Here is a 57,671-nt window from a genome sequence, read left to right as displayed (position 1 = left end):
TAATAGGTTTCTGTAAATGCGTTAGTTTGATTTATGGCATCTGTTTGAGTTGAGTAAAAAACGGTGTTAGGGTTAAGGTCGTTTACCATTAACGTAAAATCAAATGTTTCTATACCATCAGCATCAGTATCACATTTTATATATGTATATACATTTGTTATGTTTTGTGGTGTAAATCGCCAGCCTTCTCCATGTCCTTCTTCAACTTGCCATTGCCATGAATTTCGACCCGGTGCTGCATAACCATCTAATCCGGTATCATTAATAATTCCTACATTAGCACGACCACCATTCCAACTTACACATAGATCTTTTCGTAAAATTTGTACGTCGATAATGTTTAATGTTTCATACAAAATGACTTGAAAACTACTACGTTTTTCAAAACAGTTAGTTGAAAAATGAGGGTGATTATCAAAAATTAATACAAACTTTCTATAGGGTGCATTACCCGTAATATCATAAGTAATAGAACCTTCATTACTGCTATTATCCATATCATGAAAACATGCCAGTATAGAGTTTTTAACAGAAAAACTTGCTGATGGTATACCATAAGATGTATCGTAAGAAGAGCCGGTAGTTGCGAGTTCGGTTCTAAAATCAATATAACCGTTATTACTTACAATAAACTGATTGTATTCTTCTCCAAAAAAGGTGAAATTGAAAGGAATTGTTATAATGTCAGAATACCTGTCATCTATAGGAAGATCAATGATTGTAGAAGCACTGTAGGTTTGATGTGCTATTGACTGTACAGTATAAGTATCCTGTGCATGGGCTTTAGGAATAATACCTAAAGTAAACATTGAAACAGATAATAAAAGTGTTTTTAAATAATTTTTTCTCATGGTAAGTGTGGTTTGGATGCTAAAGTAAGAAATTATTTATAAGGTTTGTTTTTTATATAAAATATCTTATTAATCAACTCTTAAGAATAATTAATTGAGCGGGGGAAAAATTATTTATTACTTTTACCCCAATGCAACACACTAAGAACATAGTAACAAAGGTTCTGTCGGTATATCTTCTTATACTGATGTTCATACCGTGTAGTGATGAGCATGCAAGCCTATACAATAATCAGAGCACTGAGATTACTCAGGCTAGCGATGATTATCATGTAGGTATTGAGGTTTGTACTCCTTTTTGTATTTGCGGGAGCTGTGTTGCAGCTGTAATTATACATCAGATTACAGAATTTTCACTTTTTATCCCTAAGCAGGGTAATAAACATATTTCCAACTTTTACCAGTCACTTAAACACGATTTTTTTGGCTCCATCTGGCAGCCGCCCCAATTAGCATAATGATGTGCCGGTGATGAACCGGCTATAACAGCATGGCCTTATCCCAACCTTTAAGGCTGTTTTATAATCATTATAGTAATAAAGTAAATCGATGTTAGATAAGATTATTCATTTTAGCATCAACAATAAATTTATTGTTGGTCTTTTTACATTAGCATTAATAGTGGTAGGAGTTTTTTCACTTAAAAACCTCTCTATCGATGCCCTGCCTGATATTACTAATAATCAGGTACAAATAATAACCTCTTCGCCCTCACTAGCCACGCAGGATGTAGAGCAGTTTATAACCTATCCTATAGAACTTTCGGTAAAGTCTATTCCTAATATAGTAGAGTTGCGTTCCATAAGTCGTTTTGGGTTAAGTGTTGTAACTGTTGTATTTGAGGAAGATGTGGATTTATACTGGGCACGCGCCCAAATCTCCGAAAGGATACGCGAAGCAGAGGACGTTATTCCTAAAAGCCTTGGTACTCCAAGTATGGCTCCTATAAGTACGGGACTGGGAGAAATTTACCAATATGTGGTATTTCCTGAAAAAGGATATGAAGATAAATATGATGCTACCGAGCTTCGTACCATACAGGACTGGATTATTAAACCACAGTTAACAGGTACGCCTGGTGTAGCCGAAGTAAATACACTGGGAGGCTTTTTAAAGCAATATGAAATTGCTGTGGAGCCCGACAGGCTAAAGAGTATGAATGTTACCCTTTCGGAAATTTTTGCCGCACTGGAATCCAATAACGAAAATACGGGTGGAGCCTATATTGATAAAAAACCTTATGCCTATTTTATTAGGGGTATAGGTATGGTTAGCGGTATAGAAGACATTAAAAAAATAGTTATAAAGAACAAAAACGGTATTCCTATACTGGTGCGAGATGTTGCCGAAGTTAAAATAGGAAGCAGTATCCGCTATGGCGCTGTTACTAAAGACGGTAACGGAGAAGAGGTAAGTGGTATGGTAATGATGCTTAAAGGCGAGAACAGTGGAGAAGTAGTTACCCGTGTGAAGGAAAAGATGGAGCAGATTAAAAAATCACTTCCTGAAGGTGTAGCTATCGAACCGTTTTTAGACAGGGCAAAACTGGTAGATAATGCCATAGGCACCGTGCGTACCAACCTTATTGAAGGGGCATTGATTGTGATTTTTGTACTGGTTTTACTTTTAGGTAACTGGCGTGCAGGACTTGTAGTGGCTTCGGTAATACCATTGTCATTACTATTTGCCATAACCATGATGCGTATTTTCGGGGTAAGTGGTAACCTTATGAGTTTAGGAGCTATTGACTTTGGTATTATAGTAGACGGAGCCGTAATTATAGTAGAGGCTATTATCCACAGGCTCGAAGCCAGGAAAAAAGCAGTGCTTACCGCAGATGAGATGAATGCAGAGGTGTATGAGGCGTCTTCAAAAATAAGAAGTAGTGCCGCTTTTGGAGAAATCATAATACTTATTGTATACCTGCCTATACTTGCCCTTGTAGGTACCGAAGGGAAAATGTTCGGGCCAATGGCACAAACGGTGTCGTTTGCCATATTAGGAGCATTTTTACTATCGTTAACCTATGTGCCTATGATGAGTTCACTGGTGCTTAAAAAAGTAACGGGGCACACTCCAAACTTTAGTGATAAAATTATAAATGCTATATACGGTTTTTACCGTCCGGTTTTAGATAAGACATTGAAAATAAAAGGAATTATAATAGGTGCAGCAGTTGTCCTGTTTGCAGTTACACTGTTTATTTTCAATTCTCTTGGAGGGGAGTTTATCCCCACGCTGGACGAAGGCGATATAGCTACTCACCTTATAATAGCTTCCGGTAGTTCGTTGTCGCAGGAAGTGGAGGCAACCACTAAAGCTGAGAAACTCCTTAAAGCTAATTTTCCTGAAATTAAAATGATTGTCACCAAAATTGGTAGTGCCGAAATCCCTACCGATCCAATGCCTATTGAAGCAGGGGATATGATGATTATTTTAAAAGACAGGGACGAATGGACATCGGCAGATACCAAAGAGGAACTGATGGAAAAAATGGAAGAGGTTCTTGAAAATATACCGGGAGCCATTACCGAGTTTTCCCAACCAGTTCAAATGCGTATGAACGAACTAATGACAGGGGTTAGAAGCGATGTTGCCATTAAGATATTTGGTGAGGATATCGATATGCTTGTAAGCAAAGGAGAAGATGTAATGCAACTTATACAGGGTGTTGAAGGTGTTACCGATGCCAGAGCCGAAAGAGTTGCAGGACTACCTCAAATAACAGTAAGGTACAACAAAGACAGACTTGCGCTATACGGACTAAACATAGGCGATTTAAACAGAGCTATCCGTATGGGATTTGCAGGAGAAGCTGCAGGTAGGGTATATGAGGGAGAGAAACGTTTTGATCTTGTGGTTCGCCTTTCAGAAGAGAGCAGGCAGGATATAGACAATATCAAATCATTGTATATTCCGTTACCATCAGGAAACCAAATACCTTTAGGTCAGGTAGCCGAAATTAAATATGAGGAAGGGCCAATGCAGATAAGCCGTGAAGACGGCAGGAGACGTATTGTGGTTGGATTTAATGTTCGTGGTGCCGATGTGGAATCTGTAGTAAACCGAATTCAGGAGAAAGTGGAAGCTAACCTAAAACTTCCGGCAGGGTATTATGTTACTTATGGCGGACAGTTTGAAAACCTTGTTGAGGCTAACAAACGTCTTATGGTAGCTGTACCAATAGCATTGGGCTTAATATTTATTTTACTGTATTTCACTTTTAGGTCGGTTAAACAGTCGGTGTTAATATTCACAGCCATACCGCTTTCGGCTATTGGAGGAGTGTTTGCCCTTTGGCTTCGTGATATGCCTTTCAGTATATCGGCAGGTGTTGGGTTTATCGCGCTATTTGGTGTTGCGGTACTAAACGGAATTGTATTGATAGCTTACTTTAACCAGTTAAAAGAACAGGGTATGAATGATATTTATGAACGAATTAAAGAAGGTACTAAAGTAAGGTTACGCCCTGTAATACTTACGGCTTCGGTAGCTTCAATGGGATTCCTTCCTATGGCTTTAAGTACGGGTGCAGGAGCCGAGGTACAAAAACCATTAGCAACCGTAGTTATTGGCGGACTTATAACCGCTACTTTACTTACCCTTATCGTACTGCCAATATTGTATTATTACTTTGAAAAAGGTTTTTCATCAAAATATAAAGGTACGGCTATAATGGTTTTGGTCTTATTGCTTTCAATTACAGGGGCTAATGCACAAACCCAACCAATGGACCTGAATAAGGCTATTGCAATAGGACTGGAAAGCAATAAGGGAATACAGGCTTCGGTACTGGATAGCGAAATGCAGGTACAGCTAAGAGGTACGGCTTACGACTTACCTAAAACTGAAATTACAGGTACATTCGGGCAGGTAAATACCAACGAAAAAGACAAGTATTTTAGCGTATCCCAAACGTTTAGTCCGTTTCAGTATGGTGCCAAGCGTAAACTGCTAAACGAAAATGCCACAGCCGGAGAAATGAGGCTTGGTGTAACAAAACAACAGGTTATATATAATATACGCCAGTCGTGGAATGCCCTGTTGTATTATAACGAACTGAATAAGGTATTACAGGAGCATAATAAATACATGCAGCGTTTTGTAAAAGCATCTGATTTAAAATTCAGGGTAGGTGAAACCGGTTCGCTGGAAAGTACTACCGCACTGGCCAAGCAACAGGAACTGGAGCAACAAATACTGCAATATGAGGCAATGTTTAAAGTAGAGAAATCAAAGCTAAAGGTACTGCTAAACCTTAAAGAAGACTTTACGATAGCCGATACCACCTTCACAGCTTTGGCGGCTTTTAAAGTGACCGATTCGGCACGTATAAAGGATAATGCTAATATCAAACTGGCATTGCAACAGGTAGAAATTGCCAAGGCTAATAAACGTGTGGAGAGTTCAGTATTGTGGCCTGATTTTACAGCGGGTTATTTTATACAGTCTATGAGAGGTGTGCAGGATGTAAACGGTACAGAGGTTAATTATGACGGAGCCCTGAGGTTTCAGGGATTCTCTGTAGGTGTGGGTATTCCTATTTTTGCGGGTAATAATATCTCTAAGATAAAAGCGGCAAAAACCAATGCCGAAATGCAACAAATGCAGGCCGATTACCTGCAGGAACAAATAAGCAGTCAATATACCCAGCAAATGGATCAGTTGGAAACATTCCAGTCGCTTGTAAATTATTACATTACTACGGCGTTGCCTAATGCAGAGGTGATTTCCAATAATTCATCTAAGGCATACCTTAACGGAGATATTTCTTATGTAGAATATGTACAGGGACTGGAAACGGCCCTTAACATCAGGATAAACTACATTAATGCTATTAACAACCACAACAATGCAGTGATTAACCTGCAATACCTATTAAATCAGTAACATAAGATGAAAAAGATACAATTTAATATAGCCCTTTATACTCTTACTGCCGCTTTTTTGTTTACAGGCTGTGGTAAGAAAACAAATGACGAGCACAGTAACGAGGTTCAGACAGAAGAGGCACACAACCATGAAGAGGAAGCAGCAGGAGTTAAGGAGGTAGAACTTAACGAGGCTCAGTTTAAGGCAGCCGACATTGAGTTAGGAACCTATTCCATGAAAAATCTTAGCGAAGTAATAAATGCTAATGGATATACAAAGCTTCCGCCACAAAACCAGGCCGATGTATCGGTACATATGACCGGGATTGTTACCGCAATCAAGGTAATAGAAGGCGAGGAGGTTAAAAAAGGTCAGGTACTGGCGGTGTTGGAGAGTCCGGAATTTGCCCGTTTACAGGAGGCTTATCTTACGGCAAAAAACAATTTGCAGTTCCTTGAGTTGGAATATGAAAGACAAAAGATATTAAGCGAGGAGAATGTAAACTCTAAAAAAGTATTTCAGCGTACCAAGTCGGACTATGAAATCGAAAAAGCAAAATTCAATTCACTTGATAAACAGCTTAGTATGCTTAACCTAAGCAAAAGTTCTGTAAACTCTATTATGGCAATTACAGCACCAATTTCGGGTCACGTTACCGAAATCAATATTACACTTGGGGCTAATGCTGAGGTTGGTAAACCACTGCTTACAATTGTAGATAATTCTCAACTGCACGTGGATCTTTTGGTTTATGAAAAAGACCTGTATAAAGTTAAACCCGGACAAAATGTACGTTTCGTACTAACCAATCAGAGTAACACCGAGATTACAGGTAAGATATTCAACATAGGTAAATCATTTGAAAATGATACCAAGTCGGTTGCAGTTCATGCTGATATTATGAATAAAGAGGAGAAGCTGATTGCGGGTATGTATGTAAATGCACTTATAGATGTTGGAGAAAGGGCTGTACAGGCACTACCTAATGATGCTATTATAAAGGCAGACGGAAGGGAATACATTTTTGTTTTAGAAGAGGAACATCATCATGATGAAAAAGAAGGTCACTCACATGATTACGGACACCATCATGACGATGAAGATACCCATAACCATGATGCTGCCGAAAGGCATTCTCACGATGATGGTCATGACCATGATGAAGAGGGGGAAATGTACCATTTTCAGCGTATAGAGGTGAAAACCGGTACATCTCAGTTGGGGTATACACAGGTTACAGTGCTTCAAAAAATAGGCGACCATGCTAAAATAGTACTTAAAGGAGCTTATTATATTCAAAGCCACCTTATTAAGAGTGAAGGTGGTGGTGGCCATCATCACTAATAACAAAATACTATTAGTCAAAATAAAGCCTCCCGTTTAGGGAGGCTTTATTTTTTTAACAGGGCTAACTGCAGGTTTTAATAAAAAAACTATAGATTTGTAATCTACTTTAGGGGTGTCTGCACTATTGCAGGCTGAGATTTTACCCTCTGAACCTGATACAGTTCATACTGGCGTAGGGAAAAGTAAGATGACTTCTTAATAGTGCCGTTATGCACTTTTTGCAGCCATTCCTAAAGTATATTATTTAACCTAATATACTGTGAGCGAATGGAATTACTCATTAACAATCAAAAAAAACAATTTGCGCAGGAAACGCTTACTATTCAGGCATTGCTTGATATTGAGTCGCCCCAAAAGCAAAAAGGTATTGCTGTTGCCATAAACAATACCGTTATCCCAAAAACCAACTGGGATTCTTTTCTGTTACAACCTTCACATCAAATCTTAATCATTTCTGCCACTCAGGGCGGCTAATTTTTTATACCCAATTCTTAAAACTATCATTATGGAAAACAAAGAGCATCAAATATCAAGAACCCCGTTTCCCAATTCAAAAAAAATATATGTAGACGGGCAAATCCACCCTATAAAAGTAGCCATGAGGGAAATTACCCTTAACGATACCAGAATGGCGAATGGTGGTTTGGAAAAAAATCCTCCGGTTACGGTTTACGATACATCAGGGCCTTATACTGATGAAAATGTTGAGATTGATGTAAGGAAAGGACTGCCCCGAATAAGAGAGCAGTGGATAATGGAAAGGGGAGATGTGGAGGAACTTACCGAAATCTCTTCAAATTATGGTAAAGAACGCCTTAATGATTCAGGTTTGGATCACCTGCGTTTTGAGTACCTGCATAAACCATTAAAAGCAAAACAGGGAACCAATGTTTCTCAGCTGTATTATGCCAAAAAAGGGATAATAACACCAGAGATGGAGTACATTGCCATTAGGGAAAATCAAAAACTTGAAGCTTTTGAAAAGGAAAACAATAATCTGTGCCAGCAGCACCCGGGTAACAGCTTTGGTGCTAATACCCCAAAAAATAAAATAACCCCCGAGTTTGTTCGTAGTGAAGTAGCTGCCGGACGTGCCGTAATTCCAAATAATATAAACCACCCTGAAAGTGAGCCTATGATTATAGGGCGTAACTTTCTTGTAAAAATTAATGCTAATATTGGTAACAGTGCTGTTACATCGAGCATTGAAGAAGAGGTAGAAAAAGCCGTATGGGCCTGCCGTTGGGGAGCTGATACTATAATGGATCTTTCTACCGGAAAGAATATCCATGAAACCAGAGAATGGATTATACGTAATTCTCCGGTACCTATCGGTACGGTGCCTATTTATCAGGCATTAGAGAAAGTAAAAGGAAAAGCTGAAGACCTTACTTGGGAAATTTTCAGGGATACCCTTATCGAGCAGGCAGAACAGGGGGTATCTTACTTTACCATTCATGCCGGGGTGCTTTTACGTTACATTCATTTAACAGCCAGTCGTGTTACAGGTATAGTATCGAGGGGAGGTTCTATTATGGCTAAGTGGTGTTTGTTCCATCACAAGGAAAATTTCCTGTATACCCATTTTGAAGAAATATGTGAGATTATGAAAGCTTATGATGTGGCTTTTTCACTGGGAGACGGATTACGACCGGGATCTATAGCTGATGCTAACGATGCAGCCCAGTTTGCCGAACTGGAAACATTAGGTGAGCTTACCAAAATAGCATGGAAGCACGATGTTCAGGTATTTATAGAAGGACCGGGACACGTACCAATGCACATGATTAAAGAGAATATGGATAAACAACTTGCGCATTGTGGTGAGGCTCCGTTTTACACACTTGGACCATTAACTACCGATATTGCTCCGGGGTATGATCATATTACATCTGCCATTGGTGCTGCCATGATAGGATGGTACGGTACTGCTATGCTGTGTTATGTTACACCAAAAGAACACTTGGGATTGCCTAATAAAAAAGATGTTAAGGACGGTGTAATCACTTATAAAATTGCTGCCCATGCTGCCGATTTGGCAAAAGGACATCCTGGGGCACAGTACAGGGATAATGCCTTGAGTAAGGCTCGTTTTGAATTTAGATGGGAAGATCAGTTCAACTTAGCGCTTGACCCTGATACTGCACGTGAGTTTCACGATGAAACTCTGCCTGCAGATGGTGCTAAGGTGGCACACTTTTGCTCTATGTGCGGACCTAAATTCTGCTCCATGAAAATATCTCAGGAGATAAGAGAAGTAGCCGAAAAAGGGATGAAAGAGAAGTCAGACGAGTTTGTGGAAACAGGCAAGGAAATCTATCTGTAAAACCATGATTATAATCACACCTCCACATAGTATAGCCAATGAGGCCGAAACCATTAATAACCTGTTTGAAGAGGGATTACCGCTTTTGCACCTCAGGAAGCCCGAAATATATACTTCTAAATTAAGAAGGCTTATTGAAAGTGTAGACAGTAAATACCGTTCCAAACTGGTGTTGCACCATAACTATGAAATCGCGTCAGATTACAATATAAACAGGCTGCATTTCACAGAAAGGAACAGGGAAAGTTTTGATAGTATTTTGAAAGAAATAAAAACCGATGCCGAATATATCATTTCGGCATCGGTACATACCATGACTGATTTTAATCAATTATCGTCACGATTTGATTATGCTTTTTTCAGTCCGGTGTATAATAGTATATCCAAGCCGGGACATAACCCTAAAAATGATTTGGGAGAAATACTAAAACAACGTACTGCTTTTAATACCAAATTGGTTGCATTGGGCGGTATTACGGCTAATAACTGCGATTCGCTGCTTACTATGGGGTTTGATGATTTTGCATTGCTGGGTGGTTTCTGGCAGGCAGAAAACCCAATGGAGGAGTTTAGAAAATGTTTAAAAATAAGTAATGATTATGTACGATAAAATTCAGTATATATCTCAGGGAAACTCGGTAACCGAACAACTTAATAATATACAGCAGGTGCTTGATGCGGGTTGTACCTGGTTGCAATTACGTTATAAAAACGGTACACAGCCCGAAATGCGTGAGATTGCTATTGCTACCAAAAAACTTACCGAAAGCTACAACTGTACTTTTATTATAAATGATTACCCTGAACTGGTAGTTGAAACAGGTGCTGACGGAGTGCATTTAGGCTTAACCGACATGCCAATTGAACAGGCAAGAGCAATTGTAGGAAGTGATAAGATAATAGGCGGTACAGCAAATACGCTGGAAGATGTTTTACAAAGACATAGAGAACAGTGCAATTATGTGGGGTTAGGACCGTTTCGTTTTACCCAAACCAAGGAGAAACTGAGTCCGGTACTAGGGCTGTCAGGCTATAATACTATAATGACCCAACTACAGGAAATGGAGATAAACATTCCGGTTTTTGCCATTGGCGGAATACAGCAGGAAGACATTCAACCCATACTCGATACCGGAATTTATGGGGTAGCCCTATCAGGGTATATTACCCAACATGAAAATAAAAAACAACTATTAAATCAACTATACACACTATGCAGCCACTAACCATAGCAGATAAAACCTTTACGTCAAGACTGTTTTTAGGAACAGGAAAATTTGGTTCCAATGTTCAGATGGAAGAAGCTGTACTGGCATCAGGCAGTGAACTGGTAACTGTTGCGTTAAAACGTATTGACAGGGAAACCGACACAGATGCTTTGCTGTCCTGCCTAAACCATGATAGGATTAATTTACTGCCTAATACATCGGGTGCCAGAAATGCTAAAGAAGCTGTATTTGCTGCTCAACTGGCAAGGGAAGCACTCGAAACCAACTGGCTGAAACTGGAAATACATCCGGATCCTAAATATTTATTACCCGATCCTATTGAGACTCTAAAAGCTACCGAAGAGCTCGCCAAACTAGGGTTTGTGATACTTCCTTACATTCATGCTGATCCGGTTTTGTGTAAACGTCTTGAAGATGCCGGAACATCGGCAGTAATGCCTTTAGGTGCACCTATTGGTACGAATAAAGGTTTAAAAACACTCGATTTTCTTGAAATAATACTGGAACAAAGTAATGTGCCTGTTATTGTAGATGCCGGTATAGGTGCGCCGTCACACGCTGCACAGGCAATGGAAATGGGTGCCGATGCCGTTTTGGTAAATACAGCTATAGCTGTAGCAGGAAACCCGAAACTGATGGCCGAGGCTTTTAAGGAGGCTGTAATTGCCGGAAGAAAAGCTTATGAAGCCCAACTGGCAGGCACTTTACAAAATGCACAGGCATCGAGTCCGCTTACCTCATTTTTATACGAATAAAATAGTACTGATGACAACATTTAAGGAAGTATTTGTAAGCTACGATTGGAATACTATAAGCAGTAGGCTAAATCAGGTTAAGGCAAGTGATGTGGAAAGGGTATTGGCAAAACCAAGAAAGGATATAAACGACTTTCTGGTTATGATTTCTCCGGCTGCCACTCCGTATCTGGAGCAAATGGCACAGTTAAGCAGGCAGTTAACCCAAAAGCGTTTCGGGAAAACCATACAGATGTATGCCCCTATGTACCTGAGTAACGAATGCCAGAATATATGTACTTACTGTGGGTTTAGTTTTGACAACAGGCTAAAAAGGAAAACCCTTACTGACAAAGAAATATTGATTGAAGCTGAAGCCTTGAAAAAACAGGGATTTGAGCATGTATTACTGGTAACGGGAGAGGCTAATTATACCGTAAACATAAACTATTTTTTAAACGCCGTAAAGCTACTTAAAAATGAGTTTGCTAATATCTCGGTTGAGGTACAGCCATTGAGTACAGAGGAGTATAAAGCCCTGCATGAAAGTGGAGTACATACGGTACTGGTATATCAGGAAACCTACCATAAGGAGGTATATAAACAATACCATCCTAAGGGAAAGAAATCAAATTTTGATTTCAGGCTGGAAACGCCCGACAGAGTTGGTACGGCAGGGATTCATAAAATAGGACTTGGAGTATTACTGGGGCTGGAAGACTGGCGTATAGACAGTTTTTTCACGGCATTACATTTGGATTATCTTCAAAAAAAGTATTGGCAAAGTAAGTATTCGGTTTCTTTCCCGAGGCTTCGTCCTGCCGAAGGTATTATAGAGCCTAATTTCATTATGGACGATAGGGACATGGTTCAACTTATTTGTGCTTACAGGCTTTGGAACGAAGACCTTGAAATATCAGTCTCAACAAGGGAGAATGAAAAGTTTAGGGATAATATAATTGCTCTTGGCGCTACGAGTATGAGTGCGGGTTCTAAAACCAATCCGGGAGGGTATGTGGTAGACCAGCAATCGCTAGAGCAGTTTGAAACCAGTGATGAGCGTACTCCGGCACAAATTGCATCCATAATAAAATCAGCAGGTTATGAGCCTGTTTGGAAGGACTGGGACAGGGCTTACACATCTGTTTAAAATAGAATAATGATATCAATACAAAATATTTTACGTTACGGCAGGCAAATGCAGTTGCCTGAAATAGGGGAGGCTGGTCAGGAAAAATTGCTTAATGCCAAAGTACTGGTTATTGGTGCAGGCGGACTGGGGTGCCCGGTACTACAGTATTTGAGTGCGGCAGGTGTAGGAACTCTTGGTATTGTTGATTTTGACAGGGTAGAGTTACATAACCTGCACAGGCAGGTTTTGTATAATGAAACTCATGTAGGGAGTTATAAATCAGAAACTGCTAAAGCTGTTTTACAGCAGTTAAATCCCGCTACAAACCTGATTACTTACAATGAAAAACTCACAGCCGAGAACTGTGAAAGCTTGTTAACCGATTTTGATGTGATTGTTGACGGATGTGATAATTTTACTACCCGTTATATAGTTAATGATACCTGTGTTAAAATGGGCAAACCATTGGTATATGGCAGTATTTTTAAAAACGAGGGACAACTGGCTTTATTCAACCATAATGGTAGTAAAAACCTAAGGGATATTTTCCCCGAACCTCCTAATCCGGAAGATGTGCCAAATTGCAGTTTAAATGGTGTTATAGGTACGCTACCCGGAATAATAGGTACTATGATGGGACATGAAACCATTAAGGTAATTGCAGGATTGCCTACTCTTAATAACGAATTGGTATTATTTAATACATTACACTGGAATTTTACTAAGCTTACCTTTTAAGGGTTTCTTTTTTGTTTTTAAAGTGTTGGTTTACTGTTTTTTATGTAACTTTAATAGTACTAACCAACACGATTGTCAAAATGAAAAGAGCCTTATTATTTTTTATGTGCTGTGTTTGGTTTTCTTTATCAGCGCAGGTTGACAGTGAAATTTACCTTGACACTATAGCAGTACAAACAGAGGAGGAACTCCCTCAGTTTTATCAGGATGATTTACCGGCTTGGTATGCGCGCCGTTTCAGGCTTAATTTAGGTGTCTTTTTTCCGTTGAATAATACTCAGGTAAGAGTTGGTAATAATAACGGAAATTTAGGGACTACCATAGATCTTGAGGACGATTTGGGGTTTACCAAAACAAGCGCTTCATTTATGGCAGATTTTCAATGGCGTATATCCCGAAGGTCAAGACTGGTACTGGAATACTTTTATTTAAGGAGAGAGTCTTCCTATGTTTTGGATAGGGAAATAGAGTTTGGTGATAATACGTATCCTATTGATGCTGCCGTTACGGCTTATTTTGATACTAATATTGCCCGTTTGGCATACAGTTATGCTATTTTAAGCAAACCTAAATATGAAGCAGGACTACTTATTGGTGCCCACGTTGTACTTGGCGATATGGGACTTCAGTTGGATACCAATATAGGTTCGGTAGGAGTTGAAGATGATTTCAGTTTCACGGCTCCGTTGCCTGATATTGGTGCGTGGGGAGAATTTGTACTTTCTCCAAAGTTCGGACTGTACACTAACATTAATTATCTGGCACTAAAAGTTGATAACATCAGGGGGCGTATAATAAGCTATAATCTTTCGGTACTCTACAATGTATACCGTAATTTTAGCCTTACAGCCGGATATACGGGGCTAAACATACGTGTTGATGTAGAAAAAGAACGACTTAACGGATTTTTTAAATGGGGTTACAATGGACCTTCATTAACAGCTACTTACACCTTTGGTAACCGAATTCGTTTTTCAAAAAAGTAGTTTAGGGATTCATAACAAATTTTAAATTTTTAATAATTAATCTTTCAAAAACCTCAAAATCGTTTGGAATTTCTATTTTTGCAGTCCTAAATAATAAGAATAATGAAAATAGAAGAACAGCTTCAGCAACGAAGTGGTAATCAATGTGAATTAAGTGGTGCTACAAACGACCTTGTAACGTATGAGGTTCAGTCTATACATAAAAAAGGAATTGACAATACGATTTTAGTTACACAAAAATGCGTTGACCAGATTGAAAGAAGGGAAGAACCGGATGGTTCTTTTTGGGAAAACATACTTCCTACTTCAATGTGGAGCGAAGTACCCGCTGTACAGGTAATGTCGTGGAGAATACTTAACCGCTTTAGGAATGAAAGCTGGGCTGCTGATGCTCTGGATATGATTTACCTGGAAGATGATAACCTTGAATGGGCTAAAGAAACCGGAGATCATTTAAGTGATGTTAATGCCCAACTTCATAAAGACAGTAATGGAAACATTCTGCAAAATGGAGATACTGTAACCCTTATTAAGGATCTTGACGTGAAAGGATCATCCTTAAATGCTAAGATTGGTACAGCGGTTAGAAACATTAGACTTGTACACGATAATCATGAACAGATTGAAGGAAAGGTAGAAGGACAAATGATTGTGATACTTACCAAATATGTAAAAAAACAATAACACATTAAAAGAGTCGGTTAATCCGGCTCTTTTTTGTTTTTAAGAGGATGGTATAAACATAAAACAGGTATAATTTGATTATCTTAGCAGTGATAACCAACCTAACCTTACTTACCATGGATAAACTGGTACGCCATATAAAATTCCCTCTTACTTTTGATGTTCATCGCTTAAAGGAAGATCTTGATAGGGTTTTATCTAAGAAATGGACAGCCCATTATAATACAGGTAATTATTCGGGAAACTGGACATCGGTTGCACTGATGTCACAAAACGGAAAATCAGATTCTATTTATGCTGTACCGTCAGATGATGGTAAACTTATAGCTACTGATGCTCTTGAAATATGTGATTATTTTAAAGAGGTTTTAGATGGTTTTCCGTTTGAGAAAACCGCTGTACGACTTTTACAGCTTGAAGCTGGAGCTGAAGTAAAACCACATACCGATAACGACCTTGGGTATGAAGACGGTAGTTTCAGGCTGCATATCCCTATTGTTACCAATAGTGAGGTTGAGTTTATTTTAGATGGAAACAGACTTGAAATGAAAGAAGGTGAATGCTGGTATATCAATGCTAATTTTACCCATTCTGTAGCGAATAGAGGAACTGTAAACCGAGTACATTTAGTTATTGACGGACTTCAAAACGATTGGACCGATGAAATGTTTTATAAAGAAGCTCCAAAAGAAAACTTTGATAAGCCGAAACCTGTTATTAGCGACGAACAGAAACAGCTTATGATAGCCGAACTGAAAAGAATGGATAATCCGGCAGCATTACAGCTTATTAAAGAACTGGAGCAATAACAAAGCTATTTTTCTATTACATAATTTTGCAGCACCAAAAAGTCAAGTGCAGTAATATCAAATAGGTTAAGAGCTTCCTGTGGCGTTTCTACTATTGGCATACCTTTTTTATTTAGGCTGGTATTTAATAGTACCGCAATTCCGCTTTGTTTGTAGAACTCTTCGAGCAATTCTGCAAATACCGGATTCCAACTTTCTTCTACAGTCTGTACCCTTGCCGAACCATTTTTATGAGTAACGTTTTTTAGTTGTTCCATATATTCCGGTTTGGTTTGGTCAACCAAAATCATATAAGGGCTGTAACGTCCTTTGGAGAAATACTTATTAATATGTTCTTTAAGTACAGCAGGGGCAAAGGGACGAAAATCCTCCCTAAACTTTATATTCCTGTTAATGTGATCTTTCATACCGTTTATACCCGGATGCGCAAGTATACTTCGCCTTCCCAGTGAACGCGGTCCAAACTCTGAACCCGACTGAAACCAGCCTACGGTTTTACCTTCATTAAGTTTATCAGCCACATAGCGAACCATTTCATTGTTGGTACTAAACTTTTTAAAAGTATACTGAGAGTAATCTTTTAAAGCCGATTCTATTTCAGTATCAGTATACTGTTTACCAAAACAGGTACTGCCGTTGTGTTTTTGTTTAGGCATTTTAAGGTGTTCAAGCCAACCATAAAAAGCACAACCCAATGCGAGTCCGTTATCGGCAGCAGCGGGTTCATAATAAATATTTTCGGTAATACCACTATCTTCCAGTTTAGCGTTGGCTACAGCATTAAGAGCCACACCGCCACTATAACACAGGTTTTTATGAGGAAACTTTTCTAGCCTGTTTGTAATACATTGTATCACTGCTTTTTCTACCTGTTGTTGTGCCCATAGTGCAACATTGGCATAGTAGTTAAAATGCTGTTTAAAATACTCGTATCCCTGTGACGGATTGTTAAACCTGTTTTTCCAGTCGTTTTTTACAAATAATCTCCCACTTTCAAATTCAAAAGCCTCAAAATCAAAAATTCCGCTTTCTCCAAAAGGGGCTAATCCCATTAGTTTACCTACATCGTCCATATCGCCAAAAACATACTTACTAATAGTAGAATAAAATCCGCCTATAGAGTGTTGTGTTGAAGGCAGTGTAAAAGCAGTTTCCTGTAATTTAGACATAGAACTGAAATCTTTTACCAACGGGATAAGTTCAGTACCGTTATAATGATAAAAGCTATCCTTTTCACAAAACATTTCCATTGGATTAAGCATTTCTTCAGGAACATGTTTTTGCTGTTCAGGGTGTAGTTTTAGGAACTGTTCTAAAGGACTGCCACAGCCATCAATAACCATTACAGCACATTCATCAAAAGGAGAAGTACCCACAGTGCTGTAGGCGTGTGCTAAATGATGGGATATATTTACGATTTTGGGTTTATCGGTTTCGGAAAATACTCTTTTTCCTTTATAACGGTCTCTTTTAGGAATTTCAAAGTTGGCACATTGTACTACAAGCGTAACATCTTTTAGTGTTATACCTTCGGCATCCAGACAGTATTGAATAGCCTCTGTATCATTACCACCATCATGTTTTATGCGGGTTAGTCTTTCCTTTTCAATAGCGACACAAATATGTCCGTCTTTTAATAAAACTGCCGATCCGTTGTGTGAAAGCCCGGTACCTAAAACATAAACAGGTGTATTCATTATTAAGTGTGTATTAATGGGGTATTATCCGGTTGTAAATATACCCGAAACGTAAGTTTTTTTTGCAGGTATAAGTACCTGAAAAGTAAAAACAGGTGTTTCCTACCTAACCGACAGTTCATTTTTTTAAGAAATTTAGATAACTAAAAAATTACTAAACATTTTAAAAAATTTGAACGTATGAAAACAATTCAATTTGGGTTGGCCCGCGATTATGATGGTGGTCGCAATTGCTGTGCAGACATTAACGAGACTACAGTAGTAGAGGTTCACAATTCTGAAGTAGCATCAGACATGTGGTATCATGTAGGTAAAGTTAAGGGAGCAACAGTAGAGTGGGGCGGCAGCGTTAAGTATAGTAACGGAAATCATCCTAATGTTGCCATGAACAATAAAAATATTGTGGTTGAAGTGCATGAAACCAGTAATATTTTAACCAGCTCTATGTACTATAAAGTAGGACATGTAGATGGTACAAACATTAGTTGGGGGAATGATGAGAAATATGATAGTGGACTGCAACCATGTGTAGCTATTAATGATAATGGCGTGGTAGTGGAGGTACATAAATCACAAGCTTATAACGAACTGTATTATCATGTAGGGCAAATTCAGAGCAACAACACAATTAAATGGGGAGGCAGCCATAAATATGATAGTGGTGTACAGCCATCAGTAAGTATTACAAATTCCGGACTGGTCGTTGAAACCCATAAATCACAGTCTTATGATAAGCTGTATTACAGGGTAGGACATATTTCAGGTAATACTATTAACTGGGGACCAAGCCGTGAGTATCAGGATGGGATTAACCCTTCTGTAGCTATTACAGAAGACGGTAAGGTAATTGAGGTTCACGAATCACAGGGTTTAACGGGATTATGGCAGCTAAGCGGAGAAGTGTCGGGTGATACCATTAACTGGAGTGAATCGTTTAACTATGATTCGGGCTCAAGTCCTAAAGCGGGTATTTCTTCCAGCGGAAATATAGCTATACAGGTACATCAGGGCAGCCTTTACAAATTATGGTTCTCTACATCTGCTTTAATGGATACGGCAAACTTTATGAGTGCTATGTTACCGGGTATACAAAACCTGCCATTAAAGAAAATGGTATTACCTGCAACGCATGATGCGGGTATGTATACCAGCGGTTTAAGTATTGTAGCAAAAACGCAGGATTTAAGCCTATATGGTCAGTTAAGTTCGGGGGCGAGATATTTTGATTTGCGTCCGGATAAAAACCTGAACATTTATCATGGTCCTATTACAGGTCCGTCGTTACAGGAGGTACTTAATGATGTGAAGCGTTTTTACCAGGAAGGGCATAAAGAACTAAGTATTTTAAAATTCTCTCATTTTGATGGTTTTAATCAGGGTGTTTATGATAAGTTTAAAACCATGATTAAAAATACAATAGGGCAATGGCTGTATACAGATAAACCTGAGGGAACCCGATTAGCCGATGTTACAATGGGGAGTTATCTTTCGGGAGGAGGAAAAATATTGGTTGTTGTTGATGACAGTTGGGCAGTATCTTATCCTGAAAGCGGATTTTGGGTATACAGGGATTGGCAATCGTCTACAGCATCTCAGGGAGACTTAACTGTTTTTGATATTTACTCTAGCACAACAAGTTATGAGAATATGAAAAACGATCAGTTAAAAAAACTGAGTGCCTTTAACGGTAAATGTTGTAGCCAACAGAAAAACGGATCGTGGGAGTGCCAAACGTTCTCTGATGTACCTTGTGACTTGTTCTTATTATCATGGACACTTACTCCGGTTACCGGTGTATGGAATTATGCCAAGGAAGCTAACAGAAACCTGGGGCAGGTAATGACTTATGTAAACCCTAATAGTTATGGTTACTTTGCAAACCTGCTGTATCTTGACTATTTTGAATACGCACGACCTACTTTTATATCAACGTTATTGTGCAAAGCATATAACAATATTATGAAGGCTGTGGCAGAAGAAGCAGTATAATAAATACTACAGATAAATAAAAAACACTTCGTTTCTTATTGAAACGGAGTGTTTTTTGTTTCAAAAAAAATCAATATTTATTTTTCATGTATGCTTTTTGTGAAAGACGCTGTAATTGCATTCAGTTCTTTTACTTTGGCAGCAAAGTTTCCTTTAAAATGTTTCCTTATTTCATTAAGACGCTCAATAATTACATTTATATCATCGGGGATTTCCTGTTCCAAATATTCCCTTATACGCCTTGCTAATACGGGAGATTTACCGTTTGTTGAAACGGCTATTTTCAAATCACCCTTATTAACTATTGAACCCAGATAAAAATCGCACAGTTCCGGCTGATCGGCGGCGTTTACCAATATGTTTCGTGAGTTAGCCTGTTGTTTTATAAGGCGGTTAACATCACGATTGTTTGTCGCTGCAATTACATAATCAGCCGTGTTGAGATCGGTTTCCTCATAAGGTTTCTCATATAGGTTGATATTTGTGTGATTATTAATAATAAGGCACAATTGAGGAAGAACCTCAATTGCTACCAGATTAATATGTATTTGGGAGTTTTGGCGCAGTAATGTCTCTACTTTTTCAAGACCTACATTACCACCGCCTACCACTAAAAAGCGGGCGGTTTCTGTTTTAAGAAATATGGGGAAAAGTGTATTGCTCATAATTAATTATTGCTAAAAAACTTACGATAGGTAAAATCTCCAAAAAGCTCTCCGTTAGTACGTTCGTTAACATACTGTAGTAACAGGTTATCTGTTTCCTCAAGTATTTGCTGTTCGTTTAATTTCTCTTTGTATATTTTGTTAAGGCGTAATCCATAACGATCACCACCAAGCATAAAGTTATACTGACCGGGACCTGTACCTACAAAGCCCAGTTCGGCAACATACGATCGTCCACAGCCATTAGGACATCCCGTCATCCTTATTGATATTTCCTCTTCGCTTATTCCGTGTTTTGCAAGTAAAGGCTCAATTTTGGTAACCAGTTCAGGCAGGTAACGTTGTGCCTCGGCCAGTGCAAGCGGACATGTAGGTAAAGCCACACAAGCCATAGAGCTTTTTCGTATTCCGCTTTGATTGGTTTCAATAGCATATTCATCAATCAGTGCCTGTATGGTTTGTTTGTTTTCGCTTTTAACTTCCCCAATAATAAGGTTTTGGTTAGTGGTGAATATAAAATTGCTGATTTCCAGTTTTGAAACCTTATGCAGAAACTCTTTTTGATGTGGCTGTACCACACCATTTTCAATAAACAGGTTGTAATACCATTTGCCTGCACTGTTTTGTTCCCAGCCGTAACGGTCATTACGCTCGGTAAAAGTATAAGGTCGCTCTTCCAGTAATTTGAAACCAATACGTTTTTCCAGTTCTTCCTTAAAGCCCTGTACAGTCATACGATCTACCGTATATTTTAAACGAGCCAGTTTACGGTCACTGCGGTTACCGTAATCCCTTTGTATGGTAAGCACTTCATATACGGCTTTAAGTGTTTTTTCTTCGGTATCGGTAAAACCTATTACCGTTGCCAGCCTTGAATAAGTATCAGGGTTACCGTGTGTGGTTGAAAGTCCGCCACCTACGGCGATATTAAATCCTTTAAGCTCATCATTTTCAATAACGGCAATAAGACCAATATCATTAGTAAAAACATCCACATCATTTGATGGCGGAATAGCTATCCCTATTTTAAATTTACGGGGTAGGTAACGGTCTTCATACAACGGGTCGGCTTCAGATGAGCGATCGTATATTTTCTCACCATCTACAAACACTTCATAGTACGACTGTGTTTTAGGTAACAGGAGTGTAGATATTTTATCGGCATACTCATATACCTGCTGATGGATAGGAGAAAACTGTGGGTGAGCACTTACTGTTACGTTACGGTTTACATCACCACAGGCAGCGATAGAATCGAGCGCAGCGGTATTAAAAGCCTGTATGGTAGGTCTTATTTGATGTTTTAAAAGACCGTGTAACTGTACGGTTTGCCTTGTGGTAATTTTTAGAGTACCGGTACCATATTGTTCAGATATATCGTGTAACGACTGCCATTGCTGTGCATTGATTATACCTCCCGGTATACGAAGACGTATCATGAACGAATACAACTTATCCAGTTTTTTTTCGGCTCTTTCGGCTCGGCGGTCACGATCATCCTGAACGTACATACCATGAAACTTTACCAGTATCTCATCGTCAGGTCTTACATTACCGGTATGCCCGTCTTTTAAACTTTGTTTAAGGGTTCCCCTTAATCCGTCACTATTTATTTTAATGCCTTCGGTAGGCGATAGTTTTTTATTGCTCATTTTTTCAGATTTTAATAAACGTCTTTTTGATATTTACCTTCCAGTTCAAGACTTTCCAGTACTTGTTTTGCTTCTTCTACAGGTATGTTTCTTTCATTGGCAATCACCTCAATAATAGTATTTTCCACATCCAGACTCATAGGTGTTTTTTGTCCGCAAATGTATATTGAGGCACCGTCCAGTAACCATTGGTTAAACTCGGTGGCATTTTCCTTAATCCTGTCCTGAACATATATTTTTCGCTCCTGATCGCGGGAGAAAGCACCATCAAAACGAGCCAGAACTCCGGTATTAAGCCATTCCTGTATTTCTGTTTGATAATAGAAATCGAGTGTAAAATGCTGCTCACCAAAAAACAACCAGTTCCTGCCGTCGGCACCTGTAATATCACGTTCGGCCAAAAAGCTTCTGAAAGGTGCTATACCTGTACCCGGACCAATCATAATAATATCGGTATCGGCATCAGGAAGCCTGAAGTTATTGTTACGATGTATGTAAAAATCAATCTCTCCTTTTTTAGGTATATCAGTTATATACTGAGATGCCAGTCCGGTTTTAACCTTATTGTTAGCTACAAACCGGTTAAGGTTTACTGTTAGGTGCACCTGACCTTCATGCGCTTCTGCCGATGATGATATGGAGTAAAGTCTAGGTGCTATAGGTAGAAGTAATTCTAAAAGACTTTCAATTTTAATATCAACAGGTACAGGGTTCTCGATAAGCACATCAAGTAAATCGGCTTTTTCATAAGATATATTTACTCCAAGAAGCTTACCTATGCTGTTTAGTGTTTTTTTACTAAGCCCTTTAATATTGAGCTGTGTAAGCCAGTTAAGTAAGGTATCGGTTTTATTCTTAAAAGTAACTTTCCTGTCGGGACTATCTGTAAAGTATCCTATTATCTCAATAACCGATTCATAACTGTTTTTAGGAATTATTCCCAGCGCATCACCAGGCTCATAAATAACGTCTTCGTCACCGGTTATTTCAATATGATACGTTTGCTTGTTAGAGCCATGATCGTTTAATATTACCTTGTGACTAACAGTTCCTTTATAATCTTTTTTATGCGGAACAGTAGTTTTTGCGGGTGCTTCACTAACAGTGATAGCAGTACTATTGTTTAGAAGTAAGTTTAAGAGTTGTTGCTGCCAGTTTGCAAACTCTTCATTGTAATCCACATCAGATTTTACAAGAGGTAAAATACTCTGTGCTCCCTTTTCCTGTAATGCGTCATTAAGTAATACGGCAGCATTACAAAACAGAGGATAGGAAGTATCACCCAGCCCGAAAACAGCATACTTTAAATTATCGAGCTTAATGTTTGAGGCAACAAGCTCTTCATAAAAAGCAATAGCATTTAAAGGAAATTCTCCTTCTCCCTGCGTACTGATTACAAACAATAATAATTCTTCCTTCTCCAGTTTAGATACACTGTATTGTACTATATCGGTCGACTTGGATTGTATTTTACTCTTTTTAAATGCAGCATGTAATGACGATGCTGCCTTTTTAGAGTTACCGGTTTCGGTACCATACAAAATGGTAGGTTTCAATGTGACTTTAGGTTCAGCATTATTTATGGCAGGAGCAGGTGGGGCAGTAGTAGTACCCTTTACAGCCTCAAGGTAACCTGTAAGGTAACCGTTTGTCCATATAATCTCGGTATCAGTTGCATTTGCAACCAACTGTTGTAGTAGTGTTAATTTGTTTTCAGACAGCATTTTGGTATATGTTTTTGTGATTATCAAAATAAGATGGACTTGTAGCTCCTTCCTTTATCCAGGCATAGTGCTCGTGTAGGTTTACTACATTTCCTATAATTATGAGGGTAGGTACATATTCAAACTCAGGTAGTTTTTTATGTCTTATATCACTAAAGGATAGAATAGTGGTTTTTTGATTTGGTGTAGTAGCCTGTTGTACTATGGCAATACCTTTTTCAGGGTCTATGCCAAAGGAGTATAGCTTTTGGGTAAGTTCCAGTAGCTTTTGTCCGCTCATGTAAAAAACAAGTGTATCATCGGTATCGGCCCATTCGGTCCATTGCTGGTATTTTACATTGCTAAGGTCATACAGTGTTAAAAAGCGCACCCCGCGGGAATATCCTCTTGCCGTTAACGGAATACCGGTATAGCTTGCGGCTCCCAGTGCTGCAGAAATCCCTGGGATAATTTCATAAGGTATATTATGCAGCTTCACTGTTTCAAGCTCATCAAGTATGTTTGAGAACAGGGTAGCATCGCCGCCTTTAAGGCGCAATACCAGTTTGCCTTTTTGTGCAAACTCCACTATAAGCTGGTTAATATCCTGTTGTGGGGTGTGTATACCCTTTGAGCACTGTTTACCAACGTAAATTACAAGTGCATCTTTCCTTGCATTTTTTTCGATAAGCTCGGGAGATACAAGCCTGTCTGTTAGTACTACATCTGCCTGTTGCAGGTATTTTAAAGCCTTAACGCTAATTAGGTCGGGATCGCCCGGACCCGCTCCGGCAAGTATTACCCTGCCCTGATAACTTTGAGTGTTCATAATCGATTTAATTATGGTTTATGAGAAAAAGAATGATATGACAGCAAACAAAAAGGCCCCTTTTTGCAAAGAGGCCTTTTTTTGTTTTAACAAGCGGAAGTGATTAACAACAGCAACAACAACAAAGCATACGGCTCTCTGCAGGATTCTGCATACAACACATCATACAACACTTAGTTGTAGTTGTATTTGCCGTTATGTTTGTTACTATTTTCATTGTTGTTATTTAAAATATGGGTATAAAAAAAGCCTTCCGTTTCGGGAAGGCTTTTAACTAAAAGTATATTGTGTTTTACAATTTATACCATAGCAGCAACCTCCCCGCATTTAGCGCAGCAGTTACATGGCATACAAACTGTAAATAAATTTTTCATAATCACTGTGTGAATTGTAAGGGCAAATGTAATTATTTTTTTTATGCAACAAACAAAACAGTAACTTTTTTTAATCATTTCGCATAAAAAAGGCTAAAAAGGCATTAAATAAACGAAAAACACCCATAATTGCGCATTATGGGTGTCATCATAAAAACCAAATCAACATTATGAAAAAAATTTACTGATGTTTTGTTTATGTGTTTGTTTAATATATTCTAATTAAGTGTTTAGCAATCTGTTTTTCAGTTTATGATAAAAAAAGTATCCAACTTGGAAACCCAGCAGGCATAACATGGCAATTATTTGTACATTAATAACCTGCTCTAAAGAACTATGATATAATACAATCAATAATATTTGTGTACAGCCCAATAAGGCAGATATAGCAACCGGAAGATACTTACCTATGGAAAGGAAATAGTAAGCAAAAATGTTTGCTACAGCGAATATAGAAGTCGCTACAGCATATTTCCATAATAACGGAGCTATACTAATATATTCGTTGCCAAAAAGTAACTTAACAGCTGTTACAGGGAACAGAAACGTAGCAAAAACAATTAGAGCCGAAAGCGATGTTACATAACTAACATATTTAAAAAGTATTCGTGTAGTATCGGCACCTTCTTTATGCAGTTTAATAACCTTAGGTAAAAGCATCATTACAAACATCCAGGCTACAAAGTAAACCATGCGGCCTATAAGTGCCAGTGATGCATACAGTCCGGCTTCAACATCATTAAAATAATGCTTAACTAATAGTATATCACTGTTATTGATTATAATTTGCGAAAGCTCATAAAAGCCCGTTAACATAAAAAACGTCATTATAGGTTTGGCATCGGCTTTATCTTCTACAGATGTAAATGTGAAGGCATCATGAACCAGATTACTTTTAAAAGGTATTAGTCCGAATAAAAGTGAGATAGCAATACCCATAGCAACAAAAACCGAAGATGCTCCAAAAGGAATAAGCAGTACAAGTGCTAATGTAATAACGAGTCTGCTTAACATTTCTGTTTGGTACGTAACCGATAATCTCTTTAAATCATTTTGTCCCTGATACAACCCTCTGTTTATACTCATTATGAAATACAGGGGAAGCCCCATCCCGAAAATGGTAAACATTACAGATGTTTGCGTATTAAATATTTGCTGTAGTGTATCGGCCATCATAATAACGGTAATACCTAAAAGCAATCCGGCAGCAAAAGCCAGCCTCACAATAAACCGTTTAAATGAAAATAGTTTATTGTACTTTAGTACTACAGCATATTTTGCAGTAACAATTTGAAATGTCATACCCGCAAATGAAAGCACTAATAACAGCGTAATAAGAATTGCGGCATCAGAAAATGCAGCAGGTCCTAAAACACGTCCCAGTATAAGATTATAAAAGTAATTTCCGGCATTTACCAAAAGTACAGATAACATAAACACCTGCTCCTGGCTAAGCCTTCTTACAATTGCTGAATGAGTAGTAGTTGTAGCTTTCATAATGCATTGGTTTTATTAGAATGATACTCGCAAAACATTTTGTGGTTTTGTATATACAAATTTCATTTTACTAATTGATTTTTAGCATATATTTCGATTAACGGAGCTTTTGTGTAGTTAAATTATGATTAGCTTTCTTTCAATTGTAGTTTTTACGGGTAGCTTAATCAGGTAGTTTTACGCATAGTCAGGTTTATTTTTTGGAATACATTTGAGAACAAACCAATTTATAAATTACTGATTATGAAAAGTATTATTGAGAACAGGAGTGAGGATAATACATCCTGCGGATGCGAAAACCCTATAGAGGGGCTTAGGCACATGTTCTGTGACCTTGTACAGAAAAAGAGGGTAGAACAGGGGCAATGTCCTGTACGCAGACCTGTATTTTTACGTACACATGGTATCATAAAAGGAAATATAACCATACAGGAAGATCTTCCGAAAGACTATAAACACGGAATGTTTAAAAAAGGAGGGGACTTTCCTGTATATGTACGCTATTCGTCTGACCTTGCCGATGGCAGACCCGATTGGCTGAGTACTATTGGAATAGGAATTAAGGTTTTCGGAATTCCGGGAGAGAAAAAAGTAAGTGATGACGGAGCAGATACAGCGGATTTGCTACTACAAAATGTACCTTTCTTTTTTGTGGATAACGCTTCTGATATGTGTAATTTCACAAAAGCCAGTCTGGAAGGCTGGGGTGACGACTGGGTACAGCAACATGCTCCAAAAACCAATGAGCTACTGGATAAAATGGCAAAACCGATACATTCGGTACTGGAAACGCAACTTTGGAGTGTGGTTCCGTTTATGCTGGGATCAGACAATTACTGTAAATACATACTACGCCCGGGAACATCGACTTTTGCGGGAGAGGTAGATATAAACGACCCTGATTTTATGGGTAAAGATCTTGCTGCACGACTGGCAGCAGGACCTGTTACACTGGATATCCTTATCCAAAAAAGACCTGATGCAGCCCAATATGGCGAGGCTTATATAGAACAGCATTTCCCGCTAGACAGGGCTACTGTAGTTTGGGACGAAACGGTTGCCGTACCTCTAAAAGTAGCTACTATACACCTGCCGCAACAGAATATTACTATTGATGAACAGGAAATTTATGGCGACTGGTTGTCGTTTAATATAGGTCGTGTTCCGTTAGAGAATCAGCCGGTAGGTAGTGTTGCCGAAGCCAGGATGAGCGTATATCAAACCAGTGCTAACTACCGTAGGGAAATGAACAAACAGCCTGTAACCGAGCCTAAAAAACCGGGCAAGCCTGTTATTAAAAATCCTAAATGTCCGTTTTCGGGACATAGCCCGTCTGACAAGGAAAACCCAAAGGAACTGACTGATGACCAGATAAAAAGAATAACCCATGTAAGGATACACCCAGGTATTGGTATTGCCCGTGTAGGTGATAGTCCTGACGGATATTATATTGGTCCGGAAGTATTTAAACCTGAACCTACAAAATTTGGAAATACCAGGGATGCCGGAGGTGCTATTAAGCGACAGGCAGCCCGTTTCCGTATATATGCTTACGATAAGTATGGCAATGTGGTGGGCGAGGTACAGCAAACCAAAAAATCAAGCGTTCAATGGTCGGTACATCTTGCTAATAAAAAAGCAGCCTGGTATCAGTTTAATGCAGCGCTTGATATACCTGCAACCGTAAGCCTTAGCGTACCTTTACGAAATGCAGATGTTAAAGGAGACGACAGGAGTGCCCTTTGTGTTGATACCGGTAAAAAATCTATTATGGGTATTGAGATGAAAGATTCCAGCTATGTAATGTCGGGTGAATTTGAAGGGACACCGGTTACCTTAGGGGAGTTAAGAACAGATGCTGTAGGGCGACTGTTGGTTTTACCGGGCTTTGGGGTTTCTGCAAGTCCGTCTAACCAACCTGTATACAGACCTGCCGATCCGGATAGTTTTAATAATGCTAACGGATGGTATGACGATATTGCTGACGGACCTGTTTATGCAAAAGTAACCATAGGAGGTGTTGATTATGACGCCGATCCGGCATGGGTAGCTTCGGCACCGCCTAACTTTGCACCTGATTTAGTAGGGTGGAGAACTATGGACGACCTGTTGCAAAACCTGTATATGGAAGTAGGTATGCTAAAAGTGCCTCAGCAAATATCATTTAATGATCATGTTAGGCCTATATTGGAACGCCTTAGCGAACTGCAATGGGTAAATAAAGGATTCCTTTCTATGTTTGGTGCGGGAGGCCCTCTAAACTTTAAGGATACTGAATTTATGAGAAAGCTGTCTTACGCTCCTTTAGATAACTCTATGTATCCTGATCCTTATGCAGAACTGCGCAGAGGTATATACAACAGTTTCAGGCCTACGAATACTAAGATAGCTGAGGTAGCTGCATGGCCGCCTATTTATGGCGATGCGTTTGGATATACCAATCCTAATCCTAATGTGCCACCGGCTCCGTCTACTTATCTACAGCTTCCGCCATTTTATACCTATGTGCTTACCAACTGGGTAAACGGACTGTTTATTAATGATTATAATCCTGACGATAAAGAACCTCATAAAATTGAAGATGTAGACCTGCAAAAACAACCTGAAATGCTGGACAGGACAGCAATGCACTATTGCCTTGCTGATGCTTTCCACCCGGGAGCAGAGCTTACATGGCCTATGCGAAATGCTTCTATGTACAGGGCTCCTTACAGAATTAGGGAGCGTGAGGAAGGCTTGGCAGAACCTAATTATGGTGCTACGCTGGATAATAATTCGGTAATGAAAGTTAACGGACCTTTATACGGTCAGGCTGCCGGTGATCTAACCCGATGGATGGCACTGCCGTGGCAGGGAGATACTGCTTTCTGTCGTTCGGGTTACGATTTTGAGTACGATCCGTATTTACCAACATTCTGGCCTGCAAGGGTGCCAAATCAGGTTTTAACCGAAGTGGACTACAATACCCTTTGTGATACAAAACAGCCAATGGAAATTCGTATTGCTGCTTTCCAAAACAGACCACAATGGTTAAGACAGTTACCGTTACAAAATCCTGCTCCTGAACAAATGATGTATATGATTGCACATTTTGGCAGTATGGGGATACTGGAAGCAAAGCCACGACCTGAAGATATGGACTGGTTACCGGAAAATATTTACGTGGAGAACCTTACCAAAGCACAGCAGGCTAACCTTAAATCAGACCACAGTATGTATGAAAAAGCCTTTAGTGAGCTTGGATTATACAACCGCCAGCTGGCTGAAGCAGGCTGGATAAGTGAAGAACAGCGTAATGAATTTGTAAACATAAAACGCAGAGGTAACTAATGAGTACCAATGTTTTTGAAATAATTGTAGCAGGTGGCGGCCCTTCGGGCTGCGCCGCTGCAATTGTATTAAAGCAGGCAGGACTTAATGTGTGCCTGATAAACAAAGAATATAATATGCCCTATAAGGCAGGGGAATCTATCCCCGGGGCTACCATGCGCCTTTTTAAACGATTAGGCATAGATACTATTACCGACTTACTTGATGATACCGAATATAAACGTTGCAGTGCAAATGTTTCATCCTGGGGTAGTGATGACTGGGTATACAGTAGCGGTATGTTAAACCCCGAAGGGGCTGGTTTTCATGTAGACAGGGTAATGTTTGATAAGGCATTATTAATGAAAGCTAAGGCTTTAGGTATACCGGTATATTCGGCGATGATTGATGATGTTGTTTTGAATAATGACAGTGATGTAAGATTTAAAGTAAGCTTAAGGGAAGGGGAGATACAGGAAGTTTCTGCCAACTGGCTTATAGATGCTACAGGTCGTAAAGCTGTTATAGGGAAAAAACTGGGTTATAAACGTACTAAGGTAGATAACCAGATGGCGGTAGTTAACTGGGTGTCTTTCCCTAAGCAGGATAATGACAATAGTACACGAATAAAATCAGTGCAGGAAGGCTGGTGGTATACTTCGCTTTTACCGGGAGGGAAAAGAGTTATAAGTTTTCAGGGACTTTCAGATGAAATTGGCGCACTGTATAAAAATCCCGAACAGTTACTGGAAAAATTTAATAGTGAAGCTATATTGCCATATAAGCTGACTACACAATCATTGCTTCACAGTAATGCGGTAGAGGCAGGTATAGCCAAGCCCGAATCGGTTATTTATAACGGGGTTTTATGTGTAGGTGATGCTGCCTTATCCTTTGATCCGCTTTCTTCACAGGGAATCTTTTTTGCACTGTATAGCGGTATAAAAGCTGCCGAGTCTGTTATTGGTTGTTTGGATACCCCTTTGCAAAAAGATAGTATCCTTAATCATTATCAGCAGCTTATAGATCGTGTGTTTATGGAAAACCAAAAGTCCAGAAAGTACTTCTACTCAACAGAGATGAGGTACTTTAATAAACCCTATTGGAAAGCCAGACGTGCTTTTTAGTTATCAGAGTTAGCCATAATCCTATAAAGCCCTACATTACTCATTAATAAACTGTTTTCCATGTTTATTTGCTGTATTCTGGCCGATATAAGGTTAGTTTCGCGCGAATTGATAATAAAGATGGAACTTTCTCCAAAGGAGAAAAGTCGGTCTTCGGCATTAAGCATGGTTTGATAATCCTGTACAAGTCCGTTTAGTAAATCAGACTGTTTTTTAAGGGATTGTATTTCGGTTAACTGTGCATTAATTTTGTTTTTAATTTGAAGCTGTTCCTGCTGTAGCTCTAATTTTGTATCCTGTAATTTTATTTTAGCCATATTAAGCGCACCTCTTTCTTTCCTTAAAAATATAGGGAAAGAGAAGTTAATCCCAATTTTATAATCATCCGTACGGAAATTATCAATATAGGAAGGCTCTGAAAGATAATAATAACCCAAATCTATTTTAGGGAGTAGGTAGTTTGCCTTGAGTTTTCTCTCAATATCAAGCATTTCAACTTTAGTTTCCAGCATTTTAAGTTTAGGATGTGCTGAAATTATAGCCTCAGTATCATTAATTCCTCCGGTATTCAGTATATCTTCAATCTCTGTAAGAAGCCCTACTTCAGGTTTTAAATCTTCCGATGGCTCTACAGGAGTCTCATTTATCCATAAGTAATTAGCCAGTTCCAGCCTCGCCTTATTTAGTTTAAGTATGGAGTTTTCCAGACTCAGCTTTCGGTTCTTAACCGAAATACCTGTCTCTACACTATCTATTGCCGGTTTATCTCCCTGTTCAATAAGTCTTAAAACTCCTGTGTAACGTTCTTCTGCAGCGGTTAGGTATTCCTTATACATTACCATTTCGTTATAATGTTTAAGCCATGAGAAATAAGCTGCCGATGCATCATACAAAACATCAAGGGCAGCAAGTCTTTGCTGTGACTTACTGAGGTTTATCTGTAACTTGGCTTTTCTTAAATCGGCCATACGCTTATTGATAAAAAGTCCCTGTCCAACAGGTACAGTGATACCAAGTGACGTTAGTCCCTGATTAGGAGTAGTATTTTGTGGATTAAGATAATAGCCTTCACTATTGTCAAAAGCAGCTTTTATTTCAATACCATACCATGTTGGTATTTTAAAACTACTGTTTAGTAAAGAATAATATTCGGTATCCTTAAATTGTTTTTTATCAAAATCAACTTCAATTTTAGGGTCAAAACCACCACGAGCTTGCATTAATTGTGCCTCGGCTTTGTCTATTTCAAGGTTAGCACGACTAACCAAAGGGTGGAATTTTTTTACATACCCCAAGTATTCCCGGTAGCTTAGTGTTTCTTCATTAAATTCCTGCGGAAAAACACAAACCGGGATTAAAATTAGTATTATATAGAATAAATGCCTCATTCCTATTTCTTTTCGTTATCCTTTGCTGTTGTGGCTTTATCTGTATTTTTTGCACTGTAATAGTTAGGAGGGAATCCGTTAAGGTTTCGCCATACTTCATACCATACCGGTACATTATCAAGCAATGCGATGGTTTGTGCTCCTGCACCTATACTTAACTGTTCCGGCCAAGCCTGCTCATCGGCATCGGGAGATACAAGTACCCTGTATTTTCCGTTAGGGCTAATAAAGTTTTCTATGGCAACTACACGCCCGCCAAAGGTACCGTATGATATACCCGGCCATCCTGAAAATACAATTGTAGGCCAACCGTCAAACCATACCCTTATTTTAGAACCTTTTTTAATTAACGGAAGGTCAATAGGATCTACAAACGTTTCTACAGCAATATCATAACCTGCGGGCATGATACTCACAACAGAAGTCCCTTCTTTAATCGTTTCTCCAATACCGCTAAGTAAGGCTTTGTTTATATAGCCGTCCTGTGGTGCTTTTATGTAATACAATCCGTTACGTATACTGTAGTTAACATACTGGTTTTCTAGTTTTGTAACCTGGGCATCGGTATCATAAAGGCTACTCATAGCAGTATATTTGTCACTGTTTGCTTTTGCAATCTTTTCGGTATACTCTGCTTTAATACGGTTTATTTCAACACGTGAGTTGATAAGTTCGTTTCGCGAACCTAAAAGTTTGTTTTCCTGAGTTATGATTTTAGCCTGTGCTTCCTGTAATTTAAGACGTTTTTCCTCTACATCGGTTAAGGGTTTCAGTCCGTCTTTATTTAGGGTAACAGCCCTGTCAAACTGGGTTTGTGCAATGGTTAACTGAGTGTTTACCGCTGCAAGGTCCATACTATCGCTTTTTACTTTTAGCTGAGCCTGTTTTATTTTATTGCGTCCCTGTTCCAGTTTAAGGTTTAACTCGTTATTTAGGGAAACTATTTGATTTTCCAGCGCCAGTACTTTTCCGTCATACGACTTACGGGCCATTTTTTTAGCATCTACCTGTTGTTTTGTATTTTCTACAAGATTTGGGTCAAAGTAGTTTTCCTTAACCTCAGATATAAATACAATAGTGTCACCTTTTTTTACAAAATCACCTTCCTGTACATACCATTTTTCAACCCTTCCGGCAATAGCCGAATGAATGGTTTGCGGACGCTGATCGGGCTTTAATGTGGTAACCGAACCAGTACCCCTAATATTTTGAGTCCAAGGTAAAAACAGGCCAATAAAACATAAAAGGCATACAAGTACTATTATCCTGTTCAGGATTTTATAATGAGGCCTGCTGTTAAGTACCTTAATGGTTTCATATCCGGTTGGGTTTTCTACACGTACCGGATTGTTGTTAGATATATTAAGCATTGCCGTTTATGTTTATGTCGTTAATCACTTGTCCGTTTTCCATTTCAATTTGCCTTTTACAGGCTTTTTTCCAGTATTCATCAACCGAAGAAACAACTATTGTCCACTTGTTTTCAGGGCTTACTAAAAAGTCGATTATTTTTTTAGCCGATTGCGGATCCATACTGATAGTAGGTTCTTCCAGGAAAAGAATTTTAGGACGCTTTACAATAGCTCTTGCAATCATTATTTTTTGAATAATTGATCGGGTTAATTGTCTTCCGTCAGCGTTAACAGGAGTGTCCAGTCCCATAGGCAGCCTTTTTGTAGCAGTTGTTAAACCTACGGCATTTAGCGCCCATTTTACATCTTCACCATTTATATTAGGGTTATTGAAAGTAATATTTTCCAGTAATGTCCCTTCAAACGGAGTATCCTCCTGCATTACTACGCCTATATGGCTTTTGTAACACTCACCCTCAGATCTTTTTACTATGTTATCATTAATGTACAATACACCTGAACTTGGAGAAAGGAAACCCGATAGCAGTCTTACTAATGTTGTTTTACCTGAATTGTTAGCACCTGTTATAAATACTTTTTCTCCCTGATTTATTTTAATGTTTACCTTTTTAATAATATCCTTATCATTATCAGGATACCTGTATGTCATATCCTCAGTCTCTAAGGTGTAGTCGGTTTCTACACAATCTATGTTTGTATTTTTTGTACTTCTTTCAATTTCAAGATCGGTCACTACACCTATTTTTTCAACCGCTGTAAGTACATCATAAAGGGTTTCAAATCCTAAAATAAGTTTTTCTACAGAGTTGATAATTAAAAGTATAATAATCTCTGCAGCAACAAACTGACCAATATTCATTTGCTGGTTAAGCACAAGGAAACCTCCAACCGAAAGGAGACCGGCGGTTATAAATACTTTATAGGCGATAAGTTGTGAAAACTGCCTTTTAATCACATTAAAGTGCTTTTCCCTAAAAGAAATGTAGTTGTTAACCAGTTTATCATTTTTATCAAGGGCATATTCAAAATTGTTTCTACGTGAAAAACTGCTTTTGTTTCGTGCTATCTCCTGTAACCAGTAGGCTACCTTATACTTAAAAGTCGATTCTTTTAAACTGGTATTTAAACCATCCTGAAACGAAAACTTAAATATGATATAAAGCAATATAAGCAGCAGTACACCAAATATTATAAAGAATGAATGGTAAAGCGACAGTAGTACCAAACCAAGTCCCACCTGTAATATAGCGGTTGTAAAATCAAGCAATAGTTTTGATGTACCCTTTTGAATGGTTAGTGTATCAAAAAAGCGATTGGCTACCTCTGGAGGATATTTGTCATACAGGGAGTTAAAAGTAAGCTTAGGTAAGCGGTGGGCAAACTCAAAAGAAGACCTGATGAATATTTTTTGCTGAAGGTTCTCTGTTATCCTTAACTGCATTAGGGTAAGTATACCTACCAGTGCCACACCCAGGGTTACAATAATAATAAGTACAATCCAGGAAACACTTATTTGTCCTCCCTGTATAAAATTAACTATGGCCTGTATGCCAAGAGGTAATGACATACTTATTAGTCCTGAGAAAGCTGCATAGAAAACAATCTGGTATATATCTTTTTTATCCAGCTTTAAAAGGTTATAGAAGCGTTTTAATGGGGTCATATATTTTTTTAGTTTAAAACTTTATTAATCAAATCGAGGTAAAAATCACTTGGTGAAATCTCATCACTACAATTGGTGATGGATGTTAGGTGCTGTTTTAAAAAATGCTGATGCAATGCCCCTTCAACTATTGTACTGGCAAGCGAATCAGGGTAGGGGTAACTGCTGTTCACTTCTTTAATTATTCCTGAAATGCGGTGTATTACTCTTTTATAAATTACAAAAAAACCGTTTCTGTTCTCTTCGTCAACCTCCTTGGTAAGTAAGGTTTTGGTGAAGTCAGATATTATTATCTGTTGTAACAGTGCCTCGTTAATATGTTCGGTAGATGCATCATCTTTAGTTTCTTCTGTAAATAATGCAATGGTTTTATTAAGACGGTCTTTAGGACTGGTTAAGTTAGCCGTTTCAAAAACAAGGCGGTATTCCATCCAACTCCAGTACCATGAGGTAAGGTAAACCAACAGTTTGTGTTTGTTTTCAAAATACCTGTATATCGAACTTTCGTTACTTTCAATACGCTGTCCCAGCTTTTTAAAGGTAAATGCCTCAAAGCCTATTTCCTTAATAAGGAGTATACTTTCATTCAATATTTTCTTTCCCAGTGCCGAGCTTTCGGGGTCTTTGAGATAAACATTTTCGTTTATCATAAGCTTTACATTGGATAGTACTATTCTCATTTTTGAGATATTTACATGCAAAAATAATAGTAATACTTTTAAAAATGAATTTTAAATTTAATTTTAACGTTTATTTAGTTGGTTTTGTAAAGGTTAAATGGTTGGAATTGTTTTAATAACATGATTTAAGTTACTCATTTTGATTCAAATTTCTTTACTGTTGCATTAAAATAATTAAGTAATGCACTACTAAATTTATATTTTTGCACCTCTTAAATAATAAATTATGGCTTCAGGTATTTTTGCAGTTTTAGATGATATAGCTGCCCTTATGGATGATGTTGCTGTTGCAAGTAAAGTAGCGACAGAAAAAACGGCAGGTATATTAGGTGATGACCTTACGGTTAATGCCGAGAAGGCTACAGGCTTTGTATCGTCTAGAGAGCTGCCTGTACTTTGGGCTATTACTAAGGGATCGTTTATCAATAAACTGATAATAATTCCTATTGCTTTACTTTTAAATGCATTTTTCCCTATTGCCATCAAAGCAATTTTGGTAATGGGCGGATTCTATCTTGCGTATGAAGGGGTAGAAAAAATAATAGAGTATTTTTTCCATCATTCAGATCATAAAGAAGCTGCCGAACTAAAAGAAGTTGCTCCTGTTGATATGGAGAAAAACAAAATTAAGGCAGCCATTACTACCGATTTTATTCTTTCTATAGAGATTGTGATAATTGCATTAGGTACTGTTTTAGACAAAAGCCTTACCATACAAATTGTAACAGTTACTATTGTAGCGTTTTTGGCAACAGTTGGTGTTTACGGACTTGTAGCTGTTATTGTAAGGATGGATGATACAGGTTATAAACTTATAAAATACTCTAAGGGAAGTAGTTTCTTTACAGCTATTGGTAAAACCTTAATTAAGCTTTTACCTTTAACTATTAGGTTCCTTGCAGTAATAGGTACTATAGCACTTATTTTAGTTGCCGGAGGTATATTTGTTCACAATATAGATTACCTGCACCATATATACCCTGATTTGCCATCTATTGTGAAAGAAACAGCAGCAGGTTTGATTGCCGGTTTGGTAACTGTGGCGCTTATTACCGGTATTAAGAAAGTAATATCACTTTTTAAAAAGAAATAATCATCCTTTTTAACTTTAAGGATTAAACATAAAAAAACATCTAAATCACTATGGTTTAGATGTTTTTTTATTTGGAACAACCTTTAACCTGTCACAGTTTTTCTAAGACTTTAATTTTTTGAATTAAAGCTTCTGATTCCTGAAAATTAAGTGTTTGCTGTCCGTCAGACAGTGCTTTTTCTGGAGACGGATGCACTTCATATATCACTCCGTCTGCTCCGGCAACAATAGCGGCCATTGCAATACCCGGAACATAATCTCTTATTCCCACACCATGAGAAGGATCGGCAAGTACTGGCAAATGCGTTTTATCCTTTAAAACCTGTATGGCATTAATATCAAAGGTATTTCTGTAGCTGGTTTCAAAGGTCCTTATACCTCTTTCACATAAAATAATATCTTCGTTACCGGCACTAAACACATATTCAGCAGAACACAATAGTTCGTCAATACTACCGCTAATTCCCCTTTTTATCATAACAGGTTTATCACTTTCCCCCAATGCATCCAGCAGATTGTAGTTTTGGGAATTACGGGCACCCACCTGAAAAATGTCTATGTACGGATAGAGTTCCTCAATTTGTGAGGCCTGCATTACTTCGGTAATAATTTTGATACCTCTTTTTTTACAGGCGTTGTGAAATAGTTTCATTCCTTCAAGGCCTAATCCTCTAAAAGCATAAGGGGAGCTTCGGGGTTTAAATACACCGCCACGCATTATTTTAATACCTTGTTGTGAAAGGTGTTCGGCAATACTTTCAGCCTGATCTTCGCTTTCAATAGAACAGGGACCTGCTATTATGGTTTTCTCTTTGCCACCAATATATACATCATCCCCTAAGTTTATTGATGTATAGTTGGTTTTCCATTTGCGGGAAACGAGTTTATATTGATCGGAAACACGATGTATATCTTTCACAACCGGTAAATGCCCCAGTTGTCTTATATCTATTTCTTTGTTACCAATACATATAAGGTAATTTTCCCGCTGTGTTTTTACATGGGTCGATTTATACCCCAAACCTGTTATGGTTTCGGTAAGGGAAAGTATGTCTTTTGATTTTGTATTATGTTCTAACTGTAGTATCATGGCTTACTGTTTTAATGAAATGTTTAATTTGTTGTTTGAGCTCTCCCTGTGTAATGGCTTTAATAAATGCTGTACCTATAATTGCTCCGTAAGCATATTTGCCTACCTGTTTTATGTCTTCTTTGTTTTGAATACCAAAGCCCACAATACAAGGATTATTCAGTTTCATGGAACTGATTTTACTGAGGTAGGACTCTCGTTTTTCTGAAAAACCTGTATGCTCTCCGGTTGTTGTCGATGATGATACTACATAAATAAACCCTCCCGAAACAGAGTCGATGTATCTTATTCGGCTGTCAGAAGTTTGTGGAGTAATAAGGAGGATGTTTTTTAGGTTTAACCGTTTAAAATCAGTTTCATAATTCTCCTGATATTCTTCTATAGGCATATCGGGAATTATAAGTCCGTCAATACCAATAGCAGCTATTTTTTCTAAGAAAAGGGTAACGCCATACTGCAGTATAGGGTTGTAATATCCCATAAGCAATACAGGGATAGCGATATGTTCCCTTAGTGTACTTAATTGTTTTAATAACAGTTCAATACACATTCCGTTTTCTATAGCTGTTTTACTACTGTTTTGTATAACGGGACCATCTGCCAACGGGTCACTAAACGGGATACCTATTTCAAGCATATCAACACCATTAGCTTCCAGTTCTTTTGCTATTGTAAGGGTGTCATTAAGACTGGGGTAACCCGCCGTAAAGTATACCGACAGTACGGTTCCCGACTTATATTTAAATAATGAATCAATTCTGTTTTCCATGAGGTAAGTGTTTTGTATAGGTTTCTAAATCTTTATCGCCACGCCCCGATAGGTTAATAACCACTACATCATCTTGCTTAAAAGAGATTTGGTTAAGGCAGGCAAGGGCATGCGCACTTTCCAGAGCAGGGATAATCCCTTCCAGCTTACACAGCTCGTATCCTGCTGAGAGTGCATCGCTGTCAGTTATGGCAATTACTTTAGTCCTGCCTGTTTCGGCTAAATGAGCATGCATAGGACCCACACCGGGGTAATCCAATCCTGCTGATATACTGTAAGGCTCAACTATTTGTCCGTCGCTGGTTTGCATCATCAGGGTTTTGCTACCATGAATGATTCCGGTAGTACCTATAGATATAGAAGCAGCCGTATGATTAGTATCGATACCTTTTCCTGCGGCTTCGGCAGCAATTAGTTTTACATTTGGCTCGTCAATAAAATGATAAAAAGCTCCCGCAGCATTACTACCGCCACCAATACAGGCTATTACATAATCAGGGTTTTCATTTCCTGTTTTTTCTTTTAGCTGTTGTTTGATTTCCTCACTTATTACCGACTGGAATTGGGCTACCATATCAGGGTAGGGATGTGGTCCTACTACCGATCCTATGATGTAATAAGTATCTTCCGGGTTATTGATCCAGTCCCTAATAGCTTCGTTTGTAGCGTCCTTAAGGGTTTTACTTCCGCTAAGGGCAGGACGGACTTCCGCGCCCAGTAAACGCATTTTCTCAACATTAGGAGCCTGTCTTTTAATGTCTGTTTCTCCCATATACACAATACACGGAAGTCCCAGTAAAGCACATACTGTAGCGGTGGCAACACCATGTTGTCCTGCACCTGTTTCGGCAATAATGCGTTTTTTGTTAAGGTGCTTTGCCAGTAGTATCTGTCCTATGGTATTATTTATTTTATGGGCACCGGTATGGTTAAGGTCTTCACGTTTCAGGTAGATTTGCACACCATACTTATGCGAAAGTCTGTTGGAATAGTAAAGCGGACTAGGCCTGCCTACATAATCCCTTAACAGGGTTTTAAGCTCTTCTTTGAATTTATTGTCATTTAGTACCGTCTTATAATTTTGAAGAAGCTCTTCAACGTTACTGTGCAGCAATTCGGGGATATAGGCACCGCCAAAATCGCCGTAAAAACCTTTGTCGTTTATATGATATTGTGTTTTCATACTCTGCTGAATAATTGTTTTAAAAGTGTTACATCCTTTAAACCGTTTGGCTGTTCAAACCTGCTGTTTACATCTATGCCTATGCATTTGGGATGAATAGGAGTTTCAATAAGTGCAGTGGCTGTTTTAAGGTCGAGTCCGCCACTTATTAAAAACGGAGTCTCTAAATCATATCCTTTAAGTAGGTTGTGGTCAAATAGTTTTCCGCTACCGCCATAACTTTCTGTCGATGTATCAAACAGAAATAAGTCGGTTACTCCCTCATATTCCTTACAACTATCGAAATCAAATGAACTGTTTACCCCAAAGGCCTTTATTACAGAAACATGCTTTTGGATTTTGTCACACAGCTCTAACGATTCATCACCATGCAACTGAACGCTATCCAAACCGTATTTTTTAACCAGTTTGATAATGTTTTCTTCTGTTTCATTTACAAATACTCCCACTTTGGTTATAGTTTTTGGGATTTTGGCTATTACTTCCTCATTAATAGTTTGGGTAGCATACCTCTTAGATTCTTTATAAAAAATGAATCCCATATAGTCAGGCTCCAAACCTGCTACCTGTGCTACGTTGCTTGGATCTTTTAATCCACATACTTTAATTTTCATGACTTACAGTTTTAAGGCTTAAAGCATGTTCTACCTGTGAGATAAGTTCGTGACAGGCTTTTTCGGGTTTGGCATGTTTCATAAATTGCTCTCCCATAAGGAAACCATGAAATCCATTTTCTTTGAGTAATAGTATATCGTTAGCTGTTTTAATTCCGCTTTCAGATACTTTTACAACATTATTAGGCAGATGAGACGCAAGTTCCAACGAACGCTCAATATTGACTGTAAAGGTTTTTAAATCGCGGTTGTTTATTCCTAAAACATCTGTTTCCGGTAAGTAATAGTCCAGTTCATTAAGGGTATGAGTTTCCAATAGTACCTCTAAACCAAGTTGATGGGCTAGGGTAGTGAACGTTTTACACTCTTCTTTAGTCAGAACATTTGCCAGTAGGAGTATGGCATCGGCACCAATGGATTTAGCTTCAATAATTTGGTACTCATCAACTATAAAATCTTTCCTTAAAATAGGGCAGTAGTTAAACTTTCGGGCGGTTGTCAAATCACTGTTGTTTCCACCGAAAAAAGCATCATCTGTAAGTACAGATAAAGCACTGGCACCTGCCTGCATATAACCAATAGATGTTTTCTCTACATCTACATAAGGATTTATATTACCTTTAGACGGAGATTTACGTTTAATTTCGGCTATAATACCGACTCTGTCCTTACACTGTAAATAATGTTTTAAGGATACTGTAGGGCTGTTAAAGTAGATACTGTTTTCCAGTAGTTTTATCGGGAAGAGGCTTTTTCTCTCAGCAATCTCTTTCTTTTTATGTTCTATTATTTTATTTAAAATATCCATTTTAATTACTGTTTATAAGTTGTTTAAATGTGCGGTATGCTTTCCCACTTTCTATAATTTCCCTAGCTTGGGCAATACTTGTAAGCCTGTCTTCCCCTGTAGCCGACTCAATCGCTATACCCGCATTTACTGCAATGGCATTGTTTTGTGCAGATGTACCTTCGCCCTTAATGATATTGATGAAAATATCGGCAGCGTCCTTTACACTATGTCCTCCAAATAATGCCTCTGGCGAAGCGGTAGGGATAGTAAGGTCGCGCATACTGATTTGCTCTTCACCTTTACGGCTAAACAGTTTAAAATCGCCCGTGGTAGAGATTTCATCATAACCGTCAATAGAATGTACTATGGCATATTTACATTCCTGTTGTTGTAGCAGGTAGTGGTAGTTACGGCCTATTTCGGCATGGTATACACCAATCATCCTGTTTTCAGGAAACGCCGGATTAATTAAAGGTCCCAGCATGTTGAAAAAGGTTTTTATCCCCAGTTCTTTCCTTACCGGAGCGGCATGTTTTAGTGTAGGATGAAACAAAGGGGCGTGTAAAAAGCAGATGTTATAGTTGTCCATTTGTTTTTTAAGGGTATCAATATCATTAGTGAATGTGTACCCTAAATTCTCCAGTACATTTGACGAACCACTAACAGATGAGACTCCGTAGTTGCCGTGTTTTGCTACAGAAACCCCATAGGTAGCCACTATAAGTGCCGTAATGGTAGAGATATTAAAAGTATTTTTACCATCGCCACCTGTACCGCAAACATCCATTACTTCCTGATCAAAGGAAATGGGAATGCACAGCTGCAACAGGGCATTGCTAAATCCGTTAAGTTCCTCGGTTGTCATACTTCTCATTAGGTATACTGTGATGAACGATGCAATTTGGCTGGGATTTACCTTTCCGGTAGCAATCTGCTCCAGTGCATTGTAGGCTTCGTTGCTGCTAAGCGTTTGATACTGATATAGTTTTTCCAGATATGTTTTCATGTTATTTCATTTAAGTTTAGGCAATAGTTATGCTGGGTGAGTAAATCACCTTTATTTTTTTGGCTGGGCCGATTAGTTATATGGGAGGGTAGAGTTAGGCGCTAAGCCAGCTGTGAAGTATCTGTTTACCGTATTGTGATAGTATAGATTCCGGATGGAACTGCACACCACGAACATCGAGTGTTTTGTGTTTTATGGCCATAATGTTCCCGTTGTCATCTGTAGCTGTGACTTCAAGAGTATCGGGTAAAAAGTTGTTGTCTATGGTCCATGAGTGGTAACGTCCGGCTAAAAAGCTATTAGGACAGTCGTTAAAAATAGTGTCAGGATTAGTGATAGTAATGGTTGTAGCAATACCATGAAATACCTGTTCCTGATTTTTAAGTTTGCCCCCATAAGCCTCACCAATAGCCTGTAGCCCAAGGCAAACGCCAAAAATACTTTTGGTTTTACCGTAGGTTTTAATAATATCGGGTAATAATCCTGCTTCACGGGGAATACCAGGGCCGGGAGACAGAAGTATTTTGTCAAAACGATTGATCTTCTCAAGGGCAATCTTATCGTTTCGATGTACTTCAAACTCCATATCACTTACCTGTTCTACAAGCTGAACAAGGTTGTAAGTGAAGCTGTCATAATTATCTAAAATTAGCAACCGTTTCATCTTCTGTTTTATTAATCATTTTTAAATTATTGTTTGAATTGGCATTTTGAATAGCCTTCCTTAATGCATTTATCTTATTGTTTACTTCCTGTAGTTCACCTTCTTCACTCGATGAATGTACTATACCAGCACCTGCCTGATAGTGCAGTATGTTGTTTTTACTTAAAACGGAACGGATGATAATAGCGTGCTGTGTTTGATTATTAAAGTCGATGTACCCCACACTGCCACCGTAAAAACTACGCCCCGATGTTTCATACTTATGGATAAGCTGCATAGCCTTGTGTTTAGGAGCTCCGCTTAATGTACCTGCAGGAAAGGCATCCAGTAAGGCGTTATATGCCTGATGTTTTTCTCTCAGCTCTCCCGAAACTTCCGACACCATATGAATAACATGGGAGTAGGAGTGAAGTTCTTTATAATAGTTTACAGTAACACCGGTAGCATTTTTACTAAGATCATTACGGGCAAGATCTACAAGCATAACATGTTCGGCATTTTCTTTAGGATCGTTTTTTAATCTTTCGGCAGCAAGTAAATCTTCGGTTTCATCACCACTTCGCTTTACAGTTCCTGCAATAGGGTGTACTGTAAGCTTATTATCTTTTACAATGATTTGAGACTCGGGAGATGAACCAAACAGCTTAAAGCTACCGTAATCCAGGTAAAAAAGATAAGGTGAAGGGTTTATACTACGCAAAGCCCTGTATACGTTAAATTCATCGCCGTTAAAATGCTGGGTAAATTTTCTGGATAGTACCATTTGAAAAACATCTCCGCGCAGGCAGTGTTTTTTTGCAGTACTAACCATGTCTTTGAAACTTTTGTCATCAATTTCGGTTTCTTCAGTGCCTATGGTATAAAAGTCGTATACGTTAGCAGGCTTGTTTACTATATGTGAGCTGATATTGTCAAGGTTACTTTCAGCTGTTTTCTGCTCTGTGTGGTGGGAGAAGATATAAAGTTCGTCATACTGATGATCAAAAACCAAAACATACTGATAAATAGCATAGAAAAGGGTAGGTAAGTTTTCGCCCGATTTACTCAGTTTAATATCTTCGGCATATTGTATTGTGTCATATCCGGTATATCCAAACAGTCCGTTTGAGGTAAAAGGGAAATTGAATTTTTCAACAGAGAAAGACTTGATATAGTTTGAAATGAAGTCGGTAATACTTTGGTTACTGTCAACCTTTTCATTGTCTATGTAAAAGGCTTTATCTTCAATTTGGATACTGGAAAGCGGATTAAGGCAAATGTAGGAGTAACCGTGTTTTCTGTTTAGTATTTCTGAATTTTCAAGCAGTAACGGTTTCTCAAAACTATCCCGTACCCTGAGGTATACCTGTATAGGCGTCAGCGTATCTGACGAGATTTTTTTATAGGATGAATACATCTTTTTTGTGTTCATATTGTAGGATTTAGGAGTGAATTAAAAACAAAAAGCCCGCTGTTAGTGAACAGCGGGCCCGTGTATGTTGGTATCCTTTGAGTATATATAATAACTTAGCTGTTCACAATATTTATTGTAAACCACCACCAGTTGTTATTTAGGATATTTGTTGTCATATTTAATGCAACATTAAAACAAATAAATTACATATCAAAACACTTTATCATTTTTTAATATAAAAAAAGGAATACTTTTATTTGAAAAGGTCGTTTGTAACCTGTTTATTATGAGTTTTTTAAAGCCTCTCTTATTTCGGGTATTTTTATTTCAAAAACTTCAAACAAGCCTATTTTCTCTAAAAGGAGTGCCTGTTCTTTAATGGTATTCATAGTTGTTTTATACTTATTTGAGTTTTTATCAAGGTTTATTACTGCCTTACAGTTTAGGAGAAAAGCACCTATACTTCCTTTTCGTATTTCCTGCCCGTTAATGGTAACCGAGTTTTGATTATTTGGTAAAAGTTCTTCTGCTTTCATTTTTATATTTTTTTAGTTATAAAGCAAAATTCGGTATATGTTATTTTTTAGATGATAACAATTGTTAAGAAGCGTAAACAACTTTTAATGCATATAGAGACTTATTTTCTCCCGGTATACCAATCTTAATATTATCTTTATGGCAAATAAGCATTCATGAACTACATCATACCTGTTGCGATAATTATAATCATCGCACTTTTCTTTATTCTTAAAAAGCCTAAAAAGGCTGTTGTAAAACCTTTTCCGTCACATTGGCATCAATTATTGTTGGATAATGTATTGTTTTACCGAAACCTTACACCCGAGAGACAAACCGAATTTCAAAAGCGTATTATGCAGTTTCTTAGCGAAGTGTATATTGAAGGTGTACAGCTTGAGGTAACCGATTTAGATAAAATACTGGTAGCCTGTAGTGCGGTTATTCCTGTTTTTGGTTTTACCGAATGGCATTATTATAACCTTAGCGGTGTATTGCTGTATCCTGATTACTTTAATGAAGATCTTGAATTTGCCGATACTGCCCAATCACGTAATATAGGCGGACTGGTAGGGACCGGCAGGTTTGAAAACCAAATGATTTTGTCCCGAAAAGCTTTATATCACGGTTTTTCTAATACTACAGATAAAGGCAATACAGGTATACACGAGTTTGTGCACTTAATTGATAAAATGGACGGACTTGTAGACGGGGTTCCCGAAAAACTACTGGGGCATCAATATTCAATACCTTGGTTAGATTTGATACATAAAAAAATGGAAGCCATTAATGACGATAAGTCGGACATACGTGAATATGGAGGTACTAATCAGGCGGAGTTTTTTGCTGTGGCTTCAGAGTATTTTTTTGAACGCCCTGATTTATTAAAACGAAAACACCCTGAGTTGTATAAAATGATGGAAATGTGTTTTAATACAAACAAGTAATAAAAATATTGGGTTGTACCTCATTAAACAGATAATATTAACGATATAAATATTCTGTATTAGTCATTAAATCAGTTAATTATTTTTTGAATAAACAAATGTTTTTGATAAGCTTAAAAGGAAGTCTTTATTTTTAAGGGTTAGGCGCTTAAATTTTAACAGATGTAATAAATAAATTACTATCTTTAAAATTAAATTCCGCTTTAAATTTAGGTATGGTAAAAGTGAATCTTTATCAAAAGTTTATCAGGTATATTGCTTTTGTACTTTGTTGTGTTTCATTATTGGCAATATTAGGCTGGATTTTTCATATAGAAATCTTTACACAGATTCACAGCGAGTTACCTACAATGAAGTTCAATACTGCCTTTTGTTTTTTACTTTTGGCATTTGTTATTTTTTGTACAAGAGAGGGTAGGTGTTCTAAAATTTCAATGGTTTTAAACCTGCTGCTTTTTACTATTGCTTTTGTAACATTTTTGCAGGATGCAGGCGATTTTAACTTAGGAATTGACCAACTTGCAGCTACAGACCATAAAGGTGTTGCTAAAGGAAACCCGACACCCGGAAGGATGTCAATGGCAACTTCATTATGTTTTACCCTTTTAAGTATTTCACTTGGCTTAGTAAGGTTTAATAATGATAAGGCAAAAAGAGGAGCTTCCTATTTGTCCTTAGTAGTAATTGTAATTTCATTTTTTGCTATTGTTACGTTTATATATAACATTCCTACTTTCGATAAAGTAAGGTTTATATCATCAATGGCAATTCATACCGCTATTGGCTTTTTTATTGCAGGGCTTGCAATTACACTAACTATTCCTAAACATGGTATAACAGAGCTTTTTACCAGTAAAAGAATAGGTAGTTTTATGATACGAAGGCTGTTTTTCCAACTTACAGTTGTCAGTTTACTGTTATCATACTTAATATTATATTGCTACAGGGAAGGCTATTTTGCAGCCGATTTCTCTATTGCTATGGTAGCAGTAATTGTAATTTTTGCCACACTTGTACTGCTTGTTGTAGTTTCCCGTAGTATGAATAGTATTGACAGGGAAAAAAGAGCTGCAGAGGAAGAACTGAATATAATCCATATGTACCTTAATACTACGCCCGATCCTTTAATTGTGGTTAATAAACAAGGTACTATTGAACTGACTAATAGTTTGATGTCTGAAGTTTTTGGATATACTGAGGATGAATTGAAAGGCAAAACAATGGATTCTCTTATTCCTGTAAGGTATCATTCCGAATACAAAAAGCATTTGGAATATTATTTTGAGTATATAAATGCTGTAGAAAAAAACGAAAAGGAATACTATAGCTCTTCGGTAATTGAGATTTATGCCAATAAGAGAAATGGTGAAGAGTTTCCCGTAGAAATGACCCTAAACTCAACATGGTCTCCCAGAGGATTCATTACTGTAGCTGCCTTTAGGGATGTTACCCGAAGAGTTAATGCCGAAAATAAGTTACAGGCAGCACTGGAGGCTTCTATTATCGGGATTTGGGATTACGATATTTTACAGGGCGAAGTGTATTGGGATGAAACCATGTACAAGCTTTATGGAACCAGTAATAATATTAAAGAATCTATTTATGAATTATGGACAAAAAGAGTACATCCTGACGATAAAAACAAAATTGAAACCCTTTTAAACGATTCAATAGCCGGACATTCGGTTTATGATACTGATTTCAGGATAGTACTTACAGATGGTACTATACGCCATATAAGAGCAAAAGGTACTGTTTACAGGGACGAGAATAAAAAGCCTGTTCGGATGCTGGGTACAAACTGGGATATAACAGGGCAAAAAACACTTGAAGCATCTCTTATTGAAGCTAAAAAAGCAGCTGAGTCGGCAAGTAAATCAAAATCAGAGTTCCTGGCTAATATGAGCCATGAAATACGTACACCTCTTAACGGGATTATTGGTTTTACAGACCTTCTAATAAAAACACCATTAAACGAAAGCCAGTCTGAATACCTTAAAAATGTCAATAATTCGGCCAATCTTCTGCTCGATGTTATTAACGATATATTAGACTTCTCAAAAATTGAAGCCGGTAAACTGGAACTGCATTATGAGGAGGTAGATGTTTATGAACTGTGCGAACAAACCATTGATGTTATTCGCCACCAGGCAGAACAAAAGAAATTAGAAGTTTTATTGAATATCCCGCCGGATATTCAGCGATATGTGTATGCTGATCCGGTAAGATTAAGGCAAATATTAACCAACCTGTTGTCAAACGCTATTAAGTTTACTCATACAGGAGAGATAGAATTACATTTAGAGTCACGAATAGCCGAGGAGGATGAGAATAAAACATACTTTCAGTTTTCGGTTAGGGATACAGGTGTAGGTATAGCTTCAGATAAGTTGAGTAAAATTTTTGGAGCCTTTGATCAGGAAGACAGTTCGACCACCCGTAAGTATGGTGGTACAGGTTTAGGACTTACCATAAGCAATAAGCTATTGGCTTTAATGGGCAGTAAGCTTAATGTGGAGAGTGAATTAAATAAAGGTAGTGAGTTCTCTTTTGAAGTACAGTTTGAAATCCCTGATGGAAAATTAACTGATAAGACTGCATTTTTCCGCAATGTAAAAAAAGTACTTGTTGTTGATGACAATGAAAGTAACAGGCGTATTTTAGAGGTAATGCTTGCCGAAATGAATATTGAAAGCCTGCTTGCTAATAATGGTATTGAGGCAATGGAATTGCTGGAAAAGCATAAGGATTTTGATTTTGCGATTGTAGATTATAATATGCCTTACATGTCGGGAACCGACCTGATTTCCCAAATAAGAAATACACTCAACCTGTCTGCCGATGATCTTCCTATAATGCTTTTACACAGTACGGCAGATGACGATATTATTTTTAAAGCAATTAAAGATTACAATATTAATTTCAACTATACAAAACCAATACATTCCGGTAAGTTAAAAACCGTATTAGACCGATTAGCTAATTATTCTACAGCTACAGCGGCTACGGTTAATAGTAAAGCTATTTCTTCACAAGATGAGACTGTTTCTTTCTCAGGAGAAAATACAACTATCTTGGTAGCAGAAGATAACCCTGTTAATCAATTACTGGCTCGTGAAATTTTAATGAAAATTGTTCCTGATGCTAATTTGATAATAGCCGAAAACGGGAAAGAAGCCGTAGAGATGTATCAAACCAAAAATCCTGATATTGTTTTTATGGATATTCAAATGCCTGAAATGAGTGGGTTAGATGCTACTAAAAAAATCAGGGAAATTGAAAGCCAACAAGATAAGCATATACCAATTATAGCTTTAACAGCAAGAGTTTTAAACGGAGAGCGTGAAACCTGTATTGAGTATGGAATGGACGATTATCTTTCCAAGCCTATTATTTTAGACAGGGTGAAAACTATAGTAGAAACATATCTTTTAAAATAATATAAAAAACTACTACTAATAATAATTTTGGTTTAGGAGCTATACAGATTAAGTTATGTTAAAAAAGATGACTATTATTTTTTTACTATCATTTTTGTGTTTACCTACCGTACTTTTATCGCAAATACAGCTAATTGATGAAAAAGATTCTATAGCTGTGCCTCATGCACATGTTTTTTTAGATGATGTATTTTATACTTATTCAAAAGAAAACGGAGTTTTTTATATTGATAAAAAACAGATGTTTGATACTTTAAAAATATCGCATTTGTCTTATAAAGACAAACTGATTAGTTATAATGATTTTCAGAATAATGATATAGTTTATTTAGAGCAAAAGAATACAATTTTAAATGAAGTTTTTGTTAATTATAAAAAACAGAAAAAAAGAATAAAAACGATATTCCCGGAAAGAGCAACAAGAGATTATATTCGCGATAAGTATGATATTTTATTAATTGATGATACTACACCTACTATAGGTAGAATAGAAAATTCTGATTCTATAAATATTTCAAGAGCGGTTTATATACCTAATAATGACAGAAAGCATAAGGCACTTATAAGAAAAATAATATTGAAGTCGGTAGATAAGGAAATTGAGAATGATGTACAGTACATTCCTTTCAAAGTAAACCTTATGACCTATGATACCATAACTAATACACCTAAAGATAAAATATTAACTGAAGATCTTACAGTTGGAAAGAAACAGGGAGAAACAGTGGTTATTGATTTATATAAGTGTGAAAACATAGAGCTTCCTGTTAGTGGTATTTGTATTGTTGTATCTGTTTACTCCCAACTACATTATGTGTATAATGATTTTATTGGTCCACCCAGATTTGATGTGGTTTCGATTAAAAAGACATCAGGCGTTCATGAATATTACTTGTATTATTCCCCATTTTGGAAAGAACCTAATTACAGTAAAAGAAGAGAGCAGGTTTTTAATTGGGGAATAGAGGTAGAGTATATTGATTAAATACGGGATGGTAATTTTAGTTTTGAATGCTAAACAATCAAGATGAAGAAATAGAGGTGACAAAATTTTACCGATTTCCATATATTTGCCTTAATTCATTAAATACCTTTCTTTTTGAAATCACTTATTATCTTTTTTATTACCATATTATCATCTCTTGGGTTAAGGGCACAGGACTTATCTTCTGCAAGGCAGGAATTGGATAATGCCTTACTGCAAAAAGAGCATTTTGCAGATATAAAAAGAAAAAAGATTGCCGGTTACAGAAACGAAATTACACCCGGTTTAGATTTAAAAGAGGAGTACAGGATTAATGAACAGCTCTATGAACAATACCGGAAGTTTTATCTTGATAGTGCTATTTACTACATAAACAGAAACATCTCTATTGGCAATACGCTTAATAACGGATACTACAGAGACCGCTCGTCAATACAGTTGGCAAATCTATATTCTTCAAAAGGAAATTTTCTGGAATCACAGTCGTTACTTGACGGTGTTACTATTACAAAACAGCCTAATGATCTTAAAGCTTTGTATTATGAGTTTTACAGTCAGTTTTACGAGCACTATACAACTAATAATCCAAGTGAGCATTATGCAAAACAAATAGAGGTATATAGAGACTCCCTATTGCAGGTGCTCAGCCCTGATTCTAATAAGTACAAAATTAATTTGGCTCAGCAATTAATGTACAAAAAGGAATATTCAAAAGCCCGTGAGCTGCTTGAAAAAATGGAAAACAGCAGTACTGTAAAAGATCCCGACTATGCCATGTATGTTTATCTTTTGGGAGATATTTATATGCGGGAAGATAAGCAGGAGGAAGGTGTAAGGTATTATTGTCTGGCAGCAGTTACTGATATTGAGAATGGTATTAGGGATCATGGTGCTATACAAAACTTAGCAATTTACTATTACTATCAGGGTAAAATTGATTTGGCCTATAAATATGCACAATCAGCACTGGCAGATGCTGTGGCTTGTAACGTGAAATTCAGGACCCTTATGATGTCTGAGTTTTATTCGATTATAAATGCTTCCTATCAGGAGAAGGAAAATGCTGCAAAAAGTACCTTACGAACCTACCTTACTCTAATAAGCATTCTCAGCTTCTTTTTGATTTTAGCAGTAGTTTATGTTTACAGCCAAATGAGGCGAATTTCAAAAGTGAAGGAAGAACTGCTTGTATCAGGAGAAAGGCAAAAGGATCTTAACATGGAGCTTAAAACGGCTAATGAACAACTCAAGGTATTTAACTCCCAACTTCATGAATCTAACAGGGTAAAAGAGGAGTATATAGCACAGTTTTTTGATATATGTTCGTCTTACATAGCTAAGCTTGATGATTATAGAAAAAAGCTGAACAAAAAGGCTATGAACAAACAGTTTGATGAGCTGTCTAAAATATTAAAATCAAGTAGTGTGACTAATGAAGAACTGCATGAGTTATATGAACGATTTGATACAATTTTCATAAATCTGTATCCTAATTTCGTAAGTGAGTTTAACGACATGTTATTGCCTGAGGAAAAAATTGAACTTAAGCACGGTGAATTACTGAATGCCGAATTACGAATTTTTGCACTGGAGAGACTCGGGATTAGTGATGCAGTTAAGATAGCTTCCTTTTTACGATACTCTTTAAGCACCATTTATAACTACCGTACCAAGGTGCGAAATAAAGTCGCAATATCACGTGAAGAATTTGACGAAAGGCTTAAAACTATAGGTTAAGTAAATTGTTTAATTTCCCTTTTTTATTGTATGCTGTGGTAATGATGAGGCTATAATTACCCTGTTTTCTTCTACATAAAGGCTTAAAAACAGCTACAATTTCTAATTAATTATTTTGTTTAATTAATTGATTATTAGTGTTTAATGTTTTCTTTCTGTCTACATTTTGACTTATAGTATTTCGTATTGCTACTATAACGTTTTAGTTTTACCCTCAATAACATCTGTCGGTAATTAACGGCGCTAATACGAAATACAATGAAAAAAATTATGACAGTAGTACTTGCTCTACTTGCAGGACTACCATCAGTAGCTCAGGACAGGAATACTGAAATGGATAATTTCATAGATAACCTTATGGGCAAAATGACCTTAGAAGAAAAGATAGGTCAGTTAAACCTTCCAAGTGAAGGAGATATTATTACCGGACTAGGTAGTAATAGTAATATAGCAGAGAAAATCCGAAAAGGACAGGTGGGAGGAATGTTCAATATTAAAGGAGCAGATAAGATACGTGAAATACAAAAAATAGCGGTTGAAGAAAGCAGGATGAAAATCCCTATGCTTTTCGGGATGGATGTTATACATGGTTATGAAACGGTTTTCCCTATACCGCTAGGGCTTGCCTGTACATGGGATATGGATGCCATAGAGCAGTCGGCAAGAATTGGTGCAACTGAGGCCAGTGCAAACGGAATTAACTGGACTTTTAGCCCTATGGTTGATATTGCCAGAGATCCAAGATGGGGACGTGTATCTGAAGGAAGTGGTGAAGATCCCTTTTTAGGCGGTGCTATTGCCAAGGCAATGGTAAGAGGTTATCAGGGAAAAGACAATTCGTTTTCTGAAAATTCAAATATACTGGCATGTGTAAAACACTTTGCGCTTTATGGTGCAGGAGAGGCAGGAAGGGATTACAATACGGCAGATATGAGCCACATCCGTATGTATAATGATTACTTCTACCCATATAAAGCAGCTGTAGAGCAGGGAGTGGGTAGTGTTATGGCATCATTTAACGTTGTTGATATGGTTCCGGCTCACGCTAACAAATGGTTACTTACAGAAGTATTACGCAACCAATGGAATTTTACAGGCTTTACTGTTGCCGATTATAATGGAGTAGGAGAAATTCCAAGTCATGGTTTAGGTGATATGAAAAATGCCAGCAAACTGGCTCTTGATGCCGGTTTGGACATGGATATGGTATCTGAAGGATATTTAAATAACCTTTCAGCATTGGTTAAAGAAGGGAAAGTAGATTTAGAACAGGTTGATAAGGCATGTCGCCGTATACTGGAAGCTAAATATAAACTGGGACTGTTTAAAGATCCATACAAGTTTTGTGACAGTAAAAGAGCCAAAAAGGATATTTATACTAAAGAGAACAGAGCGATAGCAAGAAAAACGGCATCTGAGAGTTTTGTGCTATTAAAAAACGAAGGTAATGTTTTACCGTTAAACAAGTCTAAAACCATTGCAGTTATAGGTCCTTTGGCAAATACAGCATCTAATATGGTTGGTACATGGAGTGTGGCTGCAAAGCTTGATAAACCACTAACACTTTTAGAAGGTTTAAAAGAAGTAGCAGGGAAAAAATCCAACATACTTTATGCAGTAGGCTCAAACCTTTTGAGTGATGCTAAAATGCAGCAGGATGCTACTATGTTTGGCAGGGACATTCCCCGTGATAACAGAACTGAAGAAGAGCTAACTGCAGAAGCATTGGCTATAGCAGCAAAGTCTGATGTGATTATTGCGGCTATGGGTGAAGCATCGGAGATGAGCGGAGAGTCAAGCAGCCGTACCGATATAGGTATTCCGGCAGTACAAAAACGATTACTGGAAAAACTGGTAGCAACAGGTAAGCCTGTAGTATTAGTATTGTTTGCAGGACGACCTATGACACTGGTTTGGGAGCAGGAAAACGTACCGGCTATACTTAACGTTTGGTTTGGCGGAAGTGAAGCAGCACAGGCTATTGGCGACGTAGTATTTGGCGATGTAAACCCTAGTGGTAAACTGGTTTCTACCTTCCCAAGAAGCGTTGCTCAAATTCCGTTGTATTATAATCATCTAATGACAGGAAGACCGGCTTCAGATAAAGGTTTTGAGAAGTTTAGAAGTAATTACATGGATGAGAAAAATGCGCCTTTATATCCTTTTGGTTACGGGTTAAGCTATACTACGTTTGAATATACTGATATTACACTTAACAGTACAGATATGACTACAAACGGTAGTATTCAGGCTAGTGTTACAGTTACAAACACAGGTAACAGAGCAGGTAAAGAAACGGTACAGTTGTACATAAGGGATATGGAAGCGAGTATTTCAAGACCTGTTAAAGAGCTAAAAGGATTTGAGAAAGTAAGCCTTAAAGCAGGTGAATCAAAAACAATCACGTTTACGATTACAGAAGATCTTCTGAAATTTTACAACAGCGAACTACAGTATGCCAGCGAACCGGGTGCTTTCCGTGTTATGATAGGAGGTAGTAGCGATGCCGTTAAAACAGCTTCATTCAATCTTAAATAATAAACAAACAGTATATGATACGTAAAATCACCTTAGCCTGTTTATTGCTTTTGGCTTTTAATGCTAAAGCACAACAGGCACTACCAATCTATCTGGATGATACAAAACCTATGGAAGAGCGTGTTGAAGATGCACTTTCCAAAATGACTACTAAGGAAAAAATTGCCATGATACATGCGCAGTCTAAATTCAGTTCGCCGGGTGTGCCAAGACTGGGTATCCCTGAAAACTGGATGACCGACGGGCCTCACGGTATTCGTCCGGAAGTACTGTGGGATGAGTGGGAACAGGCTAGCTGGACCAATGACTCCTGTATTGCATTTCCGGCTCTTACAGCGCTTTCTGCAACATGGAACAGGGATATGGCACTTCTTTACGGTAAAAACCTTGGAGAAGAAGCCCGTTATCGTAATAAGAATGTACTATTAGGCCCCGGAGTAAATATTTACCGTAGTCCGCTAAACGGGAGGAACTTTGAGTACATGGGAGAAGATCCTTTCCTTGCCGGAGAAATGGTTGTGCCCTATATAAAAGGGGTTCAGTCTAACGGGGTGGCAACCTGTGTAAAGCATTTTGCCCTTAATAATCAGGAAACCAACAGGCATGGTGTTAATGTAATTGTAGACGACCGTGCCCTTTATGAAATTTACCTTCCGGCTTTTAAAGCTGCGGTACAAGAGGGTGGTACATGGGCTATTATGGGGGCTTACAATAAGTATAAAGGTCAGCAGGCCTGCCATAACAGTTACCTGCTTCAGGATATTTTACGTGACGAATGGAGCTTTGACGGTGTTGTTGTGGCCGACTGGGGTGGCGTTCACGATACAAAAGAAGCTATTTATAACGGACTTGATATTGAGTTTGGTACCTGGACCGACGGACTTACATGGGGCAGAAGTAATGCCTATGATAACTATTATATGGCAGCACCATACCTTGAGTTAATTGAGGCGGGTGAGGTAGGAACAAAAGAACTGGATGATAAGGTAAGGAACATATTACGCCTTTCATTCAGAACAACAATGGACAGGAACAGACCATTTGGTTCTTTCGGTACAGATGCACATGCAAAAGCAAGCCGTGCTATAGCAGAAGAAGGTATTGTATTGCTAAAAAATAAAAACTCTTTGTTACCACTGGATATAAAAAAGCATAAAAAAATTGCCGTAATAGGGGAAAATGCTGTTAAGATGATGACCGTAGGAGGAGGTAGTTCTTCACTTAAAGTACGATATGAAGTTTCTCCGCTTGACGGAATAAAAAACAGAGCAGGGAATGATTTTGAGGTGGTTTATGCCAGAGGTTATGTAGGAGATGCCAGCGGAGATTATAATGGGGTAGTTTCAGGTCAAAACCTGAAAGACGACCGTAGTGCAGCTGAGCTTAGGGAAGAGGCTTTACGTGTTGCTAAAGATGCCGACATCGTTGTGTTTGTGGGCGGACTGAATAAAAGTGATTTTCAAGATAGTGAAGGTAATGACCGTAAAGAGCTTGAGTTACCTTACGGACAAAATGAATTAATTAGTGACTTAGCAAAAGCTAACAGTAAGCTTGTAGATGTAAATATTTCGGGTAACGCAGTGGCGATGCCGTGGGAAAAAGAAGTACCTGCAATTGTACAGGGATGGTTTTTAGGGACAGAAGCGGGTAATGCCATAGCTTCGGTACTGTTTGGTGATGTAAACCCGTCAGGGAAACTAACGTTTACTTTCCCGGTTCAGCTTAAGGATAATGCAGCACATGCTTTAAATGCCTTTCCGGGAGATGATGAGGTAACCTATAAAGAAAGTATTTTTGTAGGGTACAGATGGCATGAAAAACAAAATATAAAACCATTGTTTCCTTTCGGACACGGATTAAGTTATACCACATTTAAGTATAGTGATATTAAGGCTGATAAAGCCACTGTAAATCAGGATGAAACCCTTAGAGTATCTGTAAAAGTAAAAAACACAGGTAAGCGTGACGGGGCAGAGGTTGTACAGCTTTATATATCAGATACCGAATCGTCGCTTCCAAGACCTATTAAGGAGCTTAAAGGGTTTGAAAAAGTATATCTGAAGGTAGGAGAAGAGAAGATTGTAACATTTAGTATTGCTAAAGAGGATCTTAGTTATTTTGATGATAAAAAACACCAATGGGTTGCAGAACCGGGTAGTTTTAGGGCAATAATAGGTGCTTCCTCTCAGGATATAAAGGGAGATGTTAGGTTTACCTTAAAATAAGCACAGTTATGAGTAGCCTTACTGTACAGGAAACTACCTTTCCTGATTCAAAAAAACATTACGAAATACTGGATGGACTGCGCGGGGTAGCAGCCCTTATTGTGGTAGCCTTTCACATACTGGAAATTTTTTCGGGAGGAGATCATACCAAACAGCTTATAAACCACGGTTATTTAGCGGTAGATTTCTTTTTTCTTCTTTCAGGTTTTGTAATAGCACATGCTTATGATGACCGTTGGAGGAAAATGTCCCTTAAAGATTTTTTTAAAAGAAGACTTGTACGCCTGCATCCTATGATAATTGTAGGTATGCTGTTAGGAGCTATCTGTTTTTATCCAAGTGCCAGCGCGATGTTTCCGGCTGTTGCTGCTACACCTGTGTGGAAACTGATTCTTGTAACAATACTGGGACTTTTTTTACTGCCGGTTCCTAATTCGCTGGATATAAGAGGCTGGGGGGAGATGTATCCTTTAAACGGCCCTGCATGGTCTCTTTTCTTTGAGTATATCGCTAATATTTTTTATGCCTTGTTTTTAAGAAAGGCATCTAATACAGTGATGTGGATTTTGGTTATAGTTTCAGGAGCAGCTCTTATTCATTTAGCTACAACAGGTCCTAATGGTGATATAATAGGAGGATGGTCGTTAGATTTGGCACAAATGCGTATTGGTTTCACCAGGCTTGCATTTCCGTTTTTAGCAGGTATATTATTGCGCAGGCTATGCCAACCGGGTAACATAAAGTTAGCCTTTTTATGGAGCAGTCTTCTTATTTGTGCAGTATTGATGTTTCCGCGTGTGGGAGGCACTCAAAATTTATGGATGAACGGACTTTATGATTCATTAACCGTAATATTTATATTTCCGGTAATCATTTACATCGGTGCCAGCGGAAGTATAGTATCGGCAAAAGCCCGAAGGTTATGTACTTTTCTGGGTGATATATCTTATCCTATATACATAACCCATTTCCCTGTACTATATATATACTATGCATGGGTAGCCAATAACAATATACAGTTAGAAAA

The 57,671-nt window shown here is 38.0% G+C and carries 44 protein-coding genes and 1 riboswitch (2 of these 45 cut by a window edge); of the genes, 24 read left to right on the top strand and 20 right to left on the bottom strand.

The window, feature by feature from the left end:
* A protein-coding gene (locus tag GN157_RS11950) for a T9SS type A sorting domain-containing protein (RefSeq protein WP_157483622.1) crosses the window boundary here: on the bottom strand, positions 1-851 show its 5' portion. 1,219 nt of this gene lie to the left of the window's left edge; the window shows 851 of its 2,070 coding nt (coding positions 1-851); it begins with the start codon at positions 849-851; the stop codon falls past the left edge of the window.
* Positions 852-982: 131 nt separating this feature from the next.
* On the opposite strand from GN157_RS11950, the gene GN157_RS11945 reads away from it, so the two are divergent.
* The 13 genes from GN157_RS11945 to GN157_RS11885 all read left to right on the top strand — a co-directional run bounded on the left by GN157_RS11945 (position 983) and on the right by GN157_RS11885 (position 15,708).
* A complete protein-coding gene (locus GN157_RS11945; RefSeq protein ID WP_157483621.1) occupies positions 983-1,309 on the top strand; it encodes a DUF6660 family protein in 327 nt (108 codons plus the stop codon).
* 91 nt (positions 1,310-1,400) lie between these two features.
* On the top strand, positions 1,401-5,741 hold the full coding sequence (locus GN157_RS11940) for a CusA/CzcA family heavy metal efflux RND transporter (RefSeq protein ID WP_157483620.1): 4,341 nt from the start codon (positions 1,401-1,403) through the stop codon (positions 5,739-5,741).
* Between the two features lie 6 nt (positions 5,742-5,747).
* Positions 5,748-7,067 (top strand): efflux RND transporter periplasmic adaptor subunit, encoded by a 1,320-nt coding sequence (locus GN157_RS11935; protein WP_157483619.1) that lies wholly within the window; start codon positions 5,748-5,750, stop codon positions 7,065-7,067.
* Positions 7,068-7,168: 101 nt separating this feature from the next.
* Positions 7,169-7,266: riboswitch (TPP riboswitch) on the top strand.
* A gap of 71 nt (positions 7,267-7,337) precedes the next feature.
* Positions 7,338-7,544, top strand: coding sequence for a sulfur carrier protein ThiS (thiS, locus tag GN157_RS11930; protein WP_157483618.1), 207 nt, complete (start codon positions 7,338-7,340; stop codon positions 7,542-7,544).
* A gap of 31 nt (positions 7,545-7,575) precedes the next feature.
* Positions 7,576-9,396, top strand: a complete 1,821-nt coding sequence (thiC, locus tag GN157_RS11925) for a phosphomethylpyrimidine synthase ThiC (protein WP_157483617.1) — start codon at positions 7,576-7,578, stop codon at positions 9,394-9,396.
* Between the two features lie 4 nt (positions 9,397-9,400).
* Positions 9,401-10,006, top strand: a complete 606-nt coding sequence (locus GN157_RS11920) for a thiamine phosphate synthase (RefSeq protein WP_157483616.1) — start codon at positions 9,401-9,403, stop codon at positions 10,004-10,006.
* Positions 9,996-10,622 (top strand): thiamine phosphate synthase, encoded by a 627-nt coding sequence (locus GN157_RS11915; RefSeq protein ID WP_157483615.1) that lies wholly within the window; start codon positions 9,996-9,998, stop codon positions 10,620-10,622. Before GN157_RS11920 ends, GN157_RS11915 begins: the two co-directional genes overlap by 11 nt.
* Entirely contained in the window at positions 10,610-11,380 is a 771-nt protein-coding gene (locus GN157_RS11910) for a thiazole synthase (RefSeq protein WP_157483614.1), read from the top strand. Before GN157_RS11915 ends, GN157_RS11910 begins: the two co-directional genes overlap by 13 nt.
* A 10-nt stretch (positions 11,381-11,390) precedes the next feature.
* On the top strand, positions 11,391-12,509 hold the full coding sequence (gene thiH, locus GN157_RS11905; RefSeq protein ID WP_157483613.1) for a 2-iminoacetate synthase ThiH: 1,119 nt from the start codon (positions 11,391-11,393) through the stop codon (positions 12,507-12,509).
* Positions 12,510-12,518: 9 nt separating this feature from the next.
* Complete coding sequence (locus tag GN157_RS11900) at positions 12,519-13,229, top strand: HesA/MoeB/ThiF family protein (RefSeq protein ID WP_157483612.1); 711 nt, start codon at positions 12,519-12,521, stop codon at positions 13,227-13,229.
* Positions 13,230-13,309: 80 nt separating this feature from the next.
* Positions 13,310-14,215, top strand: a complete 906-nt coding sequence (locus GN157_RS11895) for a hypothetical protein (protein ID WP_157483611.1) — start codon at positions 13,310-13,312, stop codon at positions 14,213-14,215.
* 102 nt (positions 14,216-14,317) lie between these two features.
* Positions 14,318-14,899, top strand: coding sequence for a PhnA domain-containing protein (locus GN157_RS11890; RefSeq protein ID WP_157483610.1), 582 nt, complete (start codon positions 14,318-14,320; stop codon positions 14,897-14,899).
* A gap of 74 nt (positions 14,900-14,973) precedes the next feature.
* Positions 14,974-15,708: an aspartyl/asparaginyl beta-hydroxylase domain-containing protein gene (locus GN157_RS11885; protein WP_231749129.1), complete on the top strand. Its 735-nt coding sequence runs from the start codon at positions 14,974-14,976 to the stop codon at positions 15,706-15,708.
* A 5-nt stretch (positions 15,709-15,713) separates the two neighbouring features.
* Here the strand turns inward: GN157_RS11885 and GN157_RS11880 are convergent, their stop codons facing one another.
* Entirely contained in the window at positions 15,714-17,405 is a 1,692-nt protein-coding gene (locus GN157_RS11880; RefSeq protein WP_157483609.1) for a carbamoyltransferase family protein, read from the bottom strand.
* A gap of 180 nt (positions 17,406-17,585) precedes the next feature.
* Between GN157_RS11880 and GN157_RS11875 the strand changes: the two genes are divergently transcribed.
* Entirely contained in the window at positions 17,586-19,394 is a 1,809-nt protein-coding gene (locus GN157_RS11875) for a PI-PLC domain-containing protein (RefSeq protein ID WP_157483608.1), read from the top strand.
* A gap of 77 nt (positions 19,395-19,471) precedes the next feature.
* Here GN157_RS11875 and GN157_RS11870 read toward each other — a convergent pair whose 3' ends face one another.
* The 5 genes from GN157_RS11870 to GN157_RS11850 all read right to left on the bottom strand — a co-directional run bounded on the left by GN157_RS11870 (position 19,472) and on the right by GN157_RS11850 (position 26,114).
* On the bottom strand, positions 19,472-20,059 hold the full coding sequence (locus GN157_RS11870) for a precorrin-2 dehydrogenase/sirohydrochlorin ferrochelatase family protein (protein ID WP_157483607.1): 588 nt from the start codon (positions 20,057-20,059) through the stop codon (positions 19,472-19,474).
* Between the two features lie 2 nt (positions 20,060-20,061).
* A complete protein-coding gene (locus tag GN157_RS11865; RefSeq protein WP_157483606.1) occupies positions 20,062-21,711 on the bottom strand; it encodes an NADPH-dependent assimilatory sulfite reductase hemoprotein subunit in 1,650 nt (549 codons plus the stop codon).
* Positions 21,712-21,722: 11 nt separating this feature from the next.
* Complete coding sequence (locus GN157_RS11860) at positions 21,723-23,435, bottom strand: diflavin oxidoreductase (protein ID WP_157483605.1); 1,713 nt, start codon at positions 23,433-23,435, stop codon at positions 21,723-21,725.
* Positions 23,425-24,243: a uroporphyrinogen-III C-methyltransferase gene (cobA, locus tag GN157_RS11855; RefSeq protein WP_157483604.1), complete on the bottom strand. Its 819-nt coding sequence runs from the start codon at positions 24,241-24,243 to the stop codon at positions 23,425-23,427. The genes GN157_RS11860 and cobA overlap by 11 nt, the downstream gene beginning before the upstream one ends.
* Before the next feature lie 596 nt (positions 24,244-24,839).
* On the bottom strand, positions 24,840-26,114 hold the full coding sequence (locus GN157_RS11850; RefSeq protein ID WP_157483603.1) for an MATE family efflux transporter: 1,275 nt from the start codon (positions 26,112-26,114) through the stop codon (positions 24,840-24,842).
* Positions 26,115-26,357: 243 nt separating this feature from the next.
* On the opposite strand from GN157_RS11850, the gene GN157_RS11845 reads away from it, so the two are divergent.
* Both GN157_RS11845 and GN157_RS11840 read left to right on the top strand, forming a co-directional pair.
* Positions 26,358-29,444 (top strand): LodA/GoxA family CTQ-dependent oxidase, encoded by a 3,087-nt coding sequence (locus GN157_RS11845; protein ID WP_157483602.1) that lies wholly within the window; start codon positions 26,358-26,360, stop codon positions 29,442-29,444.
* Entirely contained in the window at positions 29,444-30,550 is a 1,107-nt protein-coding gene (locus GN157_RS11840) for an NAD(P)/FAD-dependent oxidoreductase (protein ID WP_157483601.1), read from the top strand. Before GN157_RS11845 ends, GN157_RS11840 begins: the two co-directional genes overlap by 1 nt.
* Here the strand turns inward: GN157_RS11840 and GN157_RS11835 are convergent.
* From GN157_RS11835 to GN157_RS11820, 4 genes are read right to left on the bottom strand one after another with little or no spacing between them, the layout of a single operon-like run.
* Entirely contained in the window at positions 30,547-31,938 is a 1,392-nt protein-coding gene (locus GN157_RS11835) for a TolC family protein (RefSeq protein ID WP_157483600.1), read from the bottom strand. The two genes, GN157_RS11840 and GN157_RS11835, sit on opposite strands and share 4 nt — an antisense overlap.
* Before the next feature lie 2 nt (positions 31,939-31,940).
* A complete protein-coding gene (locus GN157_RS11830; RefSeq protein WP_157483599.1) occupies positions 31,941-33,308 on the bottom strand; it encodes an HlyD family secretion protein in 1,368 nt (455 codons plus the stop codon).
* Positions 33,301-34,974, bottom strand: a complete 1,674-nt coding sequence (locus tag GN157_RS11825; RefSeq protein WP_157483598.1) for a peptidase domain-containing ABC transporter — start codon at positions 34,972-34,974, stop codon at positions 33,301-33,303. Before GN157_RS11825 ends, GN157_RS11830 begins: the two co-directional genes overlap by 8 nt.
* Positions 34,975-34,982: 8 nt before the next feature.
* Positions 34,983-35,654 (bottom strand): TetR/AcrR family transcriptional regulator, encoded by a 672-nt coding sequence (locus GN157_RS11820; protein ID WP_157483597.1) that lies wholly within the window; start codon positions 35,652-35,654, stop codon positions 34,983-34,985.
* A gap of 226 nt (positions 35,655-35,880) precedes the next feature.
* Between GN157_RS11820 and GN157_RS11815 the strand changes: the two genes are divergently transcribed.
* Positions 35,881-36,747 (top strand): DUF808 family protein, encoded by an 867-nt coding sequence (locus GN157_RS11815; protein ID WP_157483596.1) that lies wholly within the window; start codon positions 35,881-35,883, stop codon positions 36,745-36,747.
* 91 nt (positions 36,748-36,838) lie between these two features.
* Here the strand turns inward: GN157_RS11815 and aroF are convergent, their stop codons facing one another.
* The 9 genes from aroF to GN157_RS11770 form a co-directional block, all read right to left on the bottom strand.
* Entirely contained in the window at positions 36,839-37,837 is a 999-nt protein-coding gene (gene aroF / locus GN157_RS11810) for a 3-deoxy-7-phosphoheptulonate synthase (RefSeq protein WP_157483595.1), read from the bottom strand.
* Positions 37,815-38,606 carry a tryptophan synthase subunit alpha gene (gene trpA, locus GN157_RS11805; RefSeq protein WP_157483594.1) on the bottom strand — a complete coding sequence of 264 codons (792 nt, stop codon included), beginning with the start codon at positions 38,604-38,606 and terminating at the stop codon, positions 37,815-37,817. Before trpA ends, aroF begins: the two co-directional genes overlap by 23 nt.
* Positions 38,590-39,789 carry a tryptophan synthase subunit beta gene (gene trpB, locus GN157_RS11800; RefSeq protein ID WP_157483593.1) on the bottom strand — a complete coding sequence of 400 codons (1,200 nt, stop codon included), beginning with the start codon at positions 39,787-39,789 and terminating at the stop codon, positions 38,590-38,592. Before trpB ends, trpA begins: the two co-directional genes overlap by 17 nt.
* On the bottom strand, positions 39,786-40,403 hold the full coding sequence (locus GN157_RS11795) for a phosphoribosylanthranilate isomerase (protein WP_157483592.1): 618 nt from the start codon (positions 40,401-40,403) through the stop codon (positions 39,786-39,788). Before GN157_RS11795 ends, trpB begins: the two co-directional genes overlap by 4 nt.
* Positions 40,393-41,211, bottom strand: a complete 819-nt coding sequence (trpC, locus tag GN157_RS11790; RefSeq protein WP_157483591.1) for an indole-3-glycerol phosphate synthase TrpC — start codon at positions 41,209-41,211, stop codon at positions 40,393-40,395. The genes GN157_RS11795 and trpC overlap by 11 nt, the downstream gene beginning before the upstream one ends.
* Before the next feature lies 1 nt (position 41,212).
* Entirely contained in the window at positions 41,213-42,199 is a 987-nt protein-coding gene (gene trpD / locus GN157_RS11785) for an anthranilate phosphoribosyltransferase (protein WP_157483590.1), read from the bottom strand.
* Between the two features lie 94 nt (positions 42,200-42,293).
* Positions 42,294-42,863: an anthranilate synthase component II gene (locus GN157_RS11780; protein WP_157483589.1), complete on the bottom strand. Its 570-nt coding sequence runs from the start codon at positions 42,861-42,863 to the stop codon at positions 42,294-42,296.
* Positions 42,838-44,274: an anthranilate synthase component I family protein gene (locus GN157_RS11775; protein WP_157483588.1), complete on the bottom strand. Its 1,437-nt coding sequence runs from the start codon at positions 44,272-44,274 to the stop codon at positions 42,838-42,840. Before GN157_RS11775 ends, GN157_RS11780 begins: the two co-directional genes overlap by 26 nt.
* 266 nt (positions 44,275-44,540) lie before the next feature.
* Positions 44,541-44,792, bottom strand: a complete 252-nt coding sequence (locus GN157_RS11770) for a hypothetical protein (RefSeq protein WP_157483587.1) — start codon at positions 44,790-44,792, stop codon at positions 44,541-44,543.
* 156 nt (positions 44,793-44,948) lie between these two features.
* Here GN157_RS11770 and GN157_RS11765 point away from each other — a divergent pair, with 156 nt between their 5' ends.
* The 7 genes from GN157_RS11765 to GN157_RS11735 form a co-directional block, all read left to right on the top strand.
* The gene (locus GN157_RS11765) at positions 44,949-45,719 is read left to right on the top strand and encodes a M90 family metallopeptidase (RefSeq protein ID WP_157483586.1); all 771 of its coding nucleotides are present in this window, start codon (positions 44,949-44,951) and stop codon (positions 45,717-45,719) included.
* 434 nt (positions 45,720-46,153) lie between these two features.
* Entirely contained in the window at positions 46,154-49,159 is a 3,006-nt protein-coding gene (locus GN157_RS11760; protein WP_197429442.1) for a response regulator, read from the top strand.
* Between the two features lie 67 nt (positions 49,160-49,226).
* The gene (locus tag GN157_RS11755) at positions 49,227-50,144 is read left to right on the top strand and encodes a hypothetical protein (RefSeq protein ID WP_197429441.1); all 918 of its coding nucleotides are present in this window, start codon (positions 49,227-49,229) and stop codon (positions 50,142-50,144) included.
* A gap of 114 nt (positions 50,145-50,258) precedes the next feature.
* A complete protein-coding gene (locus GN157_RS11750; RefSeq protein WP_157483583.1) occupies positions 50,259-51,881 on the top strand; it encodes a DUF6377 domain-containing protein in 1,623 nt (540 codons plus the stop codon).
* A gap of 258 nt (positions 51,882-52,139) precedes the next feature.
* The gene (bglX, locus tag GN157_RS11745; RefSeq protein WP_157483582.1) at positions 52,140-54,419 is read left to right on the top strand and encodes a beta-glucosidase BglX; all 2,280 of its coding nucleotides are present in this window, start codon (positions 52,140-52,142) and stop codon (positions 54,417-54,419) included.
* A 14-nt stretch (positions 54,420-54,433) separates the two neighbouring features.
* A complete protein-coding gene (locus tag GN157_RS11740) occupies positions 54,434-56,644 on the top strand; it encodes a glycoside hydrolase family 3 C-terminal domain-containing protein (RefSeq protein ID WP_157483581.1) in 2,211 nt (736 codons plus the stop codon).
* 8 nt (positions 56,645-56,652) lie between these two features.
* Positions 56,653-57,671 carry the 5' portion of an acyltransferase family protein gene (locus GN157_RS11735; protein ID WP_157483580.1) on the top strand. It continues 124 nt past the right edge of the window, so only the first 1,019 of its 1,143 coding nucleotides appear in the window; the start codon lies at positions 56,653-56,655; the stop codon falls past the right edge of the window.

This window comes from Flavobacterium rakeshii, from assembly GCF_009741375.1.
Taxonomy (GTDB): Bacteria; Bacteroidota; Bacteroidia; order Flavobacteriales; family Flavobacteriaceae; genus Flavobacterium; species Flavobacterium rakeshii.
This window is presented reverse-complemented; position numbering and strand designations above follow the sequence as displayed.

What these genes read in the sequence shown, in the direction of transcription:
- GN157_RS11920 (WP_157483616.1), top strand. Translation starts at nt 9,401, where the DNA reads ATGATTATAATCACACCTCCACATAGTATAGCCAATGAGGCCGAAACC.
- GN157_RS11890 (WP_157483610.1), top strand. Translation starts at nt 14,318, where the DNA reads ATGAAAATAGAAGAACAGCTTCAGCAACGAAGTGGTAATCAATGTGAA.
- GN157_RS11895 (WP_157483611.1), top strand. Translation starts at nt 13,310, where the DNA reads ATGAAAAGAGCCTTATTATTTTTTATGTGCTGTGTTTGGTTTTCTTTA.
- GN157_RS11740 (WP_157483581.1), top strand. Translation starts at nt 54,434, where the DNA reads ATGATACGTAAAATCACCTTAGCCTGTTTATTGCTTTTGGCTTTTAAT.
- GN157_RS11900 (WP_157483612.1), top strand. Translation starts at nt 12,519, where the DNA reads ATGATATCAATACAAAATATTTTACGTTACGGCAGGCAAATGCAGTTG.
- GN157_RS11840 (WP_157483601.1), top strand. Translation starts at nt 29,444, where the DNA reads ATGAGTACCAATGTTTTTGAAATAATTGTAGCAGGTGGCGGCCCTTCG.
- GN157_RS11835 (WP_157483600.1), bottom strand. Translation starts at nt 31,938, where the DNA reads ATGAGGCATTTATTCTATATAATACTAATTTTAATCCCGGTTTGTGTT.
- GN157_RS11910 (WP_157483614.1), top strand. Translation starts at nt 10,610, where the DNA reads ATGCAGCCACTAACCATAGCAGATAAAACCTTTACGTCAAGACTGTTT.
- GN157_RS11820 (WP_157483597.1), bottom strand. Translation starts at nt 35,654, where the DNA reads ATGAGAATAGTACTATCCAATGTAAAGCTTATGATAAACGAAAATGTT.
- cobA (WP_157483604.1), bottom strand. Translation starts at nt 24,243, where the DNA reads ATGAACACTCAAAGTTATCAGGGCAGGGTAATACTTGCCGGAGCGGGT.
- GN157_RS11845 (WP_157483602.1), top strand. Translation starts at nt 26,358, where the DNA reads ATGAAAAGTATTATTGAGAACAGGAGTGAGGATAATACATCCTGCGGA.
- GN157_RS11875 (WP_157483608.1), top strand. Translation starts at nt 17,586, where the DNA reads ATGAAAACAATTCAATTTGGGTTGGCCCGCGATTATGATGGTGGTCGC.
- trpA (WP_157483594.1), bottom strand. Translation starts at nt 38,606, where the DNA reads ATGGAAAACAGAATTGATTCATTATTTAAATATAAGTCGGGAACCGTA.
- GN157_RS11760 (WP_197429442.1), top strand. Translation starts at nt 46,154, where the DNA reads ATGGTTTTAAACCTGCTGCTTTTTACTATTGCTTTTGTAACATTTTTG.
- GN157_RS11865 (WP_157483606.1), bottom strand. Translation starts at nt 21,711, where the DNA reads ATGAGCAATAAAAAACTATCGCCTACCGAAGGCATTAAAATAAATAGT.
- GN157_RS11935 (WP_157483619.1), top strand. Translation starts at nt 5,748, where the DNA reads ATGAAAAAGATACAATTTAATATAGCCCTTTATACTCTTACTGCCGCT.
- thiC (WP_157483617.1), top strand. Translation starts at nt 7,576, where the DNA reads ATGGAAAACAAAGAGCATCAAATATCAAGAACCCCGTTTCCCAATTCA.
- GN157_RS11830 (WP_157483599.1), bottom strand. Translation starts at nt 33,308, where the DNA reads ATGCTTAATATATCTAACAACAATCCGGTACGTGTAGAAAACCCAACC.
- GN157_RS11860 (WP_157483605.1), bottom strand. Translation starts at nt 23,435, where the DNA reads ATGCTGTCTGAAAACAAATTAACACTACTACAACAGTTGGTTGCAAAT.
- GN157_RS11880 (WP_157483609.1), bottom strand. Translation starts at nt 17,405, where the DNA reads ATGAATACACCTGTTTATGTTTTAGGTACCGGGCTTTCACACAACGGA.
- GN157_RS11795 (WP_157483592.1), bottom strand. Translation starts at nt 40,403, where the DNA reads ATGAAAATTAAAGTATGTGGATTAAAAGATCCAAGCAACGTAGCACAG.
- GN157_RS11915 (WP_157483615.1), top strand. Translation starts at nt 9,996, where the DNA reads ATGTACGATAAAATTCAGTATATATCTCAGGGAAACTCGGTAACCGAA.
- trpB (WP_157483593.1), bottom strand. Translation starts at nt 39,789, where the DNA reads ATGAAAACACAATATCATATAAACGACAAAGGTTTTTACGGCGATTTT.
- GN157_RS11825 (WP_157483598.1), bottom strand. Translation starts at nt 34,974, where the DNA reads ATGACCCCATTAAAACGCTTCTATAACCTTTTAAAGCTGGATAAAAAA.
- trpD (WP_157483590.1), bottom strand. Translation starts at nt 42,199, where the DNA reads ATGAAAACATATCTGGAAAAACTATATCAGTATCAAACGCTTAGCAGC.
- aroF (WP_157483595.1), bottom strand. Translation starts at nt 37,837, where the DNA reads ATGATACTACAGTTAGAACATAATACAAAATCAAAAGACATACTTTCC.
- GN157_RS11765 (WP_157483586.1), top strand. Translation starts at nt 44,949, where the DNA reads ATGAACTACATCATACCTGTTGCGATAATTATAATCATCGCACTTTTC.
- GN157_RS11770 (WP_157483587.1), bottom strand. Translation starts at nt 44,792, where the DNA reads ATGAAAGCAGAAGAACTTTTACCAAATAATCAAAACTCGGTTACCATT.
- GN157_RS11870 (WP_157483607.1), bottom strand. Translation starts at nt 20,059, where the DNA reads ATGAGCAATACACTTTTCCCCATATTTCTTAAAACAGAAACCGCCCGC.
- GN157_RS11940 (WP_157483620.1), top strand. Translation starts at nt 1,401, where the DNA reads ATGTTAGATAAGATTATTCATTTTAGCATCAACAATAAATTTATTGTT.
- GN157_RS11850 (WP_157483603.1), bottom strand. Translation starts at nt 26,114, where the DNA reads ATGAAAGCTACAACTACTACTCATTCAGCAATTGTAAGAAGGCTTAGC.
- GN157_RS11775 (WP_157483588.1), bottom strand. Translation starts at nt 44,274, where the DNA reads ATGAACACAAAAAAGATGTATTCATCCTATAAAAAAATCTCGTCAGAT.
- GN157_RS11780 (WP_157483589.1), bottom strand. Translation starts at nt 42,863, where the DNA reads ATGAAACGGTTGCTAATTTTAGATAATTATGACAGCTTCACTTACAAC.
- GN157_RS11815 (WP_157483596.1), top strand. Translation starts at nt 35,881, where the DNA reads ATGGCTTCAGGTATTTTTGCAGTTTTAGATGATATAGCTGCCCTTATG.
- thiS (WP_157483618.1), top strand. Translation starts at nt 7,338, where the DNA reads ATGGAATTACTCATTAACAATCAAAAAAAACAATTTGCGCAGGAAACG.
- GN157_RS11945 (WP_157483621.1), top strand. Translation starts at nt 983, where the DNA reads ATGCAACACACTAAGAACATAGTAACAAAGGTTCTGTCGGTATATCTT.
- bglX (WP_157483582.1), top strand. Translation starts at nt 52,140, where the DNA reads ATGAAAAAAATTATGACAGTAGTACTTGCTCTACTTGCAGGACTACCA.
- GN157_RS11755 (WP_197429441.1), top strand. Translation starts at nt 49,227, where the DNA reads ATGACTATTATTTTTTTACTATCATTTTTGTGTTTACCTACCGTACTT.
- trpC (WP_157483591.1), bottom strand. Translation starts at nt 41,211, where the DNA reads ATGGATATTTTAAATAAAATAATAGAACATAAAAAGAAAGAGATTGCT.
- thiH (WP_157483613.1), top strand. Translation starts at nt 11,391, where the DNA reads ATGACAACATTTAAGGAAGTATTTGTAAGCTACGATTGGAATACTATA.